This window comes from Caballeronia sp. INML1, from assembly GCF_023631085.1.
Taxonomy (GTDB): Bacteria; Pseudomonadota; Gammaproteobacteria; order Burkholderiales; family Burkholderiaceae; genus Caballeronia; species Caballeronia turbans.
Window position 1 is genome coordinate 1 of record NZ_JALQDT010000035.1, and the last position, 56,857, is coordinate 56,857.

Sequence of the window (56,857 nt, forward strand, 5' to 3'; positions counted from 1 at the left end):
TTGATGTCTTCCAGATTGATGCCGCCGAAGGTCGGTTCGAGCGCGGCGATCACATCGACGAGCTTGTGCGGATCGCTCTCGTTCAGCTCGATATCGAACACGTCGATACCGGCGAACTTCTTGAAGAGCACGGCTTTACCTTCCATGACCGGCTTCGACGCGAGCGGCCCGATGTTGCCGAGACCGAGCACGGCCGTGCCGTTCGATACGACGCCCACGAGGTTGCTGCGCGCGGTGAAACGCGCGGCGTTCAGCGGGTCTTCTACGATCGCTTCACACGCGAACGCGACGCCCGGCGAATAGGCCAGCGCGAGATCGCGCTGGTTGATCATCTGTTTGGTCGGCGCGATCGCGATCTTTCCGGGGACCGGAAATTCGTGATAGTCGAGTGCAGCTTCGCGCAACTTGGTATTGGCGTCGGTCGTCATAAGGCGGGCTAGCAGTGCGGGAATTAGAATAGAAGTTCGAACGCATTGTAGCGCCAATCAGGGGCGGTTTCGGACCGCGCTCCATGCATTTCGGCTACAAGTGCCATGACCGGAAAAGGTCTGATCGCCTCGCGGAGCAAGGCTCGCGGCACACCGTTCGATTTTTTCGAGATGCGGGACGGACACATTCGCGCGCCATCGCGGGTCCCGCGCTTTCCTCTTGCAGCGCACAAAAAGACACTTCTCGCCGACGATGCTCTCCGAGTTTTCTCTGATCGACCGATTCTTCGCACGCCGCGCGACGGCGCCCTCGCCACGTCACGAAGACGAGGCTGCGACGCCGCTCGGCATCGGGGACGACTGCGCGCTCATCGCGCCGCCCGCCGGCCATCAGCTCGCCATATCGACGGACATGCTGGTCGAAGGCCGCCACTTCTTTCCCGATGTCGATCCGCACGCGCTCGGCCACAAGGCGCTTGCCGTGAACCTGTCGGACCTCGCCGCGATGGGCGCGAAGCCGCATGCATTTACGCTCGCGCTCGCGTTGCCGCGCGCCGATGAAGCGTGGCTCGAAGCGTTCAGCGACGGCCTCTTCGCGCTCGCGCAGCGTCACGACTGCGCGCTGATCGGCGGCGATACGACGAGCGGTCCGCTCAACCTCTGCATCACCGTGTTCGGCGACGTGCCGCATGGCGCGGCATTGCGCCGTGACGCCGCGCGGACCGGCGACGACATCTGGGTGTCGGGCACATTGGGCGATGCGCGCGCAGGACTCGGCGCGATTCGCGGCGAATGGCGCGCGCCCGATGACGCCATCGCCGCAGGCTGGCAGCGCGCGCTTACGCGGCCCGAGCCGCGCGTCGCGCTAGGCCTCGCCTTGCGCGGCGTGGCGCACGCAGCGCTCGATATTTCCGATGGCCTCGCTGGCGATCTCATGCATATTCTGAAGCGCTCGGGCATGCGCGCCGTCATCGATGCCGATGCCGTGCCGTGCTCGGAAGCAGTGCGCGCGCTGCCCGACGTCGCGCGCCGCGCATGCACGCTCGCGGGTGGCGACGACTACGAACTGTGCTTCACCGCGCCCGTCGATGCGCGCGACACGCTCGCGAATATCGCGACGACCGTAAAAGTGCCGCTGACTCGGATCGGTACAATCGAATCATCCGGTGCGCCGGGAATTGCCTGGCGCGATGCCTCGGGCGCCCCGCTCTCTCTGACGTTGCAAGGCTTCGATCATTTTCATGCAGACTGACCCGACTCTCGCGGGCGAACCGAACGATTCGCGCAATCCGCCGCGCGCCGCGCCGCGCAAGGCGAGCGCGCGCTTCATGCTCACCCATCCGCTTCATATTCTTTCGCTAGGCTTCGGCAGCGGGCTTTCTCCCATCGCGCCGGGCACGGTCGGCACGCTGTTCGCGTGGGCGTCGTTCGTCGCGTTCAATCGCCATCTGACGGTCGCCGAATGGGGCGCGCTGATCGTCGCCGGCTTCGTCGCCGGATGCTGGTTCACCGGCTTCACCGCGAAGAAGATGGGCATCGCGGACCCGTCGCCGGTCGTGTGGGATGAGATCGTCGCGTTCTGGCTCGTGCTGCTGCTCGTCACCCCCGCGACTTTTACCGGCCAGTTGTGGGCGTTCATCGTGTTCCGTTTCTTCGACATGGTGAAGCCGCCGCCCATCCGCTATTTCGACCGCCATTTGAAAGGCGGCTTCGGCATCATGTTCGATGACCTCGTCGCGGCATTCTTCACGCTGCTCGTGATCGCGCTCTGGCGCATGACCGTCTGATTTCCAACTCTTCGAGAACATCACCATGCCAACCGACACCGTCGTTCACCAACTTGCGATTCGCGTCGGCAACAAGCTGCGCGACGAACGGCTGATGCTCGCGACCGCCGAGTCATGCACGGGCGGCATGGTCGCGAGCGCCATCACCGATATTTCCGGCAGCAGCGCGTGGTTCGAGCGCGGGTTCGTCACATATTCGAATCTCGCGAAGATCGAGATGATCGGCGTTCCGGCTACATTGATCGAGCAGCATGGCGCGGTGAGCGAGCCCGTCGCGAAAGCAATGGCCGAAGGCGCGCTGCGCAACAGTCGCGCGCAGGTGTCGATCGCGATCACCGGTGTCGCCGGGCCCGCGGGAGGAAGCGAAGCGAAGCCGGTGGGCACGGTGTCGTTCGCGTGGAGCAACCGGCTTCATACCGGGGTCGAGACGCAACTGTTCAAGGGCGACCGCGAGCAGGTGCGCACGCAGGCCGCCGCGCACGCGCTGCGCAAACTGCTGGAGTTTCTGGAGCAGCGCGAGCGGTGAGAGGTGAGACCATCGCATGCGAAAACAGACCGGCCAGTCGGCGGACTCGCCGATATACACCAAAGAACAGGTCGCCCGCTGGGTAGGCCCCGTAACAATCGACAAGGCGCGCGGCTACGTCCGTGCCGTCAGCGGTATCGTCTGGACGGACAACACCCTGCGCGCGCGGGTGGCGGGTACGCAACCGGCGCCGTACACGGTCGAGATCTCGTTCAGGAACAAGCGGCCGTTCGGCTATTGCTCGTGTCCGGTCGGCTTTGAATGCAAGCACGTCGCCGCGACGCTGCTCGCCTATCTGGAAAGAAAGGAAGGCGCTGCCCGAACCGGCGTGAGCGTGGAGGTCGAGCAATGGCTGTCTGACTTTCGCGCAAAGGTCGAGGCGACGCGGCACGCGCGCGCGAAAGCGGCCAGGCCCGCGACCGGCGCGGTGTTCCGGATTCTGTACGTGCTCGCGCCGTCCGCGCTAGGCCAATCCGCTTTCGAACTGGTGACGTACAAGGCGCGACTCGGCGCCGATGGCACGATTCGCGCGACCGAAAGCTGGTACCCAAACTACACGGCCTGGAGCAGTCCGCCGAAATTCGTGACCCCGGAAGACGAGGCCATCATTCGCGCGCTCCGGTCCGAGCGCGGCTATTCAGGCAACAGCTACGCGTTGAGCGGCAAGCGGGGCGCGGCGATCTGGAGCATGATGCTCGCGACCGACCGTCTCTATTTCGAACCGCATGGCCGCGATCTGCGGCTCGAAAAGCCATTGAGCGAGGGCGCGCGTCGCCGCGGCAACATCGAATGGATTCCGCACCATGACGACATGATTTTCGCGTCGCTCGAAACCGATCCGGAAGGCGGCATCGTGCTTCCGACCGAACCGCCCTGGTATTTCGACGCCTTCACGAACGAAACCGGAACCGTCGATACATCGATTCCCGATGAGTTCCTCGCCGACTATCTGGAGATGCCGGTGCTCACACTCGAGGATGCGGCCGTCGTGCGCGCGGCGCTCGCCGAATTCGCGCCCGCGCTCCCGGCGCCGCCCATGCGAGGCGACACGAACATGCGGACAATCGACGCCCCGCCCGTCCCCGTGCTCACGCTCGACACGCTTCTGCTCGATGCGCCTCGCAAGCTGAACATGCCCGCGACAGAACTCGACATCGCCCTGCTCGAATTCGACTACGACGGCTTCGTGATCGCGGCGAACAGCCCCGAGACACTCATAAGGCTCGCGAACGGCGAACTCGCTCGCATCGCGCGCCGGGACGACCTCGAGAACGCGGGCATCCAGCGCCTGGGCAAAGCGGGACTCAAGCCAATCTCCGATGCGCAGGGCAGTCGCGACGAATCGCCGTATGCCGGCGGCTTCATCATGCCCGCGCGCGAAGCATGGCCCGCGTTCGTCGCCGACGAGTTGCCCGCGCTGCGCAATGCCGGCTGGCGCGTCGTCATCGTGCCCAATTCGCGTTTCGACGTCGTCGAGATCGACGAAATAGAGGCGGCCGCGCGCGCCGCTGAGCACGGCTGGTTCGATCTCGAACTGGGCATCATGGTCGAGGCTGAGCGCGTGCGCCTCGAACCGCTCCTCGCGGAGCTGTTCGCCCGCGACCGCCGCTGGCTCAACGGCGCGATCGATCTGATCGACGACGCGCACGCGGTCGAATTCCGCACGCAGGCGGGCAGGCGCTTCAAAGTGTGCGCCGCCCGCATCAAGCCGCTCGTGCGCGCGCTGATCGATCTGTTCGACCGCGCCGACCTTCGCGCGGATTCGCCGTTGCGGCTTTCGGCGCTCGAAGCCGGCCGCCTCACCGGAGCCGATGAAACGCTGCGTTGGCAATTCGGCGGCGACGCGTCGATGGTCGAACTCGCGCAACGGCTGCGCAAAGCCGCGGGGCCGCGCCGGATCGACGCGCCGAGCGGCCTGAAAGCGACGCTGCGCGATTATCAGCGCGAGGGTGTCGACTGGATGCAGTTCCTCCGCGAGCAGGAGCTCGCGGGCGTGCTCGCCGACGACATGGGCCTCGGCAAGACCGTGCAGACGCTCGCGCACATCCTCGTCGAAAAGGAAGCCGGCCGCCTCACGCAGCCGGCGCTGATCGTCGTCCCGACCACGCTCGTCAACAACTGGCAGGAAGAAGCGCGGCGCTTTGCGCCCGGCCTCAAAGTGCTGGATCTTCACGGGCCGCTGCGTCACGAACGCTTCGCGCGGATCGCGGAGCACGAGCTCATCATCACGACTTATCCGCTCGTCTGGCGCGACCACGAAGCTCTGTCAGCGCACGACTATCATCTGTTGATACTCGACGAGGCGCAGTACGTGAAGAACGCATCGAGCAAGGCGGCGGGCGTCATCCGCACGTTGCGCGCGCGGCACCGCCTGTGCCTCACCGGCACGCCGCTCGAAAACCATCTGGGCGAACTGTGGTCGCAATTCGATTTCCTGCTGCCCGGCTTTCTCGGCACGCAAAAAGACTTCGCCGCTCGCTGGCGCAAGCCGATCGAGAAGCACAACGACCAGACGCGCCGCAGCCTTCTCGCGCGACGGATCCGCCCCTTCATGCTTCGCCGCCGCAAGGATGATGTCGCGACCGAACTGCCGCTGAAGACGACGATCGTGCGCAGCGTCGAACTGGAGGGCGCGCAGCGCGATCTCTACGAGACCGTGCGCACCGCGATGCAGAAGAAAGTGCGGGACGCCATCGAGAAGCAAGGTTTCGCACGCAGCCATATCCTAATGCTCGACGCGCTGCTGAAGCTGCGACAAGTGTGCTGCGATCCGTCGCTGGTCAAGCTGCCGGGCGCGAGGAAGACCCCGGAATCGGCCAAGCTCGCGCTGTTGCTCGAGATGCTGCCGAATCTCATCGAAGAAGGCCGGCGCGTGCTCGTGTTCTCGCAGTTCACGGGCATGCTTGCGGTCATTGCCGGCGCGCTCGATGAAGCCGGTCTGACGTACGTCACGCTGACCGGCGAGACTGCGGATCGCACGACGCCCGTGCGGCGCTTTCAGGCGGGCGAGGTGCCCGTTTTCCTGATCAGCCTGAAGGCAGGCGGCGTCGGCCTGAACCTCACCGCCGCCGATACCGTCATCCACTACGACCCGTGGTGGAATCCCGCCGCCGAGAATCAGGCGACGGATCGCGCGCATCGCATCGGGCAGGACAAGCCGGTGTTCGTGTACAAGCTCGTCGCGACCGGCAGCATCGAAGAAAAGATAGTGTCGATGCAGGAGCACAAGGCAGCACTCGCAGCGGGCATTCTGTCCGATGACGCGCGCGCCGTGGAGAAGTTCTCCGTCGAGGATATCGACGCGCTGCTCGCGCCGATTCCCGATGCCTGACGCGCGTTTAGCGGTATGCGTTGATCGTATCCCGCGTCTTCTTTGCCGCGTCGGCCGCGGCTTGCGCGTAATCATCGCCCTTGCCCGCGTAGATGATCGCGCGCGACGAGTTGATCAGCATGCCCGTGCCGTTCGCGGTGCGGCCCGCGCGCACGGTCGCTTCGACATCGCCGCCTTGCGCGCCGATTCCCGGAATCAGCAACGGCATATCGCCGACGATCCCGCGCACCGTTTCGATTTCTTTCGGAAACGTCGCGCCGACGACCAGCCCGAGCTGGCCGCTCGCGTTCCACTTTTCCGCTGCGAGCGTCGCGACGACCTGATACAGCGGCTTGCCGTCGGTCGTCAGGAATTGCAGATCCGAACCGCCCGCATTCGACGTGCGGCACAGCACGATCACGCCCCGGCCTTCATGCGCGAGATACGGCTCGATCGAGTCGAAGCCCATGTACGGATTCACCGTCACGGCATCCGCGTTATAGCGCTCGAACGCTTCCTTCGCGTACTGCTCGGCCGTACTGCCGATATCGCCGCGCTTCGCATCCAGAATCACCGGAATGCCGGCGTGTTTCTCGTGGATATGCGCGATCAGCGCTTCGAGTTGATCTTCCGCGCGATGCGCCGCGAAATACGCGATCTGCGGCTTGAACGACGACGCATACGGCGCGGTCGCATCGACGATGGTTTTGCAGAACTCGAAGATCGCATCGGCGCGGCCGTTCAGGGCGCCGGGGAATTTGGCGGGTTCCGGGTCGAGGCCGACGCACAGAAGCGATTGCGTCCGCGACCACGCGGCGTTGAGAGACTGGATGAATGACATGGCGGGATTTCGTTGAACGTCGATGCCACGCATTTTAACGTGCGAGGCATCGCGTCCATTGGCTGGCATCAGCGCGCAGCGTCCCGCGCCCGCGCCTTCGCTCCGGCTCGCGTGCGCGGCCTTCCCCGCCGCGCCGCCTCCCCGGTGCGCTCGACGGTAAAGCGAAACTCACGCGAAAGCCGCTCGCCCGGTTCGAGCACGGTCATCCCGTGGGCTTCCCCGCCGCCGGGCAGATTCACCGCGTTGATCGGATGATCGACGGGCTCGAAGCAGAAAAAGCTCTCGCCGGGCGGCGCATACAGCACGTAGTAATCGGTGTCGGCGGCGATCGTGAGCGACAGGCGGCGCTTCGGCCATAGCACCCTCGTGCGACCGCTCCAGCCGGTGAACGCGTTGTTCACCATCTCCGACGGCATCGGATACGCGACGCCGAATTGCCACGCGGGCGGCGTCGGCACGTGCCGCACCGGCAGCCAGTCGTCGCCGCAAAGCCACACGCCGCCCGCCGCCGCGGACAACTCCGTGTCCGCCTCGCGCATCAGGAACGGATGCAGCCCGAGGCCGAACGGCAGCGCTTCATCGCCGGTATTTTCCACATCGAGCGACACGGCGAGCGTGGCGTCGTCGAGCGCGTAAGTCTGCGCGGCGCGAAAGGCATAAGGCTTGCCGTCGCTGCGATCCAACGTCAGACGCACGCGCGTGGACGCTTCCTCAGCGACTTCCCACGCGCCGAGCCAGCCATCGCCATGCAGCGGCAGCGGTTCGCCGGCGCGGTTGCACGGCACGTCGATCGAGCGTCCTGAAAACTGAAAGTGCCCGTTGCCGATACGGTTCGAATACGGCAGAAGCGGATAGCACGCGAGCTGATTCGGATCCGTGTCCGGACCGGGATCGACGCACGGCCGGAAGATCGGCACCAAGGTGCCCTGGTGCCGCCAGTCGAAGCGCGTGATCCCGCCGCCGAGCGACGGCGCGAGTTCGAGCCGCAGATGCGCGTTGGCGAGTGTGATACAGCCATCGGCATCGCGGCCGCCCATCGCGACCATCGCGGTGCCCGGGCCGGGCCGGACCGGTGGTTCGGTTGCAGCGGCGAGCCTCGAACGCCGGGCGTTCGCCTGTGCCTTGGACGTCGATGCAGAATTCGGTCTTTGCTCTGTGCGCGCACCAGCCATGACTCGTGCTCCATCGAGAGGCGAAAAACCCGGCGTCGCCGGGGTGTGTCGGGCGGTGCGTCGATCGCGCGCCGCCTCGCTATTTTCGGTTACGCCTTGCCCGCGAATACCGCTTCGGCGATGCCGCGCGCGCAGGGCGTCGCGACGAACACGCCGCCTGCGTGCGCATCGCTTTTCAGCGCCTCCTCAGAAAGGCCGAGGCGCGCGCTCGTGACGTACAGCGTGCCGAAGTCCGCGCCGCCGAACGCGACGCAACTCGGCTGCGCGGTCGGCACGTCGATGCGCGCCGTCTCGCGGCCGTCGCGTCCATAGCGCACGACGCGCCCGCCGCCCCACTGCGCATTCCACAAGGCGCCTTCGGCATCGACGATCGAGCCGTCGGGCACGCCGGTCGCATCCGTCAGCGCGACGAACACGTGGTCGTTGGCGAACGTCGGATAGTCGCAGACGCGGATCTCGCGCGTCGGCGAGTCACAGTAGTACATCGTCGCGCCGTCGGGGGAAAAGCCGATGCTGTTCGAAATCGCGCAATTGCCGAGCGGGAGGCGCTCCAGAGACAGATCCGGGTTCAGCCGATAAAAGCCGCCGATCGCCTGCGCATCTTCCACGTCGTGCTTCGTGCCGAACACGAAGCGCCCTTCGCGGTCGCAGCGGCCATCGTTGAGACGCGTCGGCAGATCGGCTTCGACGTCCATGATCGTGTCGATGTGACCCGTCGCGATCTCATAGAAGGCGAGCCGCGACGCGAGGCCCAGGAGCAGGAAACGCGCATCGGCGCAGGGCGTAAAGCAGGCGAGCCGCTCGGGCATCGCGAACGATTGGCTCGCGCCGTCGCGCGGGTCGTAGCGCCACAGCGTCTTGCCTTCGATATCGGTCCACCAGAAGCAGCCGCTTGTGGCGCACCACGTGGCGCCCTCGCCGAGCGAGCATTGGCTGTCGACCAGAAGCTGCGCGCGCATCGAGTTCATCAGGCCCATCCTCCGTCGACGATGATGTCTTGCGCCGTAATCATGCTGCTGTCGTCCGAAGCGAGAAAGAGCGCCGCGCGCGCGAGATGCGCGGGCAGCAATTCCCCGCCGATGCACTGGCCCTGCTTGATCGCTTCCTTGCCGGCCTCGTCGAGCCACAGGCGCTTTTGCTTTTCGGTCATCACCCAGCCCGGCACGAGCGTATTCACGCGAATGCCGAACTTGCCGAGATCGCGCGCGAGGCCGCGCGTCATGCCCTGCACCGCCGACTTCGACGTCGTGTAGACCGGGAAGTTGCCTTGCTTGAGCATCCAGCTGATCGAGCCGAGATTGATGATCGAGCCGCCGCCCAGGCGCTTCATGTCGTCGATCACGGCCTGAGCCGCGAAGAACTGATGGCGGATGTTGACCGCGATGCCCGCATCGTATGAGTCCGGCGTGACGTCCTCGATTGCGTGGCGCTTGTCGTTGGCGGCATTGTTGACGAGCACGCTGATCGGGCCGAATGCGGCGCGGACGTCGTCGATGCCTTTTCGCAATGCGTCGATGTCGGTCAGGTCGACGCGCAGGAACATCGGGCGGGTCTGGGTTGCTGTCAGGGCTGCGCCCAGGCGGTCGGCGAGCGCTTCGCCCGCGTCGGTGTCGATGTCGAAGAAGGCGACCTTCGCGCCCTGATCGAAGAAGTGTTCGACGAAACCCTCGCCGATGCCGGTCGCTCCGCCGGTGATCAGGACCGTTTTGCCTTCCAGGCTTGGGTATCTTGCCAGTGATTTGTTGATCGGTGCCATGTTGGTTGTCCCTCTGCTTTTTTTTGCGCTTGCTTCCGTGGAATCCTGTTTTCGTGTCGGTCTATTTGCACGGCCCTTGTGAGGGGCAGTGCTGATAAACCAACGCGAATACGGGATCCGCGAAAGCCCAACGTTATCCAACCTCAATCCCGCGAGCCGCGATTCTTCAACTGATCGAGCAACACGGCAGCAAGCAAAATCGCCCCTCGCACGAGGTACTGATAAAACGCATCGATATTCAGGAGATTCATGACGTTTTCAACAGTGCCCATGATGAGCACCCCGATTACGACGCCAGAAATCGTCGCCCGCCCGCCGAGCAGTGAAACTCCTCCCAGCACGCAAGCCGAAATCACGTTCAGCTCGAACCCCTGTGCCGCATTCGGCTGCCCCGACGTGATGCGCGAAGCGAGAATGACGCCCGCCAGCGCCGTCACCGCGCCCTGAATCAAAAAGATCCACACGCGCGTGCGCTCGACATTGATACCCGCAAGCCGCGACGCTTCCGGATTGCCGCCAATCGCCAATGTATTACGTCCATACACAGTCTGATTGAGCAATACGCCAAAAACGATGAAACACGCAAGCGTCACCCAGATAGGCAGGGAAATCCCGATCATCGACAAGCTGCCGAGCGCGATAAACGTATCCGACGATACGCCGACCGCCTGCCCATGCGACACGATGAACCCGAGCCCGCGCACGATTTCCATCGTTGCGAGCGTGGTGATCAGCGCATTGATGCGCAGATAGGCGATCACCGCGCCGTTCACGAAGCCGATCACCGCGCCCGCCGCCACCGCCGCGACGATCGCGATCGCGGTGTTGTCGGTCGCGTTGAGCACCATCGCGCAAAGCACGCCGGCAAACGCGATCGTCGAACCGACCGACAAGTCGAAGTCGCGCGACGCGAGACAGAACATCATCGTGCACGCGACCATGCCGATCTGCGAGATCGACAACGCCAGACCGAGCATGTTCTCGATCGAGAAGAAGTGATCGACGGTCAGCGACATCGTCAGGAACATGACGATGAAGATCACGATCAGGCTGTACTCGGTGATCTGCTGCCACCACTTCTGTTTGTCGTTCTTTTGCGGGATCAGCGCATTCGCGACGGTTTCCGTCGCCTGCCCCACGATGTTTTCTCTTGCTTCCATGATTCGCTCCTCTTGTCCTTACGCCGCCTGCGCGACGGTGTCCGACTGCGGCAGCGCGAGACCCAGCACCGCCTGTTCGCTTGCCTCACCGCGCGGCAATTCGCCCGCGATCCGCCCCTGCCGCATCACGACGATCCGGTCGGACACGCCGAGCACTTCCGGCAACTCCGACGAAATCATCACGATCGCGCAGCCGCGCTCCGCGAGCTGATAGATCACGTTATAGATTTCATGTTTCGCGCCGACGTCGATGCCGCGCGTCGGTTCGTCGAGAATCACGACCTTCAGATCCGGCTCCGCGAGCCAGCGCGAAAGAATCGCCTTCTGCTGATTGCCGCCCGACAGGAAGCGGATGCGCTGCTTGCGGCTCGGCGTCTTGATCTTCAGAAGCTGAATGAAGCGCTCGGCCGTCTGCGCTTCCTTCTTGCGATCGAGAAACAGCCCGCCACGCAGATAGTGACGGCGGCACGAGATGTTGATGTTCTCCGCGACCGTCGCCATCGCGACGATGCCTTCTTCCTTCCGATCTTCCGGACACAGCACGATGCCGTGGCGGATCGCCTCGCCGGTGCTGCGCACGCGGATTGCCTCGCCGTCGAGCGTGATCGTGCCGCCTTTCTTCTTGTCCGCGCCGTAGACGAGATGCATCAGTTCGCTGCGGCCCGCACCGACCAGGCCGAAGAAACCGACGATCTCACCGCGCTTCACCTCGAAGTTCGCGGGCGCGCTCAACGCGTCGCCCTGCACGTCCTTCACTGAGAAGCGCACCTCGCCCAGCGGCCGCGCGCGATAGTTATAGATATCGCTGATTTCGCGGCCGACCATTTCCTGCACGAGCGTCTCGCGCGGCACTTCCGCCAGCGACAGATGCGACGCGATCTTGCGGCCGTCGCGGAAAATCGTGCACGCATCGCACAGCTCGTAGATCTCGTCCATGCGATGCGAGATGTAAATCAACGCGCGATTGTCGGCCTTGAGATCGCGCACGAGCTTGAAGAGCACTTCCGTCTCGCGATGCGACAGCGAACTCGTCGGTTCGTCCAGCGCGATCACGCGCGCGTTGCGCAACAGCGCCTTGCAGATTTCGACCATCTGCCGCTGCGCGATCGAGAGCTTGCGCAGCTTCGCGTTCGGGTCGAGATCGACGCCCATCGCCGTGAGCCGCTCGCGCACGTGCGCTTTCGCCGCACGCTTGTCGACCCAGCCAAGCCGGTTCGGCAGCGCGCCGAGCAGCAGGTTCTCGGCCACGGTCAGGTCCGGCACGTACTGCAATTCCTGATGAATCACCGCGATGCCCGACGCGATCGAAGCCGCCGCGCTCGCGAAATGCACTTCCTTGTCGTCGATGAGCACGCGCCCCGAATCGGGCTGATACTCGCCGCCGAGAATCTTGAGCAAGGTCGACTTGCCCGCGCCGTTCTCGCCCATCAAGCCGTGAACTTCGCCGGCGTTGACGTCGAACGACACGCCATCGAGCGCGCGCACGCCTGGAAACACCTTGCCGATATTGTCAAAACGCAGCGTCGCTGACACATCGCCTCCTTATGCTTCGAGCGGGCCGCGCAAAAGCACGCGGCCCGCCCTCATCCAATGACTTAGTTCGATGCCAGGCCCATCTGCTGACGCACCGACGCCACGTTTTCACGCGTCGCCAGCATGCCGGTCGTGAGCGTGAGCGGCGGCGGCGCCTTGCCGTCCTTGATCCACGCGTACATCAGCTCGGACGTTTCTTCGCCGTGGCGCTTCGGGCTGATGATGACGGTGCCGTAGAAGCCCGTCGGATTCGGCTTCTTGAACTCGTTCAACGCCGAGTCCGAACCGCCGATGCCGATGCCGATCATGTTGTCCGCCTTGAAGCCGCGGCCTTCCGCGGCGCGCACGGCGCCGAGCACGGCTTCGTCGTTCAGGCCGTAGGCGACCCAGTGCTTGAACTGCGGGTTCTTCGTGAGCGCGATGTTCGCGGCATTGAACGCGTTCTCGGTGTCGGTCTTCGCTTGCGGCGCGGCGACGATGTTCGCCTTCGGGAAGCCGGCGGCGACGAGCGCGTCGGTTGCGCCGCTCGTGCGGTCATGCGCGGTCGGCAACTGCTCGTAGGTCACGTCGATCGCGCCGACGTCCTTCATGTCCCAGCCGCGCTTCTTGATTTCCGCGGCGATGCCGTCGCCCACCTGCTTGCCGATGTTGTAGGCCGAAATGCCCATGTGCGGCACGGATTCGATCGGCTTGCCCGAGCCGTCGACGAGGCGGTCATCGACCGTCATCATCTTGAGCTTGTCTGCCTTCGCCTTCGCGACGATGCCCGGCCCGAGCTTCACGTCCGGCGTGCAGATGATGAAGCCCTGCGCCTTCTGCGCCGCGAGGTTGTCGATCGCGCTCATCACCTTTTCACCCGACGGCGCGCCGATCTTCACGAGCGTGAAGCCCTTCTCCTTCGCGGCGATTTCCGCGAATTTCCACTCGTCCTGGAACCACGGTTCTTCCGGCTGCTTCACGAGGAAGCCGATCTTGACGTCGTCGGCGGCCTGGGCGACGGGCGCCGCGATCATGGACGCGCTCGTTGCCGTGGCGGCGGCGATCAGCGTGAGGAACAGTCTGCGTTTCATTTTTTGTCTCCCGACTTCTTCCGATGTCGAACAATGCCCGCGCACGGGCGCTAACGAAGGTGTGTGGCCGCGTTGTTTTCTGTCGTGATGCCGCACCGCGGCCAGTGCGTCATTCTTCGGTGGTTCGTTGTTCAGTCGTGGTACAGCGCGGAACGGCCGCCATCCACGGTGATGCAGCTCGCGTTGATGAACGGCGCCTCGTCCGATGCGAGAAACACCGCCGTCATCGCGACTTCGTGCGGCTGGCCGATGCGCTTCATCGGCTGAAGATCGAGCGTCGCCTGGCGCGCGGCCTTCGGATCGGCTTGCGAATCCCACCAATCCAGCGTCAATTGCGTTTCGATGTATCCCGGCGCGATCGCATTCACGCGCACGTTGTTCGGCGCGTATTCGATGCCGAGCGCGCGCGTCAGTCCGATCACGCCGTGCTTTGCCACCGGATACGGAAAGCAGCCGGGAATGATCTTGAAAGCGTGCGTCGACGCGATATTCACGATGCTGCCCCGCCCGCGCACCACCATCCCCGGCAACACGGCCCGGCACCCGTTCCACACGCCGTCGAGATCGACGGCGAAGCAGCGGCGCCAGTCGTCGTCGGTCATCGTGAGCGGATCGCAAAACACGTTGATGCCGGCGTTGTTCACGAGCACGTCGAGCGGACCCAGGGAAGCCTCGATGTGCGCGACGGCCTCTTTCACCTGCGCGCTCTGCGTCACGTCCGTCTGCACCGCGAGCACGCGCGCGCCGCTCACTTCCGACGCAATGCGCTCGGCCGTCGCGCGCGCCGTGTCGATATCTAGTTCCGCCAGCGCCACCGACGCGCCCTCGCGCGCGAACGCCAGCGCGATCGCCGCACCGATGCCGCGTCCCGCGCCCGTGACCATCGTCACTTTGCCGGCGAGCCGGTTCATTTGATGTCGCCCCGCGCTTTCGCGAGTCCGTCGATGAATGCCTTTGCGTGCGATGCCGTCGCCTCCGCGCTCTGGCCCGGCTTGTACAGCGCAGAGCCGAGGCCGAAGCCGTTCGCGCCCGCGCTCAGGAACGGGCCCATGTTGTCGGGCGTTATGCCGCCGACCGGCACGAGCGGCACTTCCTGCGCGATCACCGCGCGCCATGCCTTCGCGACGGCCGGGCCGAGCTGCTCGGCGGGGAACATCTTCAGCACGTCGGCGCCGTTCTTCAGCGCGAGAAACGCCTCGTTCGGCGTCGCGACGCCCGGCGCGCACGCGAGACCTCGCGCCTTCGCGGCGCGAACGACATCGGCGTCGCTGTGCGGCATCACGACGAGTTCGCCGCCCGCGGCCTTCACGCTGTCGACATAACTCGGATGCAGCACCGTTCCCGCACCGACGATCGCATCGGCGGGCAGCGCCTGACGGATCGCCGCGATGCTGTCGAACGGCTGGGGCGAATTGAGCGGTACTTCGACGATGCGAAAGCCGGCTTCGTACAGCGCGCGGGCGTGTTCGGCGGCATCGGCCGGCGTCACGCCGCGCAGGATCGCGATCAGCGGGCACGCGGCGAACGCCTTCGCGAGACCGGCGTGCATCCCAAAGGGCGCGGGCAAATTGATGGATGGCTGCATCGTGTTGACTCCTTTTCAGGCCGTGCGCACAGGCGCGGCGACGAGGCCGGCAAGCACTGCAATTCGATAAAGGCCGTGCTCGGTGGCCTGCGCGACGATTGGCGCGTCATGGCAACCGAAGCGCGAAAGCGCGACGCGATAGCGGTCGCAGAGCGCGTCGCTGCCGATCAGGCGCAACGTTTTTCCCGCGAGCGCGGAACCTTCGCGCGTGAGCACTTCGCTCAGGCCGCGCAGTTCGTGGCCGATCAACAGCCCCGACAGATAATCCGGCTGCTGCTCGCCTGTCAGCTGACCGGTGAGGCCGAGCGTGCGCGTGGTGAAGATCGTCGCGAGCATGCCTGCATCGCCGGCATCGCGCGCCGTATCGACGCCGCGCACGAACGCCTGTTCGTCGTGCGTCGCGCTCGGATGCATCGTGCGGCCGAGAATCGTGTGATCACGCAGCACGCTGAAGGTCTCGCCCGTCATGAACGTGTAGAAGCGCTCGATGCGCTCATCGCTCACGAACGCCCATTTCGCATGCGTGCCCGGCAGTCCGATCAGCGCGCCGCCCGATGTTCCGAGCGACGGCTCGCTCGCCAGCGCGCCGAAAATCTGCGTTTCCTCGCCGCGCATCACGTTGGGCAACACGCCGCGCTCCAGCACGCCGGGCACGACATGCACCACGACGCCGCGCGACGTCTTCACCGTGACGATGCCCGCGACGAGCGCATCGGCCCCGGCGGGCGTTTCGACGTACGGCGCTTCCACCCAGCCCTGCGCGCTGCCGACCATGCCCGCCGCAATGACGGGCAACGGCGCATCGAGCGGCCCATGCGCATCGAGCCACGCGCCGCAGGTTTCCTCGAACGCCTGATCGAAGCCGCCCGCGGGCAGATTCATGATGCCGGCCGACGACGCGCGCGTGTCAAGCGCGGTGCCGTCGGCGCCTACCAGATAGGCGCGCAGCGACGTCGTGCCCCAGTCGAGCGCGATGAGCGTGGGCGTGCGAACAGGTGCGTTCATCGCTTGATCCTGCGCGCTGCCTGCGGGGCACGCCAGCCGAGTTCCTCGGAAATCGCGCGCGCTTCGCGCTGCACGACCGGAATCAGTTCTTCCATGCGCTCATGCGGCATATAGGGAATCGTGCTCGCCACCGACAACGCCGCGACGATCGCGCCGGACGCATCGCGCACCGGCGCGGCAACGCAGCGTATCGAAGCCTCGTTCTCTTCCAGATCGAACGTGAAGCCGCCTTGCGAATAGCGCGTCATGCGCTGCTGGAAGGTGTCGAAATCGGGCCGGTTGTCGGGCTTGAAACTCGTTTTCGCGAGCACGCGATGCGACGCTTCGAGCAGCTTCTTCCACGCGTTCGCTTCGAGGTCGAGCATCATTGCCTTGCCGATGCCCGTCGACGCGAGCGGCATGCGATGCCCGACGCGCGAGCGCATCTCCAGGCCGCGCGTGCCCGGAATCTTGTCGATGTAGAGGACGTCGTCGCCATCGCGCACGCCGAGGTGAATCGTGTCGTGCGTGTGTTCCGCGAGCGCCTGCAGATGCGGGCGCGCGACCGCCGTGAGCGGCATCTGTTCGAGCGCGATCGTGCCCAGTTCGATGAGCTTCGGCCCGAGCAGATAACCGCCCTGCACCTGGCGCAGATAGCGCGCCTGCACGAGCGAGCTGACGAGCCGATGGGTCGTGCTGCGCGTCGTGCCGAGCGCCGCGCCGAACGCGCGCAGATCGCGCGCGCCATTCGCGGCGGCTTCGAGAATCGCGAGGCCGCGCAGAAGCGTCTGGGTGCCGGCCTGCTGCGGCGTGACGTCCACGAGCGCGCTCGGCAACGCGATCGCGTCGGGATCGGGCATGTGCTTCGCCCCGCTCGCGCCGTTGCGCTTCACGCTCGGGCCGCTCGCGTGCGCGGATTGCGCTTGGGCGGCGTCGGTTTCCGGGTTCTGGAATTTGGTCATGGCGCAGGTCTCTCGTCGATCACGATGCGTGTCGTGCGTCGCTCGCAGGCGCCGCGGCGAGCGTTGCCGCACGAGCGTGCGAATGGTGCGAAGCGTGCGAAGCGTGCGAATCGTGTAAATCGTGTGAAGAGGCCAGCGAGCGCAGGCGAGCGATCGGGTGCATGACGTGTCTCCGTTGTTCTGGTCGTGCGCGCCGCTACGTTTTTTCGGTCGTCGCACGCATATGCCGTTCAGGCTGTGGTCGGATTGTAGTTCTGCCGCTTCGAACTATTCAATATGTGATCGTCATGCTCACATAATGGGATCATAACTGACAGCCGACAGCGACCCGAAAACAAAAAAGCCCTGATAAATCAGGGCTTTGCATTGTTTAGTTTCGCAAACTAAATTTCACTGCGGCAGCTCCGCCGCACCCATCCGCCGCGCGATGACGCGTGAACGCTGCGACAGATACGGCGCGTTGCGATGATCGTCGAAATACTTGGGCCGCGGCAGCATCACGGCGAGCCGCGCGCTTTGCCAGGCGGTCAGATTCGCCGCCGATGTCTTGTAGTAATACTGCGCTGCCGCTTGCGCACCGTAGACACCGTTGCCCCACTCGACCGAATTCAGATAGATCTCGAAGATGCGTTCCTTGTCCATCCAGAACTCGAGCATCCACGTGATCACGAGCTCCTGCGCCTTGCGAACGTAGCTCTTCTCGCGCGACAGAAAGAGATTGCGCGCGAGCTGCTGCGAAATGGTCGAACCGCCCGCGACGATCTTCCCGCGCGCCTTGTTCTTCTCCCAGGCCTGAAGAATGGCGTCGGTTTCGTAGCCGTTGTTGTTGACGAAGTTGGCGTCTTCCGACGCGATGATCGCGCGCTTCAGGTTGCGCGAAATCTGGTCGTACGGCACCCATGCGCGCTGCAGCGACACGCCGGGATGCGTCTTCGCGAGCGTCCACGCATCGGCACGCATGAAGGCCGTTGGGCCCGGATTCACGACCGTCCAGATGCCGATCTGCGCGAAAAAGTAGAGCTGCGTCGCGATGAATGCGATGCCGAGTACCGACACGCCGTACATGATCCAGCGTGCCGGGCCGAGCCGCACCGCTTTGTGCGCACGTGGCGCGCGCGTCCCGATCGGCGCGGTGGTCATCAGGCTTTGGCGGCCAGCATCTGGCGCAATTCGCGCAGCACGGCGCCGCCGTCCGGGCGCATGCCACGCCAGATGAAGAACGATTCAGCCGCCTGCTCGACCAGCATGCCGAGACCATCCGATGCGCGCGCGCCGAGCTTCGACGCGTGCCGCATGAAAACGGTCGGTTGCGCGCCGTACATCATGTCGTAGGCAAGCGTGCCCGCGCCGAATGCGCTGTCGTCGCAATCGGGCAACGCGGCGTCGAGGCTGCCCGCCGTCGCGTTGACGATGACGTCGTAGCGGCCCGCTTCCGCGCTGTCTGCGCCGCCGCCCGAGAAGCGCACGCCGCATTCGGCGGCGTTCGGCGCGAACTGGTCGACGAGCCGATGCGCCTTCGCCGCCGTGCGATTGACGATGGTGAGCGCCGCCGGCGCGCGATCGAAGATCGGCAGCACGACGCCGCGCGCCGCGCCGCCCGCGCCGAGCAGCAAAATGCGCGCGCCTCTGAGACTTACGCCGAGATTCACCTCGATGTCGCGCACGAGGCCGATGCCGTCGGTGTTGTCGCCCCGCACGCCATCTGACCCGAAGGACAGCGTGTTCACCGCGCCCGCCGCCGCCGCGCGCGGGGACAGCGCATCCGCGAGCGCGTGCGCTTCGAGCTTGAACGGCACCGTGACGTTCATGCCGCGCCCGCCCGACGCGACGAACTTCTTCACTTCATGCTCGAAGCCATTGAGCGGCCCGAGAATGCGCCCGTACTCGATGGGCTCGCCGGTCTGCTCGGCGAACTTCGCGTGAATCCACGGCGATTTGCTGTGCTCGATCGGATTGCCGATCACCGCGTATCGGTCTTTCATGGCGTCGGCTCCTGCGCGTTGTCCGGCGCTTCCGGTTGTGGCTGCTCCGCCGAGGCTTCCGCCTGCGCTTCCGCCTCGCTTTCCGCCGAGAGATCTTCGGTCTCGATGATGTCCTCGTCGGCTTCGTCTTCCTCGACCGGCGCGCTTGCGGACGGCGCATCGATGACGTGCAGCAGACGGCAGGACGCTTCGACGGTCAGTTCATCGATCGACACGACTTCCAGCATCACGCGCGTGCCGCGCGCATGCACGCCGAGGCCCGGCACGTGCAGGATCAGCGGAATTTCTTCGAGCCGGACGAGATCGTCCTTGATGACCGACGCCGGAACCTGCTTCCTGTTCTCCTGCTTCAGCCAGCGCAGGCACCAGAAGTACTCCATGCGGCGCTGATGATCGGCATATGCGGTGTACGTGTCGTCGAATCCCTGCACGACGGCGAAGAGATCCGCGTCCTTCGGCTTGAACGGCGCGGCGAGCTTGGCCGTCACGCCATGCTGCACGCACGCGAGCAGTTGCCATTGATTGACGAGATCGACGTAGCGGCGCAGCGGCGACGTGCTCCACGCATATTGCGCGACGCCCAGCCCTTCGTGCGGCGCGGGCGTCGTCTGCATGCGCGTGCGCTTCGGGCCGGGACCGCCGAAACCGCGCTGCGAGCGGTAGATGCCCGGCACGCCGTGATCGTCGAGGAATGCGCCCCACGACGAATTCGCGAGAATCGCGAGTTCCGCGACGATCAGATCGAGCGGCGAACCACGACGGCGAGGTGTGATCGTGATGTGCTCGCCATCGACATAAAAGTTGAAGTCGTTGTTGCGCTGCACTTCGCGCTTGAGACCGTAGCTCGCGCGCGCCTGCTGACGCTTTTCGAAGAGCGCCTGCGCGAGCGGCCACAACACGGCGATGTCGTCCTTGTGCGCGTAATCGCCCGTGCCTGCGGCGAGGCTTTCCTCGGTGACGAACGCGTCGAGATGGTTGTGGCGCAGGTTGCTCTTCACGAACACGCGCTCGGCGCGGGTTTCCGTCGCGACGATGTCCTGCGTCTCGCGGTTCACGATGATGTACAGCGACAGCGCCGGGCGCAGCCCGCCTTCGCCAAGCGTGAACACGTCGACGACGTTGTCCGGCAGCATCGTGATCTTGTCGCCAGGCATGTAGACCGTGGACAGACGTCCGCGCGCGATCGCATCGATCGTGTCGCCGCGCGTGATGCCGAGCGCCGGCGCCGCGATGTGAATGCCCACGCGTACGCGTCCATCGGAGAGATGCTGGACGGAGAAGGCGTCGTCGATTTCGGTCGTGGTGACGTCGTCGATGGAGAAGGCCTCGACATCCGCTTCGGGCAAGTCCTCGGGCAACGGGCCCGGCTGCACCGACGGAAAGCCTGTGCCATGCGGGAAGTATTCCGACAGAAAGCGCGCTTCATGCAACGCGCGCGGCGACGCGATGCCGCCGCATTCGAGCATCAGCCGCGCCTGAGAAATGCCGCGCGCAGCCGCCGCCGCTTCGAGCGCCTTGTACTCGATGGAATTCTTGTCGGGCTTGGTGAGCAGGCCGAGCGCCTTGTCTTTCAGTGCGTCGGGCAGCTTGCCCGCCTTCAGGTCGTCTTCGTAACCTTGCTGCACGAGCGCCTGCTGACGCTTGCGCTCGAGCGACGCGAGCGCCATCTGCAGTTGTTCCTGCGGCGCGCGCTGATACTGGCCGCGCCCCTTGCGCCGGAAATAGACCGGCGCGCCGTGCATGCGCAGGACGAGCGCCGCGCGTTCCGTGGGACCGAATTTGTCGCCGAAGTAATCCGCGCCGAGTGCGGCGAACGGAAATTCTTCGTCGGGCGCACATTCCCAAAGGAAGTCGAGATCGATCTCCTGCGCGATGGCGTCGGCTTCCTGCATCAGGTCGCCGGCCGCGGGTTTGTCGAACTCGATCAGCACGTCTTTCGCGCGCACCTTGGCGCGCCGCCCGCCCGGCAGCTCGACCTGGAACGCGTCGCCCTGTTTAGACAACACCGATCCGGCCTTGAAACTACCCGATTCCTCGAAGAAAACGTTCACTCAATACTCTCGTAAAACGGTGGACCGGGCCGCGTCGTTTGCGCCGGTAGGTGAATTATTGTGACGCCGCTGTCACGCCGCCGCCGGCGCGACGAGCGGTGGCGGCGCCTGATCGCAAAACGCGATGACATCGGCGAGATAGGCCGGAAAGTCGCTGATCGCGTGATCGCCGCCCTGAATCAGCGTGGTTCGCACGCCGGGATAGTGGTCGAGCATCGTGCGGTAGTCGAGCACTTCGTCGCCCGTCGCCGCGATCAGATAGTAGCGCTCGGGCCGCGTGATCGAATCGATCGCGAGCGCGCGCAATTCGTCGAGATGGCGCGGCAATACGGTGATGCTGCCGTCGCCGTGCCACAACGGCTGTTCGCCGAGATAGCGGCTCAGATCGCGATCGGGCATCACGGCGGGATTGAGCAGCACGGCACGCCAGCCGTGCTTTTGCGCAAGATACGTCGCGTAATAGCCGCCGAGCGAACTGCCGACGACGGTCACGTCGGCCATCTTCTCGCCCACGGCGAGCGATTCCGCCAGCGCGACGGCGTCGAACGGCGACACCGGCAGCGTCGGGCACCGCCATTCGCCGAGCCGCCCGAGTTCCGCGAGACGCGCCTGCATCACGCGCGCCTTGAACGATTGGGGAGACGAGCGAAAGCCGTGCAGATAGAGAATCACGCGTGTCCTCCCGCGCCGCGCGCCGAGAGCGCGTCGAGCAGTTTCTGATGGACGCCGCCGAAGCCGCCGTTGCTCATCACGAGCACGTGGTCGCCGGGGCGCGCGGCGGCCGTCACCGCCTTCACCAAAGGTTCGATCTCGTTGAACGCCCGCGCCTTGTCGCCGAGCGGAGACAGCGCCTCGGCGAGATCCCAGCCGAGCTTGTCGCGGCCTTCGCGCGCGCCGTAGCCGAACACCAGATCCGCGCTCGCGAGGCTCGCGGGCAATTGCGCTTTCATGGTGCCGAGCTTCATTGTGTTGGAGCGCGGCTCCAGCACGGCGAGGATGCGCGCATCGCCGATTCGTGTCCTCAATCCCGCGACCGTGGTTTCGATCGCGGTCGGATGATGCGCGAAGTCGTCGTAGACGGTGACGCCGTCCACGCTGCCCTTCAATTCCATGCGCCGCTTGACGTTGCGGAAGCTCGCAAGCGACTTCACCGAGTGCGCCGCCGGCACGCCGACCGAGCGCGCTGCCGCGATCGCCGCGAGCGCGTTCATGCGGTTGTGCTCGCCCTGCACCTGCCAGTCGACGATGCCCTGACGCTCGCCCTCCCAGTACACGGCGAACCGCTCGTCGACGGGTGCGCCCTTTTCGGCGGGCAGCGCCTGCCAGCCGCCTTCGACGCCGAAGCGCTCCACGCCGGACCAGCAGCCGCGCGTGAGCACGCGCTCGAGCGCGGCCTCACGCCCGTTCGTGACGATGCGGCCGACGCCGGGCACCGTGCGAACGAGATGATGGAATTGCGTTTCGATGGCGGCGAGATCGGGAAAGATATCGGCGTGATCGAATTCGAGGTTGTTGAGCACTGCCGTGCGCGGGCGATAGTGGACGAACTTCGAGCGCTTGTCGAAAAACGCGGTGTCGTATTCGTCGGCTTCGATGACGAAGAAGCTCGAATCGGTCAGACGCGCCGAGATGCCGAAGTTGAGCGGCACGCCGCCGATGAGAAAGCCGGGGTTCATGCCCGCGTCTTCGAGCAGCCACGCGAGCATGGAGCTCGTCGTGGTCTTGCCGTGCGTGCCCGCGACGGCGAGCACCCATTTGCCGTTCAGCACGTGCTCGCCGAGCCACTGCGGGCCGGACGTGTACGGCAGGCCGCGATCGAGAATGGCCTCCATCAGCGGATTGCCGCGCGTCACTACGTTACCGATGACGAACAGATCCGGTTCGAGCGCGAGTTGCTCGACGCCGTAACCTTCGATCAACTCGATGCCCTGCGCTTCGAGCTGCGTGCTCATCGGCGGGTAGACGCCCGCGTCGCAGCCGGTGACCTTGTGGCCCGCCTCGCGCGCAAGAACCGCGAGCCCGCCCATGAAGGTACCGCAGATGCCGAGGATGTGGATGTGCATAAACCGTGTCGCGCCGCGCGGGCGATTGAGATGCAAAAAAACAGGAACGGCGCCGTACGTGTGAATCCGGGGGCAAACCCGTGCAGAAAGGCGCCTGAAGGCGCATATTGTAACCGAGCACGCCAGGCGCTCTTTCGCTGGCGCACGTGTCTCGCACGGTGTCCGCAAAAGGGCCGTTTTAGCTTATCTAGTATCATTCCGGCATGGTTCGCAAATCACATTTCGATCCGCAGCGCGTACGCGAGGAAATCGCGATTGCCGCCGCGAGAATGATCGCCGAAGACGGCCTCGACTACTCCACCGCCAAGCGCAAGGCCGCGCGGCAGGTCGTCGGCGAGGCGAAGATCGGCGGGGAATTTCTGCCCGATAACGATCAGATCGAAGAGGAAATCCGCGAATATCAGGCGATTTTCCAAAGCGACAGTCAACCGCTCGTGCTGCGGCGCATGCGCGAAGTCGCGCTCGAATGGATGGAACGCCTGAAGCCCTTCGATCCGTATCTGACGGGCGCGGTGCTCAACGGCACGGCGGGCGAGCATTCGGATGTCCATCTGCAATGCTTTTGCGACAATCCGAAAGAAGTCGCGATCTATCTGCTGAATGCGAACGTGCAATACGACGTCTCGGAGACGCGGCACTTCGCCGGGCGCGGCTATGTCGAGACGCTGAGTTTTCTGCATCGGGTGCGCAATGAGGAGCCGATCGGCGTTCACATCGCGCTTTACGGCGCCGATGATCTCCGCGGCGCCGTGCGCGCGGACGGTCGCGGTCGCCTCGCCCGCGCGAACTCGGCGGCCGTGCGCGCACTGCTCGATCACCCCGATGTCCCGCCGCTGGAAATCGGCGGCTGATCTTTCTTCTGGACACTCATGAAAAGCACACGCATTCTGGCGGCCCTCGTGGTCGCGGTCGCCGCGACCGTCGGCGGCTTTTACGCGGGTCACATGTTCACCGGCGGCGATACCGTCGCCGCGCCCCAGCCGAACGGCAACGCCGTCGACCAGCTATGGAAGGCGACGCCGCCGGGTGCGTCGGGCACCGCCGCGCCGCTCGCCTCGTTCAAGGGCAAGCCGGTCGTCGTCAATTTCTGGGCGTCCTGGTGCGGACCCTGCGTGAAGGAAATGCCGACGCTCTCCGCCATGCAGCGCGACTATGCAAAGAAAGGCGTCACGTTCATCGGACTTGGCGTCGATAGCGAAAAGAATGTCAACGATTTCCTTCAGAAGGTTCCCGTTGGCTACCCTGTGTATGTCACCGGCTTCGGCGGCGCGGATCTTGCGCGTAGCTTCGGCAACAGCGCGGGTGGCTTGCCGTTCACCGTCGTGATCGACGCCAAGGGACAGGTCCGCTCGACAAAATTGGGCGAAGTCGACGTTGCACAATTGAAGCACACGCTCGACAGCCTGTAAAAATTCGCCGTTCGTAAGCAGCGGCTTGCGCTAAGTAAGCTGCGAGTTAAGGTACAGTACGGCGATATTGCATGAAATTCGGGATATCGCGCAGCGCGGAGCGGTAATTTGTCCCATAGTTTCGAAGTGGTCTGCACGGTAAAACTAGACAAAATTCTCTAAACGGCGCTAAAGTGCGCCGAATTCCGCACAACCCGAAGCGACTATGACAACTCTGCCGGTGCCACGTGGCCACCTCGCTGCCGTGTCCGACATCTGTGAAAACGATGACGGCTTCGGCGGCGCATCCGCAGTCCTCATGCGCAGCCGGTTCGGGCGCGCGCTTCAAAGCGACCACGCCGGCGCGTTCGACACGCACGCCGTCGGTGTGCCGACCGACTCCGCCGCCGGCGTGCGCAACGTGCGCGTGCGCGTCGGCCTGCCGGCCGCGCCAACGCGCGGCTGAGCAGTCAGAACACCCACAAATCAAGTCAAGCACCGGGCAACCCCGGTCTCCAAGTATTGAAAGGGGATTTTTCGATGGACCTTCGTAAACTGAAAACGCTGATCGACCTCGTCTCGGAATCCGGCATCTCGGAACTGGAAGTGACGGAAGGCGAAGGCAAGGTTCGCATCGTCAAGAACGCCGCGCCCGTTTACATGCAGGCGCCGCAACAGTACGCGCCGCAGGTGCAGGCGCCGGCCGCGCCGCAATTCGCCGGCGCGGGCGAAGCAGGCGCGCCGGCAGCAGCAGCGCCAGCCGCAGCCGCGCCGCAAGGTCATATCGTGACCTCGCCGATGGTCGGCTCGTTCTACCGCGCGCCGTCGCCGGGCGCGGACCCGTTCATTCAGGTCGGCGATACGGTGAAGGAAGGCCAGACGCTCTGCATCATCGAAGCGATGAAGCTCTTGAACGAAATCGAATCGGATAAGGCCGGCGTCGTGAAGGAAATCCTCGTCGAAAACGGACAGGCGGTCGAATACGGCCAGCCGCTCTTCGTGATCGGCGACTAAAGGCGCATCGGGCCAGGCGGCGGATGCGAATTGCATCGGCCCCCCGGCTTACCGCGCCGGCGCTTAAGCGACATCGATCCGTCGAGAAGCGCTTCGCCGATTGGATCCCCGAGGGCCGCTCGCGCGAGCCCGTTGATGAGCCGACCCACTATGTTTGAAAAAATTCTCATTGCGAACCGCGGCGAAATCGCGCTTCGCATCCAGCGCGCGTGCCGCGAGCTGGGCGTCAAGACAGTCGTCGTCTACTCGGAGGCCGACAAGGAAGCGAAGTACGTCAAGCTGGCCGACGAAGCCGTGTGCATCGGGCCAGCGCCTTCCAATCTCTCCTATCTGAATATGCCGGCGCTCATCAGCGCGGCTGAAGTCACCGACGCCGAAGCCATCCACCCCGGCTATGGCTTCCTCTCCGAAAACGCCGATTTTGCCGAGCGCGTCGAGCAATCGGGCTTCACATTCATCGGTCCGCGTCCCGAGACCATCCGCCTGATGGGTGACAAGGTCACCGCGAAGCAAACGATGATCAAGACCGGCGTGCCGTGCGTGCCGGGTTCCGAGGGCGCGTTGCCGGACGATCCGCGCGAGATCGTGAAGATTGCGCGCACGATCGGCTACCCTGTCATCATCAAGGCGGCGGGCGGCGGCGGCGGGCGCGGGATGCGCGTGGTGCACACGGAAGCGGCGCTCGTCAACGCGGTCAACATGACGCGCGAGGAAGCGGGCCGCGCCTTCGGCAACCCGCAGGTCTACATGGAGAAGTTCCTCGAGAACCCGCGGCACATCGAGATTCAGGTGCTGTCGGATTCCTTCCGTAACTCGATCTGGCTCGGCGAGCGTGATTGCTCGATGCAGCGCCGTCACCAGAAGGTGATCGAGGAGGCGCCGGCGCCGGGCATCGCGCGGCGTCTGATCGAGCGCATCGGCGACCGCTGCTCCGACGCCTGCAAGAAGATGGGCTATCTCGGCGCTGGCACCTTCGAGTTCCTTTACGAGAACAACGAGTTCTACTTCATCGAGATGAACACGCGCGTTCAGGTCGAGCACCCGGTGACGGAACTCATCACGGGCGTCGATATCGTGCAGGAACAGATCCGCATCGCCGCGGGCGAAAAGCTGTCGATCCGCCAGAAGGACATTCAGTTCCGCGGCCACGCGATCGAATGCCGCATCAACGCGGAAGATCCGTTCAAGTTCACGCCGTCGCCGGGACGCATCACGTCGTGGCATACGCCGGGCGGCCCGGGCATCCGCGTCGATTCGCACGCGTACGCCAACTACTTCGTTCCGCCGAACTACGATTCGATGATCGGCAAGCTGATCGCGTACGGCGCGACGCGCGAGCAGGCGATCAACCGCATGCGCATCGCGCTGTCGGAAATGGTCGTGGAGGGCATCTCGACCAACATCCCGCTGCATCGCGAGCTGATGATCGACGCCAAGTTCGTCGAAGGCGGCACGAGCATCCACTATCTCGAGAACAAGCTGGCCGCGCGTCAGGCGGCAGTCGCCGAAGAGTCCTGAGAGACACGAGCATGAGTTACCGGGAATTGATCGCCGAGCTGGATCGCGAGCACGCGGAAGCGCTGTCCGACGCGCTGCTTGAAGTCGGCGCGCTGTCGGTGTCCGTCGAGGATGCCGATGCCGACACGCCCGACGAGCAGCCGCTCTTCGGCGAGCCGGGACTCGTGCCCGAGAAGAGTGCGTGGAACCGCTCGCGCGTCGTCGCGCTGCTCGCCGAGGATGCCGATCCCGACGTGCTGCTCGCCGCGGCGGCGAACGAGATCGGCCTCGCGGCGGCGCCGTCTTTCACTGTGCGCGACGTCGAGGAGCAGGATTGGGTGCGTCTCACGCAGGCGCAATTCGATCCGATTTCCATCGGCGAACGCATCTGGGTCGTGCCCTCGTGGCACGACGCGCCCGATCCGAACGCGCTCGTGCTCGAACTCGATCCGGGCCTCGCGTTCGGCACCGGCAGCCATCCGACCACGCGGCTGTGCATGGAATGGCTGGAGCAGTCCGTGCAGCCGGGGCAATCGCTGCTCGATTACGGCTGCGGCTCCGGCATCCTCGCGATCCTCGCGAAGAAGTGTGGTGCCGACCCGGTCGTCGGCATCGACATCGATCCTCAGGCGGTCCAGTCGGCGCGTCAGAACAGCGAGCGCAATCGCGCGGACGTGACCTACGGTTTGCCCGACGCGTGCCCCGCCGGCGATTTCGATATCGTCGTCGCGAACATCCTCTCGAATCCGCTCAAACTGATGGCGTCGATGCTCGCCGCGAAAGTGAAGCCGGGCGGCAGAATCGCGCTGTCGGGCGTGCTCGCGCGACAGGCCGACGAAGTGGCGGCGGTCTATGCCAAATGGATCGACATTGGCGTCTGGCGTGAGCACGAAGGCTGGGTATGCCTCGCGGGAACGCGGCGCGAAAGCCTTTAGAATAGCGCCATACTCCACGATCAGGCCGTCAGGCCAACGGCACTTTCTATATGGCGCTGGCAACCCGCTGCCCTCACTGCGAAACCGTGTTCAAGCTGGACCCGCACCTCCTCGCGCCGCACGACGGCCGCGTGCGCTGCGGACACTGCCAGGAAGTTTTCGATGCCGCGCATCATCGCTTCGAGCTTCCCGATGAGCCGGCTGCGGCAGCTGTCGCCCAGCATGCCGCGATCATCGACGACGATGTCGCCGTCGGCCCGACGACCAGTTCCGGCGGCGGCCCTGCTCCCGATGTGCCGGTGCACGTTACCGCCCTGCCCGACGCCCCCCTGAAGCCGCGGCCATTCGCACCGCGCAACCTCGAACTCGGAGCAGCCGCGCCGGCAAACCACGCCGATGCACCGTCTCTGCCGGCAGGTTCCAGATCCGGCGCGGATAGCGAACGCACGGTCTACGGCGATGCTCCCGCGTTCGCGGGGGCCGCAGGACAGAATCGCCCTCCGCCGCCGCGCACCGAGCCGGCGCCAGCCGATGCCGCGAACGAGCCGTCGGCGCTGCCCGGGGAAGCGGGGCGCCCGAAGCAGTTCATCCGCGTGGGCGCGCCGCATGCCGATGCCGCGAACTCCGCCCAAGCCGGCGCCGATGCGCCACTCGGCGAGCCGCCCGTTGCGCCGTTCGATCCGGTCGACGATCGCGCGGAGCCGTTCATCGGGCCGGTTCACGAGCCGGACGTGCAGCCCGTGCAACCTGTGCCGGAGCCACCCGTCGCACCGGCATGGCGCGACGATGCGGAGCCCGGCTTCGGCGGCAAGAAGCCGCCGGCCCCCGCGCGCCGTCTCAGCGCGAACGAAGCGTTTCCCGTTATCCGCGAATCGCGAGAGTCGCGGGGGCCGGCGCGCGTCGCCCCGAGGAAAGGCATGCGCATCGTGGGCATCATCGTCGCCGTGCTGCTGGCGCTGCTGCTGCTCGTGCAGCTCGCGTGGTGGCAACGCGAATCCGTGATGGTCCTCGTGCCCGGCTCCCACGTAATCTATTCGGACGTGTGCGATCAGCTCGGCTGCACGATCTCGCCGCCGCGCAACATCGACGGATTGCAGATCGAGAGCTCGGGCCTTCGTCAGGTCGACGGCCCGCACAAGCTCGAACTGAAGCTGTCGCTGCGCAATCGGCTGGACGTCGCACTGGCGTATCCGGCGCTCGAACTGACACTCCTCGACGACAAGAACAACGTCGCGATCCGTCGCGTGCTCTGGCCGCAGGATTACGCGCGACCGGGTACGATATTCGCCATCGGCCTTCCGCCGCAAAGCGCGCAGCCCGTCGTCGTCCGGCTGGATACGGGCGACGCGGTCGCCGCGAACTACCGGGTTCAGGTCTTCTATCCGTGATCGCGGCCTTGCGCCGTTCGTCACGCGCAAGGCGGCCAGACCAGTGCACACGACGCGCGTCCCTGCCCTCACGGCCCGGTACGCGCGATTTTCCTGTCAGCATCTGACAATTCTCTGGAGCGCAACATGAGTCAAGTTACCCTCGGCGGCAATCCCATCGACGTCAGCGGCACGTTTCCGAGCGCGGGCCAGCAGGCGCCCGAATTCACGCTCGTCGGCGCGGATCTCGGCGACGTCAAGCTCGCGAACTTCGCGGGCAAGCGCAAGGTGCTGAACATCGTGCCGAGTCTCGACACGCCGACCTGCGCCACCTCGACACGCAAGTTCAACGAAGCGGCCGCAGGCCTGGACAACACGGTGGTCGTCGTCGTTTCGGGCGACCTGCCGTTCGCGGCGAAGCGTTTCTGCACGACCGAAGGCATCGCCAATGTCGTGACGGCTTCGACGTTCCGTGGCCACGAGTTCGCGCAAGCCTACGGTGTCGATGTAACGAGCGGCCCGCTCAAGGGCCTGACGGCCCGCGCGGTGGTCGTTCTGGACGAGAACAACAAGGTGCTGCACTCGGAGCTCGTGCCTGAAATCAAGCAGGAGCCGAACTACGACGCAGCGCTTGCCGCACTGAAGTAATTTTTCTGGCGGACCGCTTTTCGACGAAAGCGGTCCGCGCATACGAGGCGCGGTGAAACGCTCGCCGCGCGTCGTATGCGCATCTTTCTCCTCGGCCCCTATTCATAAAAAGGACGTTCGCCTTGGCTACGCTCATCTGCGGCTCGCTCGCCTACGACAACATCATGACCTTCCAGGGCCGCTTCGGCGACCATATCCTGCCGGACCAGGTTCACATGCTGAACATCAGCTTCCTGGTGCCGACGATGCGGCGCAACTTCGGCGGCTGCGCGGGCAACATCGCCTATGCGCTGAAGCTGCTGGGCGGCGATCCGAAGATCATGGCGACGCTCGGCGCGGCGGACTCGCAGCTCTACGTCGACCGGCTCGACGCGCTCGGCTTGTCGACGGAATATGTGCGCGTGCTGCCCGATCAGCATTCGGCGCAGTGCTTCATCACCACCGATCTCGCGAACAATCAGATCACCGCCTTCCACCCCGGCGCGATGATGGAGTCGCACCTGAACTGCGCCGATGAAGCGCAAGGCATCTCGCTCGGCATCGTCGCGCCCGACGGCGCGCGAGGCATGCGCGAACACGCCGAAGGATTGGCGCGGGCCGGGGTGCCGTTCGTGTTCGATCCGGGCCAGGGATTGCCTATTCTCGAAGGTGTTGAACTTTGTCGCATGATTGAACTCGCCACCTACGTGGCGGTCAACGATTACGAAGCCAAGTTACTGAGCAACAAGACCGGCTGGTCGATCGAAGACATCAAGCGCCGCGTCGACGCCCTCGTGGTCACACGTGGCGAACACGGCGCTCAGATCTACCATGACGATGGCGTGCTCGACGTTCCCTCCGTGAAGGCGCATCAGGTGGTCGATCCAACCGGTTGCGGAGACGCATTCCGCGGCGGCCTCCTGTACGGTATCGAGAACAAGCTTGGCTGGGAGAAAACGGGTCGTCTTGCGAGTCTGATGGGTTCGCTGAAAATCGAACATCAGGGGCCGCAAACCTACGCGCCGACGCGTGCCGAAATCGAAGAGCGTTTCAAACAGGCCTTTGGAAGCAGCCTGTTCTGAGTGATTGGAGTGAAGGAATGAAAACGGTAAGTCGTATCGCGCTGGCAATGGCGCTCGTCGGCTCGGTCGCACTGACGGGCTGCGCCTACAACAGCAGTTCTTCCGACGTTTACACCGCGTCGCAAGCGCAACGCGAGGAAACAGTGCGCATGGCAACCATCGAAAGCGTGCGCGGCGTGAAGATCAGTTCGAACAACGGGCAGCCGACCGGCCTCGGCACGATCGGCGGCGGCGCGCTCGGCGGCGTCGCGGCGGCAAGCGCGATCGGTGGCGGCAATGGATCGATCATCGCGGGCATTATCGGCGGCCTGGCTGGCGCCGTCGCGGGTAACGCGGTCGAGAATAGCGTTGCAATGAAGAACGGTCTGGAGATCACCGTGCGCCTCGACAACGGCGACCTGCGCGCGATCACGCAGACGGCGAACGGCGAAGTCTTCCAGGCGGGCGAGCGGGTGCGTCTGCTGTCAAGCGGCGGAGTCACGCGCGTCACGCACTGACGTATTCGGCGGAGGAATAGACGCCGCAAGGCGAGCAATTCGTCCGGCACGAGCGCATGTATCGAAAGATGCATGCGCTTTTTCTTTGTGCGCTCGAACCGAGCGGCAAGCGCGATGAACTTCTTTCGCCGAAACGAAAAACCCGCCGCCGATTCCCGGCGACGGGTTCAGGCCGGGTAGGCTTACCCGGACTAGGGGCACAGCGCACTGTGCCTGGGTGTCGCGTACTGCGAGAGCTTACGGACGGCTTCCCGTCGGGAACGGCCATGCCGCTGCCGGGTTCAACGCCGTCTTGACCGCAGCGGCCGGAGCCGGAGCAGGCGCCGATACGGTCGTTGCCGTCGTTGCGGGAGCAGCAGCCGTGGTCTTCTTCGCAGCAGCGGCCTTCTTGGCCGGAGCTTTTTTCGCGGGGGCCTTCTTCGCAGCAGGAGCGGGCGCAGGCGCAGCGGCTGCGGTCTTCGCAGCAGCCTTTTTCGCAGGAGCCTTTTTCGCAGCAGCCTTCTTCGCTGCGGCCTTCTTCGCAGGTGCCTTCTTCGCTGCGGCCTTCTTCGCAGGCGCCTTCTTGGCTGCAACCTTCTTCGCGGCTACCTTCTTGGTCGCGACTTTTTTCGCAGCGGCTTTCTTCGCGGGCGCCTTCTTCGCCGCGACCTTCTTCGCTGCAACCTTCTTCGCCGCTACTTTCTTCGTTGCGACTTTCTTGGTTGCCACTTTCTTTGCTGCAACCTTCTTCGCCGCGACCTTCTTCGCCGCTACTTTCTTCGCTGCAACTTTCTTCACAGCGACCTTCTTGGCGGCAACCTTCTTCGCCGGAGCGGCCTTCTTGGCGGTGACTTTCTTTGCTGCAGCCTTCTTGGCGGCGGGTTTTTTCTTGGCAACTGCCATGGTTTTTCTCCTTCAGGTTTTAAAGATGAGAGTCAGTTCAAACAACACCCTTCGTCAAAACCCGCTTCCCACGCGTCGCCTCTCACAGCGCACGCTACGAAGCGGATTATTCATCGGCGTACGCTGATCCCACCTGCTTACGCTAATGAATACGGCAAGGCGCGCCGTGCCCCGAGGCACCGCGCGCCAAATTAAGTCAGCACCGCATCTTCGCGGCGCCGGCCATCGCTTGATCGAGCCAGCGAGCATGCCGCTGGCATTTTCCGGGGGGAAGTTTGCCCATCCCATTGAAGGGATCGCAAAACGCCTGTCTTCCATTCGTGCCGATAGTCGGCTCGCCAAGTCAGTAGGCGCACTTTGCATCAGGCGACCGTTCTCCTAAACCTTGTCGATCAGGCGCGCGTGAGCGACACGCTGCTGCCTGACCGTCCCATCGATTTCGTCTGCAACACGTCCTGGATTTTTATTATTCCCAGGTCAGCGCGCCGCCGGTTTGATACTCAATCACGCGTGTCTCGAAGAAGTTGCGTTCCTTCTTCAAGTCGATCATTTCGCTCATCCACGGGAACGGGTTTTCCTCGTTCGGGAAGAGCGGGTCAAGCCCGATCTGCTGGCAACGCCGGTTGCAGATGAAGCGCAAGTAGCTCTTGAACATCGACGCGTTTAGGCCGAGCACCCCGCGCGGCATGGTGTCTTCAGCGTAGCGATATTCGAGCTCCACCGCTTCCTTGAAGAGCTCGCGGATCTCGGCCTTGAAGTCGGCGGTCCACAGTTGCGGCTCTTCCAGCTTGATCTGGTTGATGAGGTCGATGCCGAAGTTGCAGTGCATCGATTCATCGCGGAGGATGTACTGATACTGCTCCGCCGCGCCCGTCATCTTGTTCTGGCGACCCAGCGCCAGAATCTGCGTGAAGCCGACATAGAAGAACAGGCCTTCCATGATGCAGGCAAACACGATCAACGACTTCAGCAATTTCTGGTCCGCTTCCAGCGTGCCCGTGGTGAAGGCCGGGTCGGTCAACGTCTGGATGAACGGAATGAGGAACTCGTCCTTGTCGCGAATCGACTTGACTTCGTGGTACGCGTTGAAGATCTCGCTTTCATCAAGACCCAGCGATTCGACGATGTACTGGTACGCGTGCGTGTGGATCGCCTCTTCGAACGCCTGGCGCAGCAGAAACTGGCGGCACTCCGGGGCGGTGATGTGACGATACGTGCCGAGCACGATGTTGTTCGCGGCGAGCGAGTCCGCCGTGACGAAGAAGCCGAGGTTGCGCTTGACGATGCGGCGCTCGTCGTCCGAGAGACCGTTCGGGTCTTTCCACAGGGCGATGTCGCGCGACATGTTCACTTCCTGCGGCATCCAGTGGTTCGCACAGCCGGCGAGGTACTTCTCCCACGCCCACTTGTACTTGAACGGCACGAGCTGATTGACGTCGGTCTTGCCGTTGATGATGCGCTTGTCGGCGACATTGACGCGCGCTTCGCTCTGCGCGGCGATTGCGCCGGCGGACGGTGTAGCGGCTGCGGGCGGAACGAAGCCATCGGAGAAGATGTTCGTCGTGTTCGCCTGAGCAGTCTGATGGGTAGCTTGATGAGCTTGCGCGAATTGCGCCGTACCTTGAGCGTTGCGCAACGTGTTCTGTTGCGAAGCGCTCGAGGGAGCTACGGCAGTGGTCTCGTCATCCCAGTTGAGCATAAATTCTCACCATCAATTTAGATCGGTTTGTACCATCTTTTCATGAGCGATAAAAGAGTTTGCTCATGAAAATTCTCGTTTTCATGCGATTTAGATTCGACGTTGCTACCTGCATACAACACTTGGCTCGCGGCCGTAGGTGTGAAGCTCGATGCGACATCTCTTGAATCGTGTGTGAAGCGGTCCTGATCGAGTGACTTCGGAGGCATCGCAGCGTGCTTGCGAGCGGTTTCATCGATGCCTTGAAAGCCTTGCCCCACGGTGCTTTGCGGCCGAGGCGCGATGCATGAAGCGAAGCACATCGCGTTTCGCTTCATGCATCGACTCAATGTCGTAAGTGCGGTCTCGAACGCATGGAAGCGTGACGCGCTTCGATCATCGATCGATGTCTCTCGACGACACTCGATGCGATGCAAAACATGTGTCGAGAAGCGAGCGGTTTGCTACCTTCACTCACCTCTTCGATGAGCTTCGATGCTCGTCATTGAACACACGCCGCACGCCACTCGAAGACACTCGCGCAGGTGTGCTGAACCGCTCGTCATTGCCTGCCGCATGCTTCGAATTCGTTGCCGAAGTTTAGCATTTGACGTCTCGTATTTCCACAATATATTGTGCTTGCAAAACAAGCTAATACAACCTATAGCGTGTTTACGCGACAACCCGTCTCAGCAAAAACACTCATCGCCCTCTCAACGGATCGAGCAGCGAGCGCAGGTTGTTGTGGTCGATCTCATGCATCAACGCGAGCAGCTTGCCGAGCTTGCCCTCTGGAAAACCCTCACGCGCGAACCACGCGAGGTAGTGTCCTGGCAGATCCGCGATGAGCCGATCCTTGTACTTGCCATAGGGCATCGTCTGCGTCACGAGACGTTGCAGGTCCTGCGGGTCCATCGTTTCTTCACTCCTCGTTTCAATGTTCATCGCACCACGCAACGCGCTTCGATCGCTCAGCGACTGCTCCATATCGGTGCCATAATCGCCGCTCTTGCCGCCGAGAGTTGATCGCGATTCGCCATGCCGCTTGCCGTCAAAGCTTTCATTGCCCCTCTCATCGTCGCGTGCGCGATGTTCATGGAAAGCGTCGACGCCAACGTCATCGTCACCGCGATTCCCGAAATGGCGCGCGCCTTCGGACGCGATCCAGTCACGTTGAAGGTCGCCGTCACGAGCTACGTGCTCGGGCTCGGCGTCTTCATACCGATCTGCGGCTGGGTGGCTGACCGCTTCGGCGCACGCGCCGTGTTCCGCGCGGCCATCGGCGTGTTCGTCGCCGGCTCGCTGCTGTGCGCGGCCTCCACTTCGCTCGGCCCCTTCACCGTCGCGCGCTTCATCCAGGGCGTCGGCGGCGCGATGATGGTGCCCGTCGGCCGCATCATCATCTTTCGCTCGGTGCGCCGCTCGGAGTTCATTCGCGCGATGAACTACCTCTCCGTGCCCGCAATGCTCGGACCCGCAGTCGGTCCGTTGCTCGGCGGCTTCATCACGACCTACCTGCACTGGCGTCTGATCTTCTTCATCAACATTCCGATCGGCATCGCCGGCATCTATCTGACCAACCGCTACATCGCCAATTCGCACGAAGATCATCCGGGACGGCTCGACTGGTTCGGCTTCTTCCTCTCCGCGAGCGCTGGCGTGTTGCTGCTGCTCGGCCTCTCCCTCGTCGGCGGCGAACTGATCCCGCAACGCACCGCTTTTGCGATGTGCGCAGCGGGCGCGCTGATGGTCGTGCTGTACTGCATCCACGCGCGCCGCTCGGAGAAGCCGCTGCTCGATCTGCGCTTCTTCCGCGTGCCGACGTTTCAGGCAAGCGTCCTCGGCGGTTCGATGTTTCGCATCGGGCTCGGCGCCGTGCCGTTTCTTCTGCCGCTCGCGCTGCAGGAAGGGCTCGGCATGACTGCGTTCAAGTCCGGCGCGATCACCTGCGCGTCCGCGTTCGGCGGCATGTTCATGCGCTCGCTTGCGTCGCGCGTGCTGCATCGCTTCGGCTTCCGTCAGACGCTCTTCTATAACGCGGCGCTGTCGGGCATCGCCATCGCGGCGTGCGGCTCGTTCTTCCCCGGCACGCCGACCTGGGTGATCTGGGCAGTCGTGCTGCTCGGCGGCTTCTTCCCCGCCTTGCAGTTCACGAGTCTCAACTCGCTCGCGTACGCGGAGATCGAAACGCGCGACGTCGGCCGCGCGACCAGCCTCGCGAGCTTCGTGCAGCAGGTGTCGCTCGGTCTCGGTGTAACGGTTGCGGGCATTACGCTCGAGCTATCGCAGTATCTGAACGGTCATTCGAGCGTGCAATGGTCCGACTTCTGGCCCGCGTTCGTCGTCGTTGGACTGTTCTCTTTTCTTTCGATGCCGATCACCGCGCGGCTCGCGCACGATGCCGGGTCGGAGATTTCGCGTGGCACGCGGGGGTGAGTTCTTTGTACGGCGTTGGTTCTTCCGTCACCGCGCTGTTTGTTCAGCAACCGCCTCAATAGACCAACAAGAAAACGGACCCGCCGAAAGCAAAAAAAAAACGGACCAGCACCGGAGCATTACACCGCTCCGATGCCGGCCCGCCCGACCGGCTCAATCGACGCTTACTGGCAAGCCTCGCACTCGTCGAAGCCCGGATCGCCGGGACGCATCATGCAGACGGGGCCGTCGGCTTCCGGCGCGGCTTCCACTGCCGGCGCGCTCGCTGCCGCGGCATTGAAACCGCCCACGCCCGACGACGCACCACCCGACACGCCACCGAACCCGCCTTGCGCACCTGATGCGCCCGAGCCACCATCGCCCGACGGCACCGCGTTCAGCGCGCCGTGCGCGACCGTCGACTTCTCGACGTGCGTCGCGGCCATCGTGCGGAGGTAGTACGTGGTCTTGAGGCCGCGAATCCACGCGAGCTTGTAGACCTCGTCGAGCTTCTTGCCCGACGCGCCCGCCATGTAGATGTTCAGCGACTGCGCCTGATCGATCCACTTCTGACGGCGCGATGCCGCCTCGACCAGCCACTTCGGATCGACTTCGAACGCGGTCGCGTAGATCGCGCGGAGATCCGCCGGAATGCGGTCGATGCGCGAGAGCGTGCCGTCGAAATACTTCAGGTCCGACACCATCACTTCGTCCCACAGGCCGCGCGCCTTCAGGTCACGCACGAGGTAGTCGTTCACAACCGTGAATTCGCCCGACAGATTCGACTTCACGTACAGGTTCTGGAACGTCGGCTCGATGCACGCCGACACGCCGATGATGTTCGAGATCGTTGCCGTCGGCGCAATCGCCACGCAGTTCGAGTTGCGCATGCCGTGCGTCGAGATGCGCGAGCGCAGTTGCGCCCAGTCCATCGTTTCCGACGTATCGACTTCGACGTAGCCGCCGCGCGCTTGCTCCAGCAGTTTCAGCGAATCCTGCGGAAGAATGCCGCGATCCCACAGCGAGCCGCGATACGTCGCGTAACGGCCGCGCTCTTCCGCGAGTTCCGTCGATGCGTAGTACGCGTAGTAGCACACGGCTTCCATCGAACGATCCGCGAACTCGACCGCTTCGCCCGACGCATACGGCGTGCGCAGCAGATGCAGGCAGTCCTGGAAGCCCATGATGCCCATGCCGACCGGACGATGCTTCAGGTTCGAGTTGCGCGCCTTCGGCACCGCGTAGTAGTTGATGTCGATGACGTTGTCGAGCATGCGCATCGCGACGCTGATGGTGCGCTTCAACTTCGCGTGATCCAGCGCGTAGCTGCCGTCGGCCTGCTTAACCATGTGCGCGACGAGGTTCACGGAGCCCAAGTTGCAGACGGCGATTTCCGTTTCGCTCGTGTTCAGCGTGATTTCCGTGCACAGGTTCGACGAATGCACGACGCCGACGTGCTGTTGCGGCGAGCGCACGTTGCACGGATCCTTGAACGTGATCCACGGATGGCCCGTCTCGAACAGCATGCCGAGCATCTTGCGCCACAGTTGCGCCGCCGGCAGCTTCTTGAACAGCTTGATCTCGCCGCGCGCGGCTTTCTCTTCGTAAGCGACGTAGGCCTTCTCGAAGTCCGCGCCGAACAGGTCGTGCAGGTCCGGGCAGGTCGACGGCGAGAACAGCGTCCAATCGCCGCCTTCGACGACGCGCTTCATGAACAGATCGGGAATCCAGTTCGCCGTGTTCATGTCGTGCGTGCGGCGACGGTCATCGCCCGTGTTCTTGCGCAGCTCCAGGAATTCTTCGATGTCGAGGTGCCACGACTCCAGATACGCGCACACCGCGCCCTTGCGCTTGCCGCCCTGATTCACCGCGACGGCCGTGTCGTTCACCACCTTCAGGAACGGCACGACGCCTTGCGACTTGCCGTTCGTGCCCTTGATATGCGAGCCGAGCGCGCGCACGCGCGTCCAGTCGTTGCCGAGACCGCCCGCGAACTTCGAGAGCAGCGCGTTTTCCTTCAACGCTTCGTAGATGCCGTCCAGATCGTCGGCGACGGTCGTCAGATAGCACGACGACAATTGCGAGCGATGCGTGCCCGAGTTGAAGAGCGTCGGCGTCGACGACATGAAATCGAACGACGAGAGCACGTTGTAAAACTCGATCGCACGCGCTTCGCGGTCGATTTCGTTCAGCGACAGGCCCATCGCGACACGCATGAAGAATGCCTGCGGCAGTTCGATGCGCGTGCCTTCGACGTGCAGGAAGTAGCGGTCATAGAGCGTCTGCAGGCCGAGATAGCCGAATTGCAGATCGCGGTTCGCGTCGAGTGCGGCGCCGAGGCGTTTCAGATCGAATTGCTGGAGCTTGTCGTCGAGCAGGCCGGCTTCGACGCCGCGCTTGATGAACAGCGGGAAGTATTCGGCGTAACGCTCGCCCATTTCGGCTTGCGTCACTTCGTCTACGAGAATTTCGCGGCGGATCGTGTGCAGCAGGATGCGTGCGGTGACCTGGCTGTACGCCGGGTCCTTTTCGATCATCGTGCGCGCGGCGAGGATGGCCGAGTCGTAGACCTGGCTCATCGGCACGCCGTCGTACAGGTTCTTCACCGTTTCAGCGACGATCGGCTCGGCGGACACCGCGTCTCCGAGGTTCGCGCACGCCGACACGATCAGCGCCTTCAGCGCGTCGAGATCGAGCGGGCGCGTGACGCCGTTGTCCGTCACGTTGATCGCGCCTTCGGGCGACTGCGTGTCCTGCGTCTGCGCGCGCTCTTGCGAGCGCTGCTGGGTGCGCTTCTCGCGATACAGCACGTACGCGCGCGCAACGTTGTGCTCGCCGCCGCGCATCAGCGCGAGCTCGACCTGATCCTGAATGTCTTCGATATGGAACGTGCCGCCATGCGGACGGCTGCGCACGAGGGCGCGCACGACGGCTTGCGTCAGTTGCTCGACGAGTTCGCGCACGCGCGCCGAAGCCGCGCCTTGGCCGCCGTTCACGGCGATGAACGCCTTCGTCACGGCGATCGCGATTTTCGTCGGCTCGAACGACACCACGCTTCCGTTGCGACGGATGACCTTGTAGTCGGCGAACGTCGTGTTCGGCGCGAGCGCTTGTGCTGCGCCCGTGGCCTGCGCACCTGCCATCGGCTGTGCGGATGCGCCTTCGAATGAAGTCGTGGCGTTGTCGGTGGTTTGCATGTGCAAAACTCCTGGTGTTCGAATGGTGCGGATGATCCGCGGATTTATCACTTATGCCGCGCGCGTCATGAGATCGTCATGAAAGTCGCGCGGTGTTTTGACGGTAAAGCCAGGCTGTGAATACAGCAGGCTGGAAACACGAATCGCGGCGCTCACGGCCCGCATTGTTCTTGGCGTCTATGCGGTGCCCGCGTTGGCGCGCGGTGTCGGTCGACGCAATTCGCGCTTGCTTGCATGCCTTCTTCACGGTGCTGCTCGCTGGCGCCCGATGCGCCCGACGCCTCTCTCCTCGCAAGAAGAAGCGCTCTCGCGCATCGCCCCGGGCCAGCCCAACTTCTCTACGCCGGAAAGCTGGCGGCGCCGGCTCATCGGAGCGGGCGCCGCCTCAACAACACAAGATCTAGTGCAAAGTACGTCTTTCGGCACCAAGTATAGTGGACATCCGCCGAGTCTCAAAAAGTTTTATTTGCCCTGAGTCCGCCGTTGCGGGGTTGACTTTTGCTATCGCAAAGCACGGCAAGGCCTCGCGCGCGACCCTGCTGCGCCGCAACGAGACAGACCTTACGCAGCACTCAGATGTTGGACTGAAACGGAAAGAATGAAGGCGGCAGCGCGCTGTCGTGACGCAGGCGCGGCCAGTCGAAGTGCGGGCCGGGATCCGTCTTGCGGCCGGGCGCGATGTCGGAATGCCCGGCCACCGCGTCGATCGGATAGCGCTTCACGACGACGCGCACGAGCGCGACGAGCGCGCGGTACTGCGCGTCTTCGAACGGCACGCGATCGCTGCCTTCGAGTTCGACGCCGATCGAAAAATCATTGCAGCGCTCGCGTCCACAGAACGACGAAACGCCCGCGTGCCACGCGCGTTCATCGCAGGAAACGAACTGTTCGATCGCGCCGTCGCGACGAATCACGAAGTGCGCCGACACGCGCATGCCGCGCAGACGATCGAAGTACGGATGCGCATCGTGATCGAGCTTGTTGAGGAAAAAGTCGGCGATCGAGTTCGTCGTGAAATCGTCCGGCGGCAGGCTGATGTTGTGCACGACGATGAGCGTCGGCACGGCGTCGCCGGGACGCGCCTCGAAGTTTGGCGACGGCAGGCGCGTCGCGGTGCTCAGCCAGCCCTGCGCGTCGATGTGCGGATCGCCTTGCCTGGCGACATGCATGGTCATCGCGCGTCGCGGCCGGTCGGGCGGCTCGCGTAATGGCGTGCGTGATCGGCGCAACAAAAGCGCTCGCCCGCGGCGACGATCGACTCGCTGCGCGGCGTGTGCACGCCGCATTGCGCGCAACGGATCAGCGGATCGGCGAGTTGCGGCGTGCTACCCGCGGCGCCGTTGCCACTGCCATTGCGCGCACGATGCGCACCGTTGGCGCCGCCGGCGGCCGCACCGCCTGCCTGGGCCTCGCCCTGCTGCGCGCGCTCGTTCGCGCGGCGCAGCTTCTTCAGGAGCCACTGGCTCACAAAGAAGAGGAGGATCAGAAAGAGGAAATTTCGCATCGATTCAATGCCGGTAAGGAGTGCGCCCGTTCGGGCCTTCACGCGTTCAGACGACCGCGCGATGCAGCAGCACTTCGAACACGAAGCGGCTGCCCACATACGCGAGCAACAGCGCGGCGAACGAGGCCAGCACCCAGCGCAATGCGGCGCGTCCGCGCCAGCCCGAGACGCGGCGCGCGGTGAGCAATGCGCCGAACATCAGCCAGGAGACGAAGGCGAACACGGTTTTGTGATCGAAGCGCAGCGCGCGATCGACCAGTTGCTCGTTGAACGCGATACCCGACACGAGCGTAAGCGTGAGCAGCACGAAGCCCGCCGCGATCAGACGGAACAGCAGCTTTTCGAGCGTCAGAAGCGGCGGCAGCGTGTCGAGCCAGCTCGCGAGCCAGCCGTTGCCCGTATGACGCGTCGCCATGCCGCGCATGCGCTGCAGACGGCGTTCGAGCATCAGCATGAGGACGGCGTGCAGCGCGGCGATCGCGAAGAGTCCGTATGCGATGTTCGCGATCAGGAAGTGCAGCTTGAACATCGGCGCCGCGGAGTACGGCAGCACGCGCACGCCGCCGAAGATGAGCGGCAGCAGCGACGCGACGCACGCAAGCGGTAGCACGAGCAGGCGCAGGCCGTCGAGCGGAAAGAAGAAACTTTCGATCCAGTAGATGCCGGCACCGAGCCAGAACATCGCGGAGAGCGCGAACGCGAAGCCGAAGACCATTGCGTTCTGGGGGAAGATGGTCGTGTGCAGCAAGAGGCCGTGGACCAGCAACGCTATTAATAATAGAGCGCGCCCCAATCCGCCCATGCCCGCCGACATCTTCGGCGCCGCCGTGGGCGCCATGCCCGCAGGCACGCCGGCCAGCGCCGGCTCGACGGCCGTGTGGCGATGCGCGCGCCAGCCCGCTACGGCAAGTCCGCCGTAGAGAAGCGCAGTGAGGGCATACAGTACAATATCCATGTTCGAAGTTTACACTAGGCCCTTGAATCGCGACGTTTTCCCCCTTGCGGCAACGCAGGGCGCCGAGTCGTCCCGCGCTGAAAAAGGGCCGCATTCTCTACCTTTTCCCCATGCTCGATAACCTCACTCAACGGATGGCGCGCGTCGTCAAGACGCTACGCGGCGAGGCCCGGCTCACCGAGGCCAACACGCAGGAGATGCTGCGCGAGGTGCGGCTCGCGCTGCTCGAAGCGGACGTGGCGCTGCCGGTCGTGCGGGAGTTCATCGCGAAGGTGAAGGAAAAGGCGCTCGGCGAAGAAGTCGTGTCGAGTCTCTCGCCGGGTCAGGCGCTTGTCGGCGTCGTTCAGAAGGAACTGACGGCGGTGATCGGCGGCGATTACGAAGGCAAGGCCGCCGAGCTGAATCTCGCCGTCGCGCCGCCCGCCGTCATCCTGATGGCAGGCTTGCAGGGCGCGGGCAAGACGACTACGACGGGCAAACTCGCCAAGCTTCTGCGCGAGAAGAGCAAGAAGAAGGTGCTCACCGTGTCCGTCGACGTGTATCGCCCCGCCGCGATCCGCCAGTTGCAGACCGTGACCGAGCAGGTCGGCGCGGACTTTTTCCCGTCGGAAGCGAATCAGAAGCCTGCCGACATCGCGCGCGCGGCGATCGATTGGGCGAAGCGCCACTATCACGACGTTGTGATCGTCGATACGGCCGGTCGCCTCGGTATCGACGAAGCGATGATGAACGAGATCAGCGAGCTGCACGCGCTGCTCAAGCCCGCCGAAACGCTCTTCGTCGTCGATGCCATGCTAGGTCAGGACGCGGTCAACACCGCGAAGGCGTTCAACGACGCGCTGCCGCTCACCGGCGTCGTGCTCACGAAGCTCGACGGCGATTCGCGCGGCGGCGCGGCGCTCTCCGTGCGGCACGTCACCGGCAAGCCGATCAAGTTCGTCGGCGTCGCGGAAAAACTCGACGGGCTCGAAGTCTTCCATCCGGATCGCATGGCGAACCGGATTCTCGGCATGGGCGACATTCTCGCGCTCGTCGAGGAAGCGCAACGCGGCGTCGATCAGCAAGCGGCGCAGAAGCTCGCCGACAAGGTCAAGAAAGGCGGCGACTTCGACCTGAACGACTTCAAGGCACAACTGTCGCAGATGAAGAAGATGGGTGGCCTCTCGTCGCTCATGGACAAATTACCCGCGCAGTTCCAGCAGGCCGCGCAAGGCGCGGACATGAACAACGCGGAAAAGCAGATGCGCCGCATGGAAGGCATCATCAATTCGATGACGCTGCAGGAGCGCGCGAAGCCCGAGCTCATCAAGGCCGCGCGCAAGCGCCGCATCGCCGCCGGCGCGGGCGTGCACGTTCAGGAAGTGAACCGCATGCTCAATCAGTACGAACAGATGCGCGGCATGATGAAGAAGCTGAAAGGCGGCAATCTGCAGAAGATGATGCGCGGCATGAAAGGCATGCTGCCCGGCATGCGCTGAAACGCCCTCACCGAGCCCGCGCTCTTTCGCCCGACGTGGCGCAGAGCGCGGGTTTATCATATGGCGCACGCCGCCGTTTTTTTCCACACTAAGAAGTCAGCCTCTCCCCCGCTTTCCCTATGAATCGCGAAGAAGCCCTCCATATTTTCAGCCACTCCGAAGAGATCGTGACGGCTGACGAAGTCAACGCATCGATCGGCAAGATGGCTGCGGCCATCAAGACGGCGACGCAAGACGACTTCCCGCTCGTGCTCTCGGTCATGGGGGGCGCGGCCGTGTTCACCGGCATGCTGCTGCCGCATCTCGACTTCCCGCTCGAATTCGATTACATCCACCTGACGCGCTATCGCAACGCCATCAAGGGCGGCAGCGAAATGCAATGGCGCGTGGCGCCGGCGGAATCGGTGAAGGATCGCGTCGTGCTCGTGCTCGATGACATCCTCGACGAAGGCGAAACGATGGCCGCGATCCGCGACCGCATCATGGCAATGGGCGCGAAGACGTTCCTGTCCGCCGTGTTGTGCGAGAAGATCATTCCGAAGGCGAAGCCGCTGCGTCCGGATTTTTGTGGATTCGAGGTGCCGGATCGTTACGTCTTCGGATGCGGGATGGATGCGAAGGGCTACTGGCGGAATTTGCCGACGATTCGGGCACTGACCGAAGGCGCGTAACCGCTCTTCGAAACGACGTAAAAAAAGCGGCCGAGGCCGCTTTTTTTATAGCTGATGCACGAAAGTGCGTATACCCGTAAGCATCATCTCGACGGAAATCGCCACGAGCACGAGCCCCATCAAACGCTCGAACGCCGTGACCGCCCGCTCACCGAGCCACTGCTGGATCTTTTCCGCGAGGACCAGCACGATCGCGCAGACGATCATCGTCACCGACAGCGCGCCGATCCATTCGAGCATCTTGCCGGGCGCCTGCGAAGTCAGCAGCATCACCGTCGCGAGCGCGGAAGGGCCCGCCAGCGCGGGAATGGCGAGGGGCACGATCAGCGGCTCGCCGCCGCGCGAATCGCCGCCCATGGGGCCGTCCGGATGCGGGAAGATCATCCGCAGCGCGATGAGAAACAGCACGATCCCGCCGCCGATGCGCAACGACAGATCCGTGAGGTTCATCGCGCGCAGAAACCGATCGCCAGCCAGCATGAAAATCAGCAGGATGACGAACGCGATCGCGACTTCCCGCAGGATCACGACGCGGCGCCGCTCCTTGGCGACACCGCGCAGCGCGTTGATGAAGATCGGAATGTTGCCGAGCGGATCGGTGATCAGCAGCAGCAGGATCGTCGCCGACAGGAAGTTGTACTGCATTACTTCCCGAGCGCGGCTCGCACCTTTGCCGTGACGACGTCCGCCGCTTCATCGACCGGCAGCAGCGTGGCCTCTGTATCGCGACGGCCCTGATACTCGAGCTTGCCTTCCTTCAGCCCGCGATCGCCGATCACGATGCGATGCGGCACGCCGATCAGTTCCCAGTCCGCGAACATCACGCCCGGACGCTCCCCGCGATCGTCCAGGATCACGTCGATGCCCGCTTGCTGCAGCGTCGCGTAGAGCTTGTCAGCCCGCTCGCGCACGGCGTCGCTGCGGTCGTAGCCCATCGGGCAGATCACGACTTCGAACGGTGCGATGGCTTCCGGCCAGATGATGCCCTTGTCGTCGAAGTTCTGCTCGATCGCGGCGCCCAGCACGCGCGTCACGCCGATGCCGTAGCAGCCCATCTGCATCGGCGCGGGTTTGCCGTTTTCGTCGAGGAAGGTCGCGCCCATCGAATCGGAGTACTTCGTGCCGAGCTGGAACACGTGGCCCACTTCGATGCCACGGCAGATTTCGAGCGTACCTTTGCCATCCGGCGAGGGATCGCCCGCGACGACATTGCGGATGTCCGCCACTTCCGGCTCGGGCAGATCGCGGCCCCAGTTCACGCCGGTCGTGTGGTAATCGACCTCGTTCGTGCCGACAACGAAGTCGCTCATGTTCGCGACCGTGCGATCCGCGATCACGCGCACCGGCTTCTTCGTGCCGATCGGGCCGAGATAGCCCGGCGGCGTGCCGAACCATTCGATGATCTCGGCTTCCGTGGCGAAGCGATAACCCTTCAGGCCAGGCAGCTTGCCAGTCTTGATGTCGTTGAGCGAATGATCGCCGCGCAGCATCAGCAGCCAGATCGTGGGCTCGGCGCCTTCGTTGTCCGTCGCGAGAACGATCGACTTGATCGTGCGTTCGAGCGGAATGTTCAAAAGCTGCGCGACCGCTTCGCACTTCGCTGCGCCCGGCGTCGGCGTCTTCTTCAGTTCTTCCGTGGGTGCGGCGCGTTGCGCGATGAGCGGCAAGGCATCCGCGGCTTCGACGTTCGCTGCGAAGTCCGAGCTCGGGCAATAGGCGATGTCGTCCTCGCCCGTGTCCGCGATCACATGGAATTCATGCGAGCCGCTGCCGCCGATCGAGCCGTTGTCCGCCGCGACCGCCCGGAACTCCAGCCCGATGCGCGTGAAGATGCGCACATAGGCTTCGTACATCTTGCGATACGACTCGGCGAGACCGTCGAGATCCTTATCGAAGGAATAGGCGTCCTTCATGATGAATTCGCGGCCGCGCATCACGCCGAAGCGCGGGCGGATCTCGTCGCGGAATTTCGTTTGAACCTGGTAGAAGTTCACCGGCAACTGGCGATAGCTCTTGATCTCGCGGCGCGCGATGTCCGTGACGACTTCCTCGTGCGTCGGTCCCAATACGAAGTCCCGCTCGTGGCGATCCTTGAAGCGCAGCAGTTCGGGACCGTATTGCTCCCAGCGGCCCGACTCCTGCCACAGTTCGGCGGGCTGCACGGCGGGCATCAGCAACTCCAGCGCGCCCGCGCGGTTCATCTCTTCACGCACGATGGCTTCGACCTTGCGCACCGAGCGCAGGCCGATCGGCATGTAATCGTAGATGCCGCCCGCGACACGACGGATCATGCCGGCGCGCATCATGAGCTTGTGGCTGACGATCTCGGCGTCGGCGGGAGCTTCTTTCAGGGTGCCGATGAAGAAACGGGATGCTTTCATTCAAATTTTCCAAAAGCGGCGCGCGCTTCGGAGCCGTTGCGGCGCCGGAGCAAGCGAAACGAGGGTGAACGACGGAAACGGTCGACGGCATTGCAAGGAAGAAGATTTTGCCGTCTTCCGCGTGGCCTGGCAAAGCGCCTTGCACCCTGCTCGGACAACGTGCCCCGAATTCGGGTTCGTGCCGGTGCGCGGGGTCCGTTAACTGTTTATAATCAAAGCAATTTTAAAGGATTTGAAGGTGGCTGTATGCTGGATCGTGAAGGCTTTCGCCCGAACGTCGGCATCATCCTCTTGAACGCGCGCAACGAAGTGTTTTGGGGCAAGCGGCTGCGTGAACATTCCTGGCAGTTTCCGCAAGGGGGCATCAAATACGGTGAGACCCCTGTGCAAGCGATGTATCGGGAGTTACACGAAGAAACCGGCCTGCTACCGGAGCATGTGAAAGTTGTTGGTCGCACGCGCGACTGGCTGCGTTACGAGGTGCCGGACAAGTTCATCAAGCGCGAGGTGCGCGGACATTATCGCGGTCAGAAACAGATCTGGTTTCTGCTGCGCATGGTGGGACGTGATTGCGACATCTGCCTGCGTGCGACGGACCATCCGGAGTTCGATGCCTGGCGCTGGAACGAGTATTGGGTACCGCTGGATGCGGTCATCGAGTTCAAGCGCGACGTTTATCAAATGGCTCTCACCGAGCTGTCCCGCTTCCTGCGGCGAACCAACTCCCGCGGCGAACGCGGCGAGCGAGCCGCGCATCATGGGCCGCGCTATCCACGCGTGCTCCAGACAATGACGATCGAAGCGCCTGCCGTTACTGCCTCCGGCGCGGCGGTTCAGGCAGAATGCACGGTCAGCGAAGAAGTGCATGTGATCGTGCAGCGCTCATCGTGAACCCGGGCGTGCGACTGATCGCAGCGGTTCCTCGCACACTTTGACACTCGACACGACTTCGATCGATGGCACGGCGAACTTCTCGCCGTGCCATTTCGCTTTGTTCCGCCGGGCGGGCGCTTCGTGTCCCGCGCGCATGTTTCCGGGAAAACTCAATTGAAAGTGAATGCCTCACTCGCGGTAATCGCGGCATCCGCGGCAGTGCTTGCCGTGCTCGCCGGCTGCTCCAGCAACAAAGGCCCGTCCACGCAGGACGACGGCGTCTTCACTTATCTGCTCGATCGCAAATCGACCTGGGCCGAGGAGAAGATCGACACCATGCCGCCTCTGCCGCAGGCGTCGAATCTGATCGCGTTCACCGTATCGCAGAACACGCCGCTCACGTTTTCCGTCGACAAGACGACGCTTACGGTCGGTCAGGATGGCGTCGTGCGTTACGTGATCGTCGCGACGAGCCCGGCGGGCGCGCGAAACGTCAACTATGAAGGCATTCGTTGCGACACCTACGAATGGCGCCGCTACGCGAGCATCAACGACGATCAGAACGGCTGGGATCAGGGTTCCGCGTTCGACTTCAAGCGTATCGAGAACGGCGAGCTGAACGCGTATCAGGCGGCGCTGTATCAGGACTACTTCTGCGCGAGCAAGCTGCCGGTCGGTACGGCGAAGCAGATCGTCAACAACATGCAGTACAAGCGCACGCAGAGCTCGATCAATCTGCGCTGATTTCACGGTGCGCCAAAGTGCAAAAAGCCCGCTGGATCAGCGGGCTTTTTCGTATCACACGAGCACCAGGTTGTCGCGATGGATCAACTCGGGCTCCAGCATGTAACCGAGCACCGTTTCGATTTCGCCGCTCGGCCGCCGATGAATCAGCCGCGCCTCCGAACTGCTGTAATTCGTGATGCCGCGTGCGACCTCCTGCCCTTGATCGTTGACGCAGGCGATCACCTCGCCGCGATCGAACGCGCCTTTCACGTCGATCACGCCGATCGGCAAAAGGCTCTTGCCGTCAGCGGTGAGCTTTTGCACCGCGCCGCCGTCGATCACGACGTGGCCGCGCACCTGCAAGTGATCCGCCATCCACTGCTTGCGCGCCGCGATGCGGGCCGTGCGCGCGATGAGCTGCGTGCCGATCAACTCGCCCGACGCGAGGCGCGTCAGCACATCGGCTTCGCGGCCGCTCGCGATCACCGTGTTCGCGCCGCTGTGCGCCGCGCGCTTCGCCGCGAGGATCTTGGTCAGCATGCCGCCGCGTCCGAGACTCGAGCCCGCGCCGCCGGCCATCTGCTCGAGCTCGGGCGTGCCGGCATCGGCTTGCTCGACGAGCGTCGCGTTCGGGTCCTTGCGCGGATCGGCGGTGAAGAGACCGCGTTGATCGGTGAGAATGACGAGCGCATCGCCTTCGATCAGGTTCGCGACGAGTGCGCCGAGCGTGTCGTTGTCGCCGAACTTGATTTCGTCGGTGATGACCGTGTCGTTCTCGTTGATGATCGGCACCGCGCCGAGGCGCAGCAACGTGAGCAGCGTCGAGCGCGCGTTCAGATAGCGTTCGCGGTCGGCGAGATCGGCATGCGTGAGCAGAATCTGCGCGGTGCGGATGCCGTGCGCGCCGAAACTGCTTTCGTAGACCTGCGCGAGGCCCATCTGTCCAACGGCGGCGGCCGCCTGCAGTTCGTCGATTTCACGCGGCCGCTTGGTCCAGCCGAGCCGGTGAATGCCTTCCGCAATCGCGCCCGAACTCACGAGCACGACTTCCTTGCCCTGCTCCCGCAGCGCCGCGATCTGCGACGCCCAGCGCGAGATTGCCGCGTGGTCGAGCCCGCGCCCGTCGTTGGTGACGAGGCTGGACCCAACTTTCACTACGATTCGCTTCGCAGCGGCGATGACCGAACGCATCGTGCGCTTTCTCCTCGTGGTAGCGTTTAATCCTTCGCTGCGTCGTCGCGAAAGCGCACGTCGGCGGCGAGATCTTCCGCTTCCGCCGCGCGCGACGCGTCCGAATGCTGCGAAATGTAGTCGTAGATGGCGTAGGTGAGCGCCTCGCAGCCCTGGCCCGTCAGCGCCGAAATTTCGAAAACCGGGCCGTCCCACTCGAAGCGGCCGACGAAATCGGCAATGCGCGCTTCGCGCTCGTCCTCGGGCACCATGTCGAGCTTGTTCAGCACGAGCCAGCGCGGTTTCTCGTAGAGCGACTCGTCGTACTTGCGCAGTTCGTTGACGATGGCCTTCGCTTCGGCGACGGGATCCACGTTTTCATCGAACGGGGCCATGTCGACGAGATGCAGCAGCACGCCGGTGCGCTGCAGGTGACGCAGGAAGCGATGCCCGAGCCCCGCGCCTTCCGCCGCGCCTTCGATCAGGCCGGGAATGTCGGCGATCACGAAGCTCTTGCTCGGCCCGACGCGCACCACGCCGAGATTCGGCGCGAGCGTCGTGAACGGATAATCCGCGATCTTCGGCCGCGCGTTCGACACCGACGAAATGAACGTCGATTTCCCCGCGTTCGGCATGCCGAGCAGACCCACGTCAGCCAGCACCTTCAGCTCGAGCTTGAGCATGCGGCGCTCGCCCGGCTTGCCGTCGGTCTTCTGACGCGGCGCGCGGTTGGTGCTCGACTTGAAATGCAGGTTGCCGAGTCCGCCCGCACCGCCCTGCGCGATCAACACTTGCTGGTTATGCTCGGTCAGATCGGCGATGATCTCGCCTGTTTCCTGATCCGAAATGATGGTGCCGACCGGCATGCGCAGCGTGATGTCGTCGCCGCCCTTGCCGTAGCAATCCGAGCCGCGGCCGTTTTCGCCGTTGCGCGCCTGATGCTTCTTGGAAAACCGATAGTCGATCAGCGTATTGATATTGCGATCGGCGACTGCGTAGACGCTGCCGCCGCGGCCGCCGTCGCCGCCGTCCGGCCCGCCGAACGGGACGAACTTTTCGCGGCGCATCGACGCGCTGCCATCTCCTCCGTCGCCGGCGATGACTTCGATCCTCGCTTCGTCAATGAACTTCATGCGTTGCTCCGTCCCGTGTACTTGCAGCTATTTTGCCGTGACCTGACGTTGCCGGTCACCGATATCCTTGAATTCATCCAATGCGCCGTTTGTACGCATCAAATGAAAAAGGCCCCGCGAACTTCGCGGGGCCTTTTTTCGGTCCTGAAGCCCGTGCGTAAAATTTACGCTGCCGGGACGACGACGACCGTGTGCTTCTTCGCGGCGCCCTTGGTCACGAACTTAACGTGACCGTCGGCCAGCGCAAACAGGGTGTGATCCTTGCCGATGCCGACATTCTCACCCGGATGCATGCGCGTGCCGCGCTGGCGAACGATGATGCCGCCCGCGTTGATTGCCTGGCCGCCGTACACCTTCACGCCGAGGCGTTTCGACTCTGAGTCCCGGCCGTTGCGGGAAGACCCGCCTGCTTTTTTGTGTGCCATTTCATTAGCTCCTTAACCGATATCTGTGCGGAACGATCGCGCCTTAGGCGTTGATCGCGTCGATGCGCAGTTCGGTGTAGTTCTGGCGGTGGCCAGCGTGCTTTTGATAGTGCTTCCGGCGACGCATCTTGAAGATGGTCACTTTCTTGTGACGACCTTGCGACACGACGGTAGCCTTGACGGAAGCCCCACCCACCAGCGGCGTACCGAACTTAATCGATTCGCCTTCGCCTACTGCGAGAACCTGGTCGAGCGTGATTTCAGCGTCAATGTCTGCCGGTATCTGTTCTACTTTCAATTTTTCGCCAACGGCAACCTTGTACTGCTTGCCGCCGGTTTTTATGACCGCGTACATTGAGAACCTCACTCAAAATTCTTTTTCCACGCACCACGCGGGGAAAACACGCGATTATACATAGGGTTACGCTCGACGTCAAAGTGTCGTGACGTCTCCCGCGCGCGCGGCACGGCACGCGATCCGGCCCCCAACCTCGGCGAAAATGGAGCGAATCATGTCTGAATTTCGCCGACGTCGCGCGAATCGACGCAGCCAAGTCCCGTCGTCTGTCGGATTCGCCTTATAATCCGCCGGATTACCTTTACTGCCGATCATGTCGTCCACCGCCACTTCCTTCCCCAACGCCGCCGCGCTGCTCGCCCCGATCGCCGAGGACATGCAGCACGTCAATCGCGTCATCCGGCAGCGCCTGGCATCAGAAGTGATGCTGATCAACCAGATCTCGGAGTACATCATCGGGGCGGGCGGCAAGCGGCTGCGTCCGGCGCTGTTGCTCCTCGTCTCCGGCGCGCTGGGCGACACGACCGGGCATCGCCACGAACTGGCCGCCGTGGTGGAGTTCATCCATACGGCAACGCTGCTGCACGACGACGTCGTCGACGAATCCGATCTGCGGCGCGGCCGCAAGACTGCCAATGCGCTGTTCGGCAACGCGGCGAGCGTGCTGGTCGGTGACTTCCTGTACTCGCGCTCGTTCGAAATGATGGTGAGCGTCGGCAAGATGCGCGTGATGGAAATTCTCTCCGTCGCGACCAACATCATTTCCGAGGGAGAAGTCCTGCAGCTGCTCAACATGCACGACCCGGACGTGGACGAAGCGCGCTACATGCAAGTGATTCGCTACAAGACGGCGAAGCTGTTCGAAGCGGCCGCGCAACTCGGCGCGGTGCTCTCGGGCGCGGATGCGCGCACCGAAGCGGCGGCGGCGGAGTACGGCCGGCGCATCGGCACCGCGTTCCAGATCATGGACGACTGGCTCGATTACACGGGCACGCCGGAATCGATGGGCAAGAACGCCGGCGACGACCTGCGCGAAGGCAAGCCTACGCTGCCGCTCATCTATCTCATGGAACACGGCACGCCGGAGCAGGCGGCGCTCGCGCGCGAAGCGATCGAGCAAGGCGGCACGGATCGTTTCGAGACGATCTTCGACGCGATCACCACGTCCGGCGCACTCGATCACACGCTCGAATGCGCGCGCAAGGAAGCAGAAGCAGCGGCGAAAGCGATTTCTTCATTTCCCTCTTCCATCTACAAAGAGAGCCTGCTAGAATTATGTTCTTACTCGACGTCGAGACAGTCTTAAACGAGACTGAGACGGCGTAAGAGTCCAAGTTGGTCGAATTCGGGGTGTAGCTTAGCCTGGTAGAGCGCTACGTTCGGGACGTAGAGGCCGGAGGTTCGAATCCTCTCACCCCGACCAGAATTGCAAAAACCCGCATGGTTCGCCATGCGGGTTTTTTATTTCCGGCAAAGAAAACCGCGTACGCTTGCCAAACGGCCAGGGCTGGCTTTCCTGCCCCGTCTGCTATATTGCCTCCCATCTCCGCCCCTACTCGATCACCGCGTGGACAACCTTCCCTTATGGGCGCAAATTTGCGCCATCTTTCTGCTTCTCTTCCTTTCCGGCTTCTTCTCGATTTCCGAAACGTCGATGATGGCGCTCAATCGCCATCGCCTGAAATATCTGGCGAGCCAGGGGTCGCTACGCGCCCGCACGACGCAAGGGCTGCTCGCCAAGACTGACCAGCTTCTCTCCGTGATCCTGATCGGGAACAACCTGATCAACACGATCATCCCCGTGCTCACGACATCGATCGCGCTGCGCACCTTCGGTCATAACAACCTCGTCCTGTCGATCACGACGGGCGTCATCGCGTTCCTGATCATCGTGTTCGCGGAAATCGCGCCGAAGATCGTCGGCGCGACGTATCCCGAGAAAGTCGCGCTTCCCGCAAGCCTCGTGCTCGCGCCGCTCATGCGCATCGCGCGGCCGCTGATCTGGTTCGTCAACCTGTTCGCCAATGCGATTCTCGCCGCGCTCCACATCAACACGAAAAACAAGCGCGATCAGCGGATTTCGCCGGAAGAACTGCGCACCATCGTGCTCGAAACCGGCAGCTTCATGCCGACCAAGCACCGCAGCATCCTGCTCAATCTGTTCGATCTGGAGAACATCACCGTTGACGACGTGATGATCCCGCGCCGGCGCATCGAAGCGCTCGACTTCGACGCGCCCTTCGAACAGATCCTGCATCAGCTCGAGACGTGCTATCACAACAAGCTGGTCGTCTTCCAGGGCGATATCGACCGGGTGCTCGGCATCCTGCATGTACGCAAGACGCTCTCCGCGCTGCATAACCAGGAGCTCGAACGCGAAACGCTGCGCGAGCTGCTCACCGAGCCTTACTTCGTGCCGGCGGGCACTCCGGTGTTCCAGCAACTGCAGTTCTTCCAGGAAAGCGGTCACCGTATCGCGATCGTGGTCGACGAATACGGTGAATTGCAGGGGCTCGTAACGCCCGAGGACATCATCGAGGAGCTGATCGGCGAGTTCACGACGACGATCCCGCGCGGCACCGGCTCGCGCGGCGGCTGGGACGAGAATGGCGAATGCATCGTCGCGGGCAGCATGCCGCTGCGCGAACTGAACCGCTGGCTGCATCTGACGCTGCCGACGGACGGCCCGAAGACGCTCAACGGCCTAATCCTCGAAACGCTCGAAGACATCCCGGACGGCGACGTGTCGGTGCGCATCGCGGGTGTGACCTTCGAAGTCATGCGCAGCGACGATCAGGCGATCCGCACCGTCAAGATTTTCCGTCCGCTCGGGCCCGAGAAACGCGCGCTGCGTTAGCCATTCGGACGACTGGGCGGGGGCGATGCCGGGCGGGATGATCGGACCATCTCGACTCCGACGTCCCGACGCCCATGACTTCCCCTTCCCGCGACGCTTTCGACACGTTCGCGCGCCAGGCCCGCACGTCCGAGGCGGCCCGCGATAGCGCATCCGATCACGAAACGCCCGCCGTCTCGCTGCTCACCGAGACCCTGCGCGAGGCCGCCGAGCGCGGCGCATCCGACATCCATGTCGAGCCATCGGAGCACGACTGGCGCATCAGGCTGCGCGTCGATGGTGCGCTGCATGTGTTGAAGCGTCCGCCGCCGCACCTGCGCGACGCGTTTGTCACGCGCATCAAGGTGCTGGCGCGCATGGACATCGCCGAGCGGCGCGTGCCGCAGGACGGTCGGCTGCGTCTGACTCTTCCGGGCGGGCGGATCGGCGACTATCGCGTCAACTCGCTGCCGACACTCTTCGGCGAGAAGCTCGTGCTGCGGCGCCTCGACGCGCTGCCGCCCGATCTGTCGCTCGCCGCGCTCGGCCTCGATGATGCGCAAAGCGGCACGGTCGAATCGGCGATTCGCGCTCCGCACGGTCTCATCCTCGTGACCGGCCCGACCGGCAGCGGCAAGACCCTCTCGCTCTACTGCTTCCTTCAAATGCTCAACGCCGAAGCGCGCAACGTGTGCTCCGTCGAAGATCCCGTCGAGATCCAGCTCGCGGGCATCAATCAGGTGAGCGTGCGCGAATAGGCGGGGCTGCCCTTCGCCGTGGCGCTGCGCGCGTTCATGCGTCAGGATCCGGACGTGATCATGGTCGGCGAAATTCGCGACGCAGAAACCGCGGATGTCGCGGTGAAGGCCGCGCAGACGGGACACCTCGTGCTCTCGACCCTGCATACCAACGATGCACCGGCCGCGATCGCGCGGCTCATCGATATCGGCGTGGCGCCCTACAACCTCGCGTCCGCGCTCAGGCTCGTCACCGCGCAACGGCTCGTGCGCAAGCTGTGCGAATCCTGCCGCACGCCATCGGCGCTGCCCCTCACGGACGGATTTCATCCGTTCGAAGCGCGCGGCTGTCCGGCGTGTCATGGCATCGGTTATCGCGGGCGGGTGGGCGTGCATCAGGTGATGCCAGTATCGGATGAACTACGGGAACTGATCGTCTCACGCGCGGCAACACATGCAATCGCGCGCGCGGCGCAGGCGCAAGGCATGCCCTCGCTACGCGACGCAGCCTTCGCCCGCGTCCGCGAAGGCGCGACGAGCGTCGCCGAACCAGCCGAAGCGACGGAGACCGAATAATGAGTCACGCGCCCGAATTGCGTTTCGCCTGGCGTGGCATGGATAGCGAAGGCCGGCCAAAGCAGGGAAAGATCATTGCCGCCGACGCGCTCTCGGCCCGCAGCTCGCTGCGTCGGGAAGGCGTGATCGTCACCGGACTCGACATGCTCGGTGCCGCGCCGCCGCCCAAAGCGAAGACGACGGAGGTGACCGTTTTCACACGGCAGCTCGCCGGCCTGCTGCGCGCAGGCCTGCCGCTCGCTGGGGCGCTCGAATTGCTGGCCGGCAGTGCGACGGGCGGCGGACTGCCGCGCATCGTGCGCGCATTGGCTCGCGACATCACGCGTGGCGTGCCGTTCTCAGCTGCACTCGCCGCGCATCCCGCGGCGTTCGGCCCGCTGTACTGCCAGTTGGTGTCGGTTGGCGAAGTGGCAGGCGCGCTGCCGTCCGTGCTCGCCCGGCTTGCCGACGATCGCGAGCGCGCCGCATCGCAACGCGCCAGACTGCGCGCCGCCCTCACCTATCCGGTCATGGTGCTGCTGCTTTCGCTCGCGATCACCGCAGGTTTGCTGGTCGGCGTCGTGCCGACATTCAAGACGATCTTCGACGGCTTCGGCGCCGCGCTGCCCGCGCCGACGCGTTTCGTGCTCGCACTGTCGGACGGCGTCGCGCATGCTGGCGTGCCGTTCGTCCTCGCGTGCGTATGCGCGGCGGTTGTGGTGTCGCGCTGGATGAAGCGTTCGCCGGATGCGCGCGAAACCGTCGATCGCGCGGCGCTGCGCCTGCCGCTCGCAGGCAGGTTGCTGCGCTCCCTTGCAGTCGCCCGATGGAGCCGCGCGCTCGGGACGCTGCTCTCGGCGGGCACGCCGCTGTCGGATGCTTTCGACTCGCTCACGCACGCCACGGGCAATCGCGTATTCGACGCCGCCACGGTCAACATCGCCGCGCGCCTGCGCAATGGCGAGCGCCTCGCGGTCGCCATGGGCGCCGCCGGCTGCTTTCCGCAAGATGTCGTGCAGCCGATCGCGGTCGCCGAAGAATCGGGCTCGCTCGACGCGATGCTCCTCGATCTCGCCACGCTGGCGGACCGTCAGGTGGACGAGCGCATCGGCGCGTTCGCGAGCCTGTGCGAGCCGATCGTCATCGCGCTGCTGGGCGCGCTCGTGGGTGGACTCGTCATCGCGATGTATCTTCCTATCATTCAGCTCGGCAACGTGGTGTAGCATCGCGGGCCAAAGCAACCGTTCGTCCATCATGCAGCCTTCGTTCGATCCGTCCGCCGCGCATTTCGCAAGCCGCTATCTGGCGGCGTTCGCCGCGCTCCCC

Annotated in this window: 52 protein-coding genes, 1 tRNA gene and 3 pseudogenes (1 of these 56 cut by a window edge); 25 read left to right on the forward strand and 31 right to left on the reverse strand. The window is 64.0% G+C overall.

The window, feature by feature from the left end:
• Positions 1-428 (reverse strand): annotated as a pseudogene (locus tag NCR38_RS11295) (NADP-dependent malic enzyme); the annotation flags it as partial.
• 253 nt (positions 429-681) lie between these two features.
• Between NCR38_RS11295 and thiL the strand changes: the two are divergent.
• Genes thiL through NCR38_RS11315 form a run of 4 tightly spaced genes read left to right on the forward strand, consistent with a single transcriptional unit; the run spans position 682 to position 6,072 of the window.
• Positions 682-1,680 carry a thiamine-phosphate kinase gene (gene thiL / locus NCR38_RS11300; RefSeq protein WP_061121418.1) on the forward strand — a complete coding sequence of 333 codons (999 nt, stop codon included), beginning with the start codon at positions 682-684 and terminating at the stop codon, positions 1,678-1,680.
• Complete coding sequence (locus NCR38_RS11305; protein WP_250477082.1) at positions 1,670-2,215, forward strand: phosphatidylglycerophosphatase A; 546 nt, start codon at positions 1,670-1,672, stop codon at positions 2,213-2,215. Before thiL ends, NCR38_RS11305 begins: the two co-directional genes overlap by 11 nt.
• Positions 2,216-2,240: 25 nt before the next feature.
• Positions 2,241-2,741: a CinA family protein gene (locus NCR38_RS11310; RefSeq protein ID WP_061121417.1), complete on the forward strand. Its 501-nt coding sequence runs from the start codon at positions 2,241-2,243 to the stop codon at positions 2,739-2,741.
• Between the two features lie 16 nt (positions 2,742-2,757).
• Positions 2,758-6,072: a DEAD/DEAH box helicase gene (locus NCR38_RS11315; protein WP_061121416.1), complete on the forward strand. Its 3,315-nt coding sequence runs from the start codon at positions 2,758-2,760 to the stop codon at positions 6,070-6,072.
• Positions 6,073-6,079: 7 nt separating this feature from the next.
• On the opposite strand, the gene pyrF is transcribed toward NCR38_RS11315, so the two are convergent.
• The 16 genes from pyrF to mpl all read right to left on the reverse strand — a co-directional run bounded on the left by pyrF (position 6,080) and on the right by mpl (position 23,210).
• Positions 6,080-6,892 (reverse strand): orotidine-5'-phosphate decarboxylase, encoded by an 813-nt coding sequence (gene pyrF / locus NCR38_RS11320; RefSeq protein WP_061121415.1) that lies wholly within the window; start codon positions 6,890-6,892, stop codon positions 6,080-6,082.
• A 68-nt stretch (positions 6,893-6,960) separates the two neighbouring features.
• Positions 6,961-8,064: an aldose 1-epimerase gene (locus NCR38_RS11325; RefSeq protein WP_061121414.1), complete on the reverse strand. Its 1,104-nt coding sequence runs from the start codon at positions 8,062-8,064 to the stop codon at positions 6,961-6,963.
• Between the two features lie 89 nt (positions 8,065-8,153).
• Entirely contained in the window at positions 8,154-9,041 is an 888-nt protein-coding gene (locus NCR38_RS11330) for an SMP-30/gluconolactonase/LRE family protein (protein ID WP_250477083.1), read from the reverse strand.
• On the reverse strand, positions 9,032-9,820 hold the full coding sequence (locus NCR38_RS11335; protein ID WP_061121412.1) for an SDR family NAD(P)-dependent oxidoreductase: 789 nt from the start codon (positions 9,818-9,820) through the stop codon (positions 9,032-9,034). The genes NCR38_RS11330 and NCR38_RS11335 overlap by 10 nt, the downstream gene beginning before the upstream one ends.
• 143 nt (positions 9,821-9,963) lie before the next feature.
• A complete protein-coding gene (gene araH, locus NCR38_RS11340) occupies positions 9,964-10,980 on the reverse strand; it encodes an L-arabinose ABC transporter permease AraH (protein WP_250477084.1) in 1,017 nt (338 codons plus the stop codon).
• Positions 10,981-10,998: 18 nt separating this feature from the next.
• Positions 10,999-12,513: an L-arabinose ABC transporter ATP-binding protein AraG gene (gene araG / locus NCR38_RS11345; RefSeq protein ID WP_061121410.1), complete on the reverse strand. Its 1,515-nt coding sequence runs from the start codon at positions 12,511-12,513 to the stop codon at positions 10,999-11,001.
• A gap of 62 nt (positions 12,514-12,575) precedes the next feature.
• Positions 12,576-13,583, reverse strand: a complete 1,008-nt coding sequence (locus NCR38_RS11350; RefSeq protein ID WP_061121409.1) for an arabinose ABC transporter substrate-binding protein — start codon at positions 13,581-13,583, stop codon at positions 12,576-12,578.
• 131 nt (positions 13,584-13,714) lie between these two features.
• On the reverse strand, positions 13,715-14,494 hold the full coding sequence (locus NCR38_RS11355; protein ID WP_250477085.1) for an SDR family oxidoreductase: 780 nt from the start codon (positions 14,492-14,494) through the stop codon (positions 13,715-13,717).
• Complete coding sequence (locus NCR38_RS11360; RefSeq protein ID WP_061121407.1) at positions 14,491-15,168, reverse strand: 2-dehydro-3-deoxy-6-phosphogalactonate aldolase; 678 nt, start codon at positions 15,166-15,168, stop codon at positions 14,491-14,493. The genes NCR38_RS11355 and NCR38_RS11360 overlap by 4 nt, the downstream gene beginning before the upstream one ends.
• 15 nt (positions 15,169-15,183) lie before the next feature.
• Complete coding sequence (locus NCR38_RS11365; protein ID WP_250477086.1) at positions 15,184-16,173, reverse strand: 2-dehydro-3-deoxygalactonokinase; 990 nt, start codon at positions 16,171-16,173, stop codon at positions 15,184-15,186.
• Positions 16,170-17,114, reverse strand: coding sequence for an IclR family transcriptional regulator (locus tag NCR38_RS11370; protein WP_061121405.1), 945 nt, complete (start codon positions 17,112-17,114; stop codon positions 16,170-16,172). Before NCR38_RS11370 ends, NCR38_RS11365 begins: the two co-directional genes overlap by 4 nt.
• Positions 17,115-17,504: 390 nt before the next feature.
• Positions 17,505-18,254 carry a monofunctional biosynthetic peptidoglycan transglycosylase gene (gene mtgA / locus NCR38_RS11375; RefSeq protein ID WP_061121404.1) on the reverse strand — a complete coding sequence of 250 codons (750 nt, stop codon included), beginning with the start codon at positions 18,252-18,254 and terminating at the stop codon, positions 17,505-17,507.
• A complete protein-coding gene (gene aroE, locus NCR38_RS11380) occupies positions 18,254-19,096 on the reverse strand; it encodes a shikimate dehydrogenase (RefSeq protein WP_061121403.1) in 843 nt (280 codons plus the stop codon). The genes mtgA and aroE overlap by 1 nt, the downstream gene beginning before the upstream one ends.
• The gene (locus tag NCR38_RS11385; RefSeq protein ID WP_250477087.1) at positions 19,093-21,147 is read right to left on the reverse strand and encodes a ribonuclease catalytic domain-containing protein; all 2,055 of its coding nucleotides are present in this window, start codon (positions 21,145-21,147) and stop codon (positions 19,093-19,095) included. The genes aroE and NCR38_RS11385 overlap by 4 nt, the downstream gene beginning before the upstream one ends.
• A 72-nt stretch (positions 21,148-21,219) precedes the next feature.
• The gene (locus tag NCR38_RS11390; RefSeq protein WP_061121401.1) at positions 21,220-21,819 is read right to left on the reverse strand and encodes a YqiA/YcfP family alpha/beta fold hydrolase; all 600 of its coding nucleotides are present in this window, start codon (positions 21,817-21,819) and stop codon (positions 21,220-21,222) included.
• Positions 21,816-23,210, reverse strand: coding sequence for a UDP-N-acetylmuramate:L-alanyl-gamma-D-glutamyl-meso-diaminopimelate ligase (gene mpl, locus NCR38_RS11395; RefSeq protein ID WP_250477088.1), 1,395 nt, complete (start codon positions 23,208-23,210; stop codon positions 21,816-21,818). The genes NCR38_RS11390 and mpl overlap by 4 nt, the downstream gene beginning before the upstream one ends.
• A gap of 203 nt (positions 23,211-23,413) precedes the next feature.
• Between mpl and NCR38_RS11400 the strand changes: the two genes are divergently transcribed.
• The 10 genes from NCR38_RS11400 to NCR38_RS11445 all read left to right on the forward strand — a co-directional run bounded on the left by NCR38_RS11400 (position 23,414) and on the right by NCR38_RS11445 (position 31,617).
• Positions 23,414-24,061 (forward strand): hypothetical protein, encoded by a 648-nt coding sequence (locus tag NCR38_RS11400; protein ID WP_061121399.1) that lies wholly within the window; start codon positions 23,414-23,416, stop codon positions 24,059-24,061.
• Positions 24,062-24,079: 18 nt separating this feature from the next.
• Positions 24,080-24,619, forward strand: a complete 540-nt coding sequence (locus NCR38_RS11405) for a TlpA disulfide reductase family protein (protein WP_250477089.1) — start codon at positions 24,080-24,082, stop codon at positions 24,617-24,619.
• A 205-nt stretch (positions 24,620-24,824) separates the two neighbouring features.
• Complete coding sequence (locus tag NCR38_RS11410) at positions 24,825-25,064, forward strand: hypothetical protein (RefSeq protein ID WP_061121397.1); 240 nt, start codon at positions 24,825-24,827, stop codon at positions 25,062-25,064.
• A 74-nt stretch (positions 25,065-25,138) separates the two neighbouring features.
• Positions 25,139-25,612, forward strand: a complete 474-nt coding sequence (gene accB, locus NCR38_RS11415; protein WP_250477090.1) for an acetyl-CoA carboxylase biotin carboxyl carrier protein — start codon at positions 25,139-25,141, stop codon at positions 25,610-25,612.
• A 150-nt stretch (positions 25,613-25,762) separates the two neighbouring features.
• Positions 25,763-27,130, forward strand: a complete 1,368-nt coding sequence (accC, locus tag NCR38_RS11420; RefSeq protein ID WP_061121395.1) for an acetyl-CoA carboxylase biotin carboxylase subunit — start codon at positions 25,763-25,765, stop codon at positions 27,128-27,130.
• Between the two features lie 11 nt (positions 27,131-27,141).
• The gene (gene prmA, locus NCR38_RS11425) at positions 27,142-28,044 is read left to right on the forward strand and encodes a 50S ribosomal protein L11 methyltransferase (RefSeq protein ID WP_250477091.1); all 903 of its coding nucleotides are present in this window, start codon (positions 27,142-27,144) and stop codon (positions 28,042-28,044) included.
• Positions 28,045-28,094: 50 nt separating this feature from the next.
• Positions 28,095-29,432 (forward strand): zinc-ribbon and DUF3426 domain-containing protein, encoded by a 1,338-nt coding sequence (locus NCR38_RS11430; RefSeq protein WP_250477092.1) that lies wholly within the window; start codon positions 28,095-28,097, stop codon positions 29,430-29,432.
• 126 nt (positions 29,433-29,558) lie between these two features.
• A complete protein-coding gene (tpx, locus tag NCR38_RS11435) occupies positions 29,559-30,059 on the forward strand; it encodes a thiol peroxidase (RefSeq protein WP_250477093.1) in 501 nt (166 codons plus the stop codon).
• Positions 30,060-30,181: 122 nt separating this feature from the next.
• Complete coding sequence (locus NCR38_RS11440; RefSeq protein ID WP_250477094.1) at positions 30,182-31,120, forward strand: carbohydrate kinase family protein; 939 nt, start codon at positions 30,182-30,184, stop codon at positions 31,118-31,120.
• Positions 31,121-31,137: 17 nt separating this feature from the next.
• Complete coding sequence (locus tag NCR38_RS11445) at positions 31,138-31,617, forward strand: glycine zipper 2TM domain-containing protein (RefSeq protein WP_061121390.1); 480 nt, start codon at positions 31,138-31,140, stop codon at positions 31,615-31,617.
• A gap of 237 nt (positions 31,618-31,854) precedes the next feature.
• Here NCR38_RS11445 and NCR38_RS11450 read toward each other — a convergent pair whose 3' ends face one another.
• From NCR38_RS11450 to NCR38_RS11465, 4 genes and pseudogenes are all read right to left on the reverse strand, one after another.
• Positions 31,855-32,499: a histone H1-like DNA-binding protein gene (locus NCR38_RS11450; protein ID WP_086961579.1), complete on the reverse strand. Its 645-nt coding sequence runs from the start codon at positions 32,497-32,499 to the stop codon at positions 31,855-31,857.
• Between the two features lie 32 nt (positions 32,500-32,531).
• Positions 32,532-32,862, reverse strand: a pseudogene (locus NCR38_RS11455) (hypothetical protein).
• 103 nt (positions 32,863-32,965) lie between these two features.
• The gene (locus NCR38_RS11460) at positions 32,966-34,198 is read right to left on the reverse strand and encodes a ribonucleotide-diphosphate reductase subunit beta (protein ID WP_061121388.1); all 1,233 of its coding nucleotides are present in this window, start codon (positions 34,196-34,198) and stop codon (positions 32,966-32,968) included.
• Between the two features lie 681 nt (positions 34,199-34,879).
• Positions 34,880-35,092 carry a DUF3820 family protein gene (locus tag NCR38_RS11465; RefSeq protein ID WP_035507762.1) on the reverse strand — a complete coding sequence of 71 codons (213 nt, stop codon included), beginning with the start codon at positions 35,090-35,092 and terminating at the stop codon, positions 34,880-34,882.
• A gap of 123 nt (positions 35,093-35,215) precedes the next feature.
• Between NCR38_RS11465 and NCR38_RS11470 the strand changes: the two genes are divergently transcribed.
• Positions 35,216-36,613: an MFS transporter gene (locus tag NCR38_RS11470; protein ID WP_061121386.1), complete on the forward strand. Its 1,398-nt coding sequence runs from the start codon at positions 35,216-35,218 to the stop codon at positions 36,611-36,613.
• A 164-nt stretch (positions 36,614-36,777) separates the two neighbouring features.
• On the opposite strand, the gene NCR38_RS11475 is transcribed toward NCR38_RS11470, so the two are convergent.
• The 4 genes from NCR38_RS11475 to NCR38_RS11490 form a co-directional block, all read right to left on the reverse strand.
• Positions 36,778-39,789 carry a ribonucleoside-diphosphate reductase subunit alpha gene (locus NCR38_RS11475; RefSeq protein ID WP_061121385.1) on the reverse strand — a complete coding sequence of 1,004 codons (3,012 nt, stop codon included), beginning with the start codon at positions 39,787-39,789 and terminating at the stop codon, positions 36,778-36,780.
• Positions 39,790-40,361: 572 nt separating this feature from the next.
• Positions 40,362-40,964, reverse strand: a complete 603-nt coding sequence (gene ampD / locus NCR38_RS11480; RefSeq protein WP_250477095.1) for a 1,6-anhydro-N-acetylmuramyl-L-alanine amidase AmpD — start codon at positions 40,962-40,964, stop codon at positions 40,362-40,364.
• Complete coding sequence (locus tag NCR38_RS11485) at positions 40,961-41,293, reverse strand: PP0621 family protein (RefSeq protein WP_061121420.1); 333 nt, start codon at positions 41,291-41,293, stop codon at positions 40,961-40,963. Before NCR38_RS11485 ends, ampD begins: the two co-directional genes overlap by 4 nt.
• Positions 41,294-41,339: 46 nt before the next feature.
• The gene (locus tag NCR38_RS11490; RefSeq protein ID WP_061121383.1) at positions 41,340-42,248 is read right to left on the reverse strand and encodes an inner membrane protein YpjD; all 909 of its coding nucleotides are present in this window, start codon (positions 42,246-42,248) and stop codon (positions 41,340-41,342) included.
• 110 nt (positions 42,249-42,358) lie between these two features.
• Between NCR38_RS11490 and ffh the strand changes: the two genes are divergently transcribed.
• Positions 42,359-43,726: a signal recognition particle protein gene (ffh, locus tag NCR38_RS11495; RefSeq protein WP_250477096.1), complete on the forward strand. Its 1,368-nt coding sequence runs from the start codon at positions 42,359-42,361 to the stop codon at positions 43,724-43,726.
• 119 nt (positions 43,727-43,845) lie between these two features.
• Entirely contained in the window at positions 43,846-44,397 is a 552-nt protein-coding gene (locus tag NCR38_RS11500; RefSeq protein WP_061121381.1) for a hypoxanthine-guanine phosphoribosyltransferase, read from the forward strand.
• A 45-nt stretch (positions 44,398-44,442) separates the two neighbouring features.
• Here NCR38_RS11500 and NCR38_RS11505 read toward each other — a convergent pair whose 3' ends face one another.
• Positions 44,443-45,042, reverse strand: a complete 600-nt coding sequence (locus tag NCR38_RS11505; protein WP_061121380.1) for a MarC family protein — start codon at positions 45,040-45,042, stop codon at positions 44,443-44,445.
• Positions 45,042-46,778 (reverse strand): proline--tRNA ligase, encoded by a 1,737-nt coding sequence (locus NCR38_RS11510; protein WP_250477097.1) that lies wholly within the window; start codon positions 46,776-46,778, stop codon positions 45,042-45,044. The genes NCR38_RS11505 and NCR38_RS11510 overlap by 1 nt, the downstream gene beginning before the upstream one ends.
• A gap of 246 nt (positions 46,779-47,024) precedes the next feature.
• Here NCR38_RS11510 and NCR38_RS11515 point away from each other — a divergent pair, with 246 nt between their 5' ends.
• Positions 47,025-47,669 carry an RNA pyrophosphohydrolase gene (locus NCR38_RS11515; RefSeq protein WP_061121378.1) on the forward strand — a complete coding sequence of 215 codons (645 nt, stop codon included), beginning with the start codon at positions 47,025-47,027 and terminating at the stop codon, positions 47,667-47,669.
• A gap of 162 nt (positions 47,670-47,831) precedes the next feature.
• Positions 47,832-48,395: a CNP1-like family protein gene (locus NCR38_RS11520; protein ID WP_061121419.1), complete on the forward strand. Its 564-nt coding sequence runs from the start codon at positions 47,832-47,834 to the stop codon at positions 48,393-48,395.
• A 54-nt stretch (positions 48,396-48,449) separates the two neighbouring features.
• On the opposite strand, the gene proB is transcribed toward NCR38_RS11520, so the two are convergent.
• The 4 genes from proB to rplU form a co-directional block, all read right to left on the reverse strand.
• Complete coding sequence (gene proB / locus NCR38_RS11525) at positions 48,450-49,568, reverse strand: glutamate 5-kinase (RefSeq protein ID WP_061121501.1); 1,119 nt, start codon at positions 49,566-49,568, stop codon at positions 48,450-48,452.
• A gap of 26 nt (positions 49,569-49,594) precedes the next feature.
• Positions 49,595-50,680, reverse strand: coding sequence for an Obg family GTPase CgtA (gene cgtA / locus NCR38_RS11530; RefSeq protein ID WP_061121500.1), 1,086 nt, complete (start codon positions 50,678-50,680; stop codon positions 49,595-49,597).
• Positions 50,681-50,844: 164 nt separating this feature from the next.
• Entirely contained in the window at positions 50,845-51,105 is a 261-nt protein-coding gene (gene rpmA, locus NCR38_RS11535; RefSeq protein WP_008342952.1) for a 50S ribosomal protein L27, read from the reverse strand.
• 43 nt (positions 51,106-51,148) lie between these two features.
• Complete coding sequence (gene rplU, locus NCR38_RS11540; RefSeq protein WP_035511298.1) at positions 51,149-51,460, reverse strand: 50S ribosomal protein L21; 312 nt, start codon at positions 51,458-51,460, stop codon at positions 51,149-51,151.
• Between the two features lie 256 nt (positions 51,461-51,716).
• Between rplU and NCR38_RS11545 the strand changes: the two genes are divergently transcribed.
• From NCR38_RS11545 to NCR38_RS11570, 6 genes and pseudogenes are all read left to right on the forward strand, one after another.
• A complete protein-coding gene (locus NCR38_RS11545; RefSeq protein WP_250477098.1) occupies positions 51,717-52,709 on the forward strand; it encodes a polyprenyl synthetase family protein in 993 nt (330 codons plus the stop codon).
• A gap of 40 nt (positions 52,710-52,749) precedes the next feature.
• A tRNA-Pro gene (locus NCR38_RS11550) sits at positions 52,750-52,826 on the forward strand.
• 144 nt (positions 52,827-52,970) lie between these two features.
• Positions 52,971-54,260, forward strand: coding sequence for an HlyC/CorC family transporter (locus NCR38_RS11555; protein WP_061121497.1), 1,290 nt, complete (start codon positions 52,971-52,973; stop codon positions 54,258-54,260).
• A 74-nt stretch (positions 54,261-54,334) separates the two neighbouring features.
• A pseudogene (locus tag NCR38_RS11560) lies at positions 54,335-55,552 on the forward strand (GspE/PulE family protein).
• Positions 55,552-56,754, forward strand: a complete 1,203-nt coding sequence (locus NCR38_RS11565) for a type II secretion system F family protein (RefSeq protein WP_250477099.1) — start codon at positions 55,552-55,554, stop codon at positions 56,752-56,754. The pseudogene NCR38_RS11560 and the gene NCR38_RS11565 overlap by 1 nt, the downstream one beginning before the upstream one ends.
• 31 nt (positions 56,755-56,785) lie before the next feature.
• Positions 56,786-56,857, forward strand: partial view of an A24 family peptidase gene (locus tag NCR38_RS11570; RefSeq protein WP_250477100.1) — the beginning only. It continues 852 nt past the right edge of the window; only the first 72 of its 924 coding nucleotides appear in the window; its start codon is at positions 56,786-56,788; its stop codon lies beyond the right edge, outside the window.

Excerpts from the sequence above, each read along its gene's own strand:
- rplU (WP_035511298.1), bottom strand. The coding sequence starts at position 51,460 with ATGTACGCGGTCATAAAAACCGGCGGCAAGCAGTACAAGGTTGCCGTT.
- NCR38_RS11500 (WP_061121381.1), top strand. The coding sequence starts at position 43,846 with ATGAATCGCGAAGAAGCCCTCCATATTTTCAGCCACTCCGAAGAGATC.
- NCR38_RS11355 (WP_250477085.1), bottom strand. The coding sequence starts at position 14,494 with ATGAACCGGCTCGCCGGCAAAGTGACGATGGTCACGGGCGCGGGACGC.
- accB (WP_250477090.1), top strand. The coding sequence starts at position 25,139 with ATGGACCTTCGTAAACTGAAAACGCTGATCGACCTCGTCTCGGAATCC.
- NCR38_RS11365 (WP_250477086.1), bottom strand. The coding sequence starts at position 16,173 with ATGAACGCACCTGTTCGCACGCCCACGCTCATCGCGCTCGACTGGGGC.
- NCR38_RS11565 (WP_250477099.1), top strand. The coding sequence starts at position 55,552 with ATGAGTCACGCGCCCGAATTGCGTTTCGCCTGGCGTGGCATGGATAGC.
- NCR38_RS11515 (WP_061121378.1), top strand. The coding sequence starts at position 47,025 with ATGCTGGATCGTGAAGGCTTTCGCCCGAACGTCGGCATCATCCTCTTG.
- proB (WP_061121501.1), bottom strand. The coding sequence starts at position 49,568 with ATGCGTTCGGTCATCGCCGCTGCGAAGCGAATCGTAGTGAAAGTTGGG.
- NCR38_RS11360 (WP_061121407.1), bottom strand. The coding sequence starts at position 15,168 with ATGCAGCCATCCATCAATTTGCCCGCGCCCTTTGGGATGCACGCCGGT.
- NCR38_RS11410 (WP_061121397.1), top strand. The coding sequence starts at position 24,825 with ATGACAACTCTGCCGGTGCCACGTGGCCACCTCGCTGCCGTGTCCGAC.
- NCR38_RS11315 (WP_061121416.1), top strand. The coding sequence starts at position 2,758 with ATGCGAAAACAGACCGGCCAGTCGGCGGACTCGCCGATATACACCAAA.
- NCR38_RS11370 (WP_061121405.1), bottom strand. The coding sequence starts at position 17,114 with ATGACCAAATTCCAGAACCCGGAAACCGACGCCGCCCAAGCGCAATCC.
- NCR38_RS11325 (WP_061121414.1), bottom strand. The coding sequence starts at position 8,064 with ATGGCTGGTGCGCGCACAGAGCAAAGACCGAATTCTGCATCGACGTCC.
- NCR38_RS11545 (WP_250477098.1), top strand. The coding sequence starts at position 51,717 with ATGTCGTCCACCGCCACTTCCTTCCCCAACGCCGCCGCGCTGCTCGCC.
- NCR38_RS11460 (WP_061121388.1), bottom strand. The coding sequence starts at position 34,198 with ATGCTCAACTGGGATGACGAGACCACTGCCGTAGCTCCCTCGAGCGCT.
- mpl (WP_250477088.1), bottom strand. The coding sequence starts at position 23,210 with ATGCACATCCACATCCTCGGCATCTGCGGTACCTTCATGGGCGGGCTC.
- NCR38_RS11475 (WP_061121385.1), bottom strand. The coding sequence starts at position 39,789 with ATGCAAACCACCGACAACGCCACGACTTCATTCGAAGGCGCATCCGCA.
- NCR38_RS11350 (WP_061121409.1), bottom strand. The coding sequence starts at position 13,583 with ATGAAACGCAGACTGTTCCTCACGCTGATCGCCGCCGCCACGGCAACG.
- NCR38_RS11310 (WP_061121417.1), top strand. The coding sequence starts at position 2,241 with ATGCCAACCGACACCGTCGTTCACCAACTTGCGATTCGCGTCGGCAAC.
- NCR38_RS11490 (WP_061121383.1), bottom strand. The coding sequence starts at position 42,248 with ATGGATATTGTACTGTATGCCCTCACTGCGCTTCTCTACGGCGGACTT.
- mtgA (WP_061121404.1), bottom strand. The coding sequence starts at position 18,254 with ATGACCACCGCGCCGATCGGGACGCGCGCGCCACGTGCGCACAAAGCG.
- cgtA (WP_061121500.1), bottom strand. The coding sequence starts at position 50,680 with ATGAAGTTCATTGACGAAGCGAGGATCGAAGTCATCGCCGGCGACGGA.
- aroE (WP_061121403.1), bottom strand. The coding sequence starts at position 19,096 with ATGAAAGACCGATACGCGGTGATCGGCAATCCGATCGAGCACAGCAAA.
- ffh (WP_250477096.1), top strand. The coding sequence starts at position 42,359 with ATGCTCGATAACCTCACTCAACGGATGGCGCGCGTCGTCAAGACGCTA.
- NCR38_RS11470 (WP_061121386.1), top strand. The coding sequence starts at position 35,216 with ATGCCGCTTGCCGTCAAAGCTTTCATTGCCCCTCTCATCGTCGCGTGC.
- ampD (WP_250477095.1), bottom strand. The coding sequence starts at position 40,964 with ATGACCATGCATGTCGCCAGGCAAGGCGATCCGCACATCGACGCGCAG.
- NCR38_RS11335 (WP_061121412.1), bottom strand. The coding sequence starts at position 9,820 with ATGGCACCGATCAACAAATCACTGGCAAGATACCCAAGCCTGGAAGGC.
- rpmA (WP_008342952.1), bottom strand. The coding sequence starts at position 51,105 with ATGGCACACAAAAAAGCAGGCGGGTCTTCCCGCAACGGCCGGGACTCA.
- prmA (WP_250477091.1), top strand. The coding sequence starts at position 27,142 with ATGAGTTACCGGGAATTGATCGCCGAGCTGGATCGCGAGCACGCGGAA.
- thiL (WP_061121418.1), top strand. The coding sequence starts at position 682 with ATGCTCTCCGAGTTTTCTCTGATCGACCGATTCTTCGCACGCCGCGCG.
- tpx (WP_250477093.1), top strand. The coding sequence starts at position 29,559 with ATGAGTCAAGTTACCCTCGGCGGCAATCCCATCGACGTCAGCGGCACG.
- NCR38_RS11505 (WP_061121380.1), bottom strand. The coding sequence starts at position 45,042 with ATGCAGTACAACTTCCTGTCGGCGACGATCCTGCTGCTGCTGATCACC.
- pyrF (WP_061121415.1), bottom strand. The coding sequence starts at position 6,892 with ATGTCATTCATCCAGTCTCTCAACGCCGCGTGGTCGCGGACGCAATCG.
- NCR38_RS11445 (WP_061121390.1), top strand. The coding sequence starts at position 31,138 with ATGAAAACGGTAAGTCGTATCGCGCTGGCAATGGCGCTCGTCGGCTCG.
- accC (WP_061121395.1), top strand. The coding sequence starts at position 25,763 with ATGTTTGAAAAAATTCTCATTGCGAACCGCGGCGAAATCGCGCTTCGC.
- NCR38_RS11510 (WP_250477097.1), bottom strand. The coding sequence starts at position 46,778 with ATGAAAGCATCCCGTTTCTTCATCGGCACCCTGAAAGAAGCTCCCGCC.
- NCR38_RS11305 (WP_250477082.1), top strand. The coding sequence starts at position 1,670 with ATGCAGACTGACCCGACTCTCGCGGGCGAACCGAACGATTCGCGCAAT.
- araH (WP_250477084.1), bottom strand. The coding sequence starts at position 10,980 with ATGGAAGCAAGAGAAAACATCGTGGGGCAGGCGACGGAAACCGTCGCG.
- NCR38_RS11405 (WP_250477089.1), top strand. The coding sequence starts at position 24,080 with ATGAAAAGCACACGCATTCTGGCGGCCCTCGTGGTCGCGGTCGCCGCG.
- NCR38_RS11400 (WP_061121399.1), top strand. The coding sequence starts at position 23,414 with ATGGTTCGCAAATCACATTTCGATCCGCAGCGCGTACGCGAGGAAATC.
- NCR38_RS11430 (WP_250477092.1), top strand. The coding sequence starts at position 28,095 with ATGGCGCTGGCAACCCGCTGCCCTCACTGCGAAACCGTGTTCAAGCTG.
- NCR38_RS11465 (WP_035507762.1), bottom strand. The coding sequence starts at position 35,092 with ATGGACCCGCAGGACCTGCAACGTCTCGTGACGCAGACGATGCCCTAT.
- NCR38_RS11330 (WP_250477083.1), bottom strand. The coding sequence starts at position 9,041 with ATGGGCCTGATGAACTCGATGCGCGCGCAGCTTCTGGTCGACAGCCAA.
- NCR38_RS11485 (WP_061121420.1), bottom strand. The coding sequence starts at position 41,293 with ATGCGAAATTTCCTCTTTCTGATCCTCCTCTTCTTTGTGAGCCAGTGG.
- NCR38_RS11450 (WP_086961579.1), bottom strand. The coding sequence starts at position 32,499 with ATGGCAGTTGCCAAGAAAAAACCCGCCGCCAAGAAGGCTGCAGCAAAG.